The sequence below is a fragment of the Marinilabilia salmonicolor JCM 21150 genome (assembly GCF_000259075.1).
Lineage (GTDB): Bacteria > Bacteroidota > Bacteroidia > Bacteroidales > Marinilabiliaceae > Marinilabilia > Marinilabilia salmonicolor.
In genome coordinates this window covers 403,701-461,371 of the sequence record NZ_AJKI01000002.1, presented here as the reverse complement: position 1 = coordinate 461,371, position 57,671 = coordinate 403,701, and the positions used below count along the sequence as shown (strand labels likewise).

Genomic DNA, 57,671 nt, shown 5'->3' with positions numbered 1-57,671 from the left:
TATCGGCTGTGGTGCCTGTGTGGCCGCTTGTAAAAACGGCTCTGCCATGTTGTTCGTTTCGGCCAAGGTAAGCCAAATGGCATTGCTGCCCCAGGGACGCGTAGAAGCGACCCGCCGTGCTAAAAACATGGTGGCTAAAATGGACGAATTGGGATTTGGTAACTGTACCAATACAGGTGCCTGTGAAGTGGAATGCCCCAAAGGTATCTCGCTGGCAAACATCGCCCGTCTGAACCGTGAATTCCTGAAAGCCAAGCTTCAGGACTAATTCATATAAGCACATTTTTCAACCCGCTTTCGATGATTTCTACCAATCAGTCGAAAGCGGGTTTTTTCTTAAATATCTATAAGTCTTGTAAGTAGAAAATCTTTTTTTTAACTTCATGGCGCAGCAAAAAGAGAGACCATGCCATACAGACGACTCCCGAATACTGACCAGGCCCGCCTCAGGGCATTAAAAACAGCCCAAAGCAAAGGGGCTCAGCTCCCTCCCATGGAACTCGCCTTTTCTCAAAAGCTGCTTTTCGATATCAAAGCTTTTGTGCCGCAATATGAACAGGCAATTCAGCAATATCAGTTCAGTCGCGACCGCCAGTCCAAATTCGGCAAATCACTCTCTGAGCACTTTAAATTATCCCGAATGTACCTGTCACATTTCTTGCAGGTGGTGAACATGGCCATTACCCGGGGGGAGTTAAAACCCAACGTCAGAGACTTTTACGCCTTAGATCGCGATACAAAGGCCATCCCTGATATCAATACCGAACAACAACTACTGGAATGGGGCAAAAAAGTCATTCAGGGAGAGGACAAACGCATGAGCCAGGGCGGGTCTCGGGTGTTTAACCCCACCATTGCCATGGTAAAAATGCGTTTCGAAAAGTTTCAGGAAAACTACGACTTCCATAAAGATCTGCTCAAAACCTCACAGAAATTGCATGAAAAGGTTACCCAGGAGAGAGAAACAGCTGACCAACTCATTGTGAAAATCTGGAATGAAGTGGAAGCAACCTTTAACGACCTGGATTCTGAGCAGAAAAGAAAAAAAGCATCTGACTACGGAGTGGTTTATATTTACCGCCCATCCGAAAAGGAACGTCCGGAATAATCAAAAATTCTCAGAAGCGTTTGTTCACGGCCCAAAACCAAAAAAACCTGGGTGCAATTACAAAATGAGAAAGAATGGTTGAAAGAAGTCCGTAATTCCTGACCATTATCCGGAACCGCTCCTTCAATCCGGGCACAATATTCTGCCTGGTCAGGCCTCCCTCTCTGAAACGGCATAACACTGTATGCGTATTTCGGATTTCTGATGCCTTTCGAAGAGCCTGAAGACACCAGTCAAAGTCTGCAGAGAATTTATACCTTAAATCATACTTTCCGGCCACTTTGCGTGATGCAATGAACGCCTGGTGACTCACCAACATGCCGCGCCTGAAATGGCGCCAATTGAGCTCTTCCGGAGGCGACAAACGACGCAACCCAATCTCACGTCCGTCAGGATGAATCATCAATGTTTCTCCGTAATACACATCCGCGGGAACTTCCTCTTCAAAAAGACCATCCAGTACATCGGCCGATGCAGGTTCGTCTCCGGCATTTACAAACCAGAAATAATCGCCTGTTGCCAGCTGCATCCCCTTGTTCATGGCATCGTACAGCCCTCTGTCAGGTTCACTGATCCAACGGTCTGCCAATGCTTCATTTTCTCTGATAACTGCTACCGTATCATCAGTACTTCCTCCATCCACAATTACATACTCCAGATTTGGATAAGTTAACCTCCTGATTCCTGAAATGGTGGATGAAAGATTATCTGCATCATTAAAAACAACGGTAATTATACTTATTTTAGGCTTGTGCATTCGTTAAAAATTTGTGGAAGCTTGTCCTGTTACCACCTTGTAAAGCTCATCGTATTGATGGGCGATTACTCCGGGAGCGAAGTTTTCTTCAGCAAAAATCCTTGCATTCCGCCCTTGTTCCTCATGATCCTCCAAAACCGAAAGAATTCCCACGGCCAACTCTTTAGACTTTCCAGGAGCAGCCAGAAATCCTGTTTTCTTATGCTGAATCATTTCCGGAACTCCCCCAATATGAAAAGCCACTACCGGAGTTCCGCAAGACATGGATTCTACCACCGTATTGGGCAGGTTATCCTGCATCGACGGCAACACAAACAAATCAGCCGCCTGATACAACCGGGCCATCTCCGCTTCGCTGCTTACAATGTCAAAAGAATGGAGCTTAAATGGCAGCTTATCACCCAGCAGTTCCACATTTTTTCCGAAAACCATCAGCTCAAGTTGCTCTTTCAGTTCCGGCTCTTTTTGTGCTATATAATTCAATGCTCTCAATAAAAACCCGATGCCCTTCCTGGGGTCAGCAACATTTGCAGCACCAAAAAGCAACAATTTCTTTCCCCCGGGTAAACCCAGTTTTTGCCGTACATCATTTTTTTCACCCGGTGTAAAAAGCCGGGTGTCAACGGGATTAAAAATCTGCATCACTTCATGCTTCAGATCTTTGCGAACAAGGGAACTACCGGCTGCCATCTGCTGCATCCAGCGGCTACAACCGACAAAAGTAATGGCAGCATTTTTATACATTTTCTCCTTGACCTCGTGCTGACGGGCAGACAAATCATCCGGAGCAGGGGATTTAAGCATGGGACATTGCCCACAGGTTGACGAAAAACCTCCGCACGTCCCGGGATAATGACAACCTCCGGTAAATGGCCAGGTATCGTGCAGCGTCCAGACCACCGGTTTTCCAAGTGCTATTAGCTTCCGCAGACCTTTGAGTGATAAAAAACCCTGATTAACCCAGTGCAAATGAATAACATCAGCCTCACGAACCAGAGGATGACGACTAATATCAAACCCAAAACGACTCCGTGAAAAAGAGAATCGGTTTTGCCGGTTTTTTTCAAATGGAATAAAGGAAAGGACCTCCCCAAGAAACTTTATTTTCTCCAAAATCCGGGATATTCGTGATTGTGCCAATACCTCCACCTTTTCGTGTCGTCCGGATCCTTCCAATACCAACATACGCACATCGGAACCATAATGGTGCAAAACATCCAGGAGCCTCACTGCAGCAACTGCAGCGCCCCCCGTATGGTCGCTTTTATTGATGTGTAAAACTTTCACGGATTTTCGGGATTTATGGGTAAAGATATAATTTTTGAACGATACCGCCCGAAGATTTGTTGTGCTTAAAAAACAAGGATGACATAAATCTTCTTAATCCTTAAAAACAGCCGACATGAAAGAACAGGAAATTAAAATATTGCAGGCAAAAGATGCAGATCTGAAACACATTCTCTTTGTAGATAAGGCCGCTTTTGGCTCGGATGAAAAAGCCAATTTAACGGCCAGCCTGATTAAAGATCATTCGGCACAACCAGTCATTTCATTCCTGGCTTTTGACAATCACAACGCTGTAGGTTATGCCATTTTCGCCAGTGCTAAAGTGGAAGGCTGGCACCAGTCCGACCATGTAAGCATTCTTGCGCCATTAGCCGTAATTCCGGAATACAGGAACTCAGAAGTCGATAAATTACTGATGGAAGAGGGAATAAAAAAACTAAAACAAATGGGGACAGAGATGGTTTTTGTTTTCGGAGATCCGGAACACTATAAAAAACTTGGATTCGTTCCCGAAGCCGAAAGTTTCGGCTTTGCTCCCCCACCTGTGCTTGCCGACCAAAGACGTGAGAAATGGATGGTTCAGGCACTCACCCTCAAAGGCCTGAGTAAAAATGTGGGAACCTTGGTTACTTCGGAGTTTATGAATAAAAACGAATTCTGGCAATTATAACCACCTAAGGTACCGGGTCATGTCCACTGCCGCCCCATGGATTACAGGATAAAATTCGCTTAATGGACAGCCAGAGTCCTTTGAAAGGCCCGTGTTTCTTAAGTGCCTGAACTGAATAAACCGAACAAGTAGGAGTATAACGACACGAAGGTCCGATCATGGGTGATATCACCCACTGATAGATGCGGACAGGAATAATCAGCAAAAAAACCAGAACCTTCTTAAAGCCTTCATAAATTTTTTGAAGTATCTTCATCTTGTCTCAACCTCATTGATCAATTTCTGAATGGCCTTCTTCATTGCCTTTTCGATAGCATGATAATCCAACTCTTCTTTTGAAACAAACAAAAAAGCCACCCCTGTCTGAATGTTTTTCTCTTTCAAAACAGCAAGCAAGGGTTCTTTGTTCAGGCGATAAGCTTCACGCATCCGACGCTTCAGCAGGTTTCGTTTAACGGCCCTTTTGAACCGCCTCTTGGAAGCCGAAAACATCGCCTGAGCCTCGACTTCCTCCGGAAGTACATCAAACAAATACTGCACTCTTAGCGGAAAAGCCATAAAAGCTTCTCCACTGTCGAAAAGTTTGTCAATAAACTTCCGGCTACAAAGCTTCTCCGATTTTCCAAAAGTGAATTTCCCTTGCTTCATGTCCTACTGACAGTTCATAAATTCAACAGACAAAATTACCTTAGTTACTTTGTCTGATCCACATATTGCATATACAAAAAACACTCCTTCCCAGACCCGGGCAAGGAGTGCTTTATTTATTCAAATATCGTTGTTACTTCTTGTTATGCTTTTTGATGTACATCTCAAGCGCAGCAGTCATAGATGGAGCCTGGGGCATAGGAGCCTGAATGTCCAGCCGGAGGCCAGCCTCCTTCACCGCCTTGGCAGTAGCCGGCCCAAAAGAGGCAATGAGCGTATCTTTCTGTTCAAAGTCAGGAAAGTTTTGCATCAGAGACTTTATTCCTGAAGGACTGAAAAATACCAAAACATCATAATTAATGTCCTTAAGATCACTCAAATCGCTGCTAACCGTCCGGTAAAGGATGGCCTTGGTATATTTTATTTTAGCTTTAGTCAGCAGATTAGGAATCTCGGGTTTATGAATATCCGAAAGAGGTACCAGAAACTTCTCCTGCTTATGTTTTTTGATAACTTCCACCAAATCGGGAAATTTTCCTGTGGAATGAAAAATCTTCCGTTTTCTGTAAACAATGTATTTTTGGAGATAGAAAGCGGTAGCTTCTGAAATACAAAAATACTTCATGTCATCGGGCACCGTAACCCGGGTTTCTTCACAGATCCGGAAAAAATGGTCAATCGCAGTTCTGCTGGTAAAAACCACCGCGGTATGATCCAGAATATTAATTTTCTGTTGTCTGAATTCTTTAGAAGAGACCCCTTCAACCTGAATGAACGGCCTAAAATCAATCTTCACATTGTTCTTTTCCGACAGGTCAAAGTAAGGGGATTTTGGTGTTGACGGCTTAGGCTGCGAAACCAGGATTTTTTTGATCTTCAATTTGCTTAAGTTTTAGTTCAACAAAACCAGAAACCATTACACTCTTTAAGTCAATAAAACAGCACTTTAATCAGTATTGACAAGGGTAAAATTTCCAGGGCACAAAGGTACAAAAATATGTAATAACCTGAAAGCCCACCCCTTAAATTTGCCACAATTCCGCGGCCTACCTGAACTACATACAATAAAATAAAGATAGAAAATCCAATAGAAGGGATCCAATGACGCGCTTCAGGCTCCAGAAATGGAAAAACAACCACCAAAGGCATCAAAACCAATCCAAATGCTTTGCTCATTACGGAGGATTGAAAAAGATACGTTGAAGTAGCTTCCTGAACCCGGAAAACCCATCCCACAAATCGGTATACAATAAATTTAAGGGTAAATATGACTATCAGAAATCCAAACAAGGGCAAAAGCAATTTCCAGCCCGAAAGGTCAAAAAAGGTACGCCCCGAGAGCCGGAGGGATTCAAAAAACAACAACGAAAAATTGGCATAGAATAAAACTTCCAGCCCAAAAGAGGCGACAGCCTGGCTCCCTCCGCTGCCGTTCTGCAATTTCCCCGCAATATTCTTAAAAAAAACAGCGCTAAAAACATCAGATAAATATTTGTGCCATTTAAACCTGATAACTCCCGTGAGGGCTACCAGTACAACAATCAATACCATGAACCAGTTTTGCCCCAAAAGGGGCTCCTTCCGATGGTGTACATTGACAGGAATGGGATCCTGAATCTCCGAAGTTTCCAGCTTATTCAGGGCTTTTTGAACAATTACGGATGAATCAGCCACAGGGGAAGGCCCCGCACCTTCTCCATTATTGTGAGCTTTCGGGACATTCATGTCCAAATCTCCATCGCCCGGTTCATTTTGGAAATAATCAGACGGCACGAGACAAATGCTATTATAACTTTCTGAAAACCACAGATGTCCTGTAAAGCCTGAAGCCTGCCAATCAGTTAACAACACAGCGTCCAGAGTATCCGGTCCGGTATAGACCATTTGAGGCCCGGCGTCTTCCAATGATTCATTCTCCGCTGAAGTTATCGGTTGCTCAGCACGAACTTTGCGCTTTGGAGCAGGTGCTTCCTCCTCCTGCAGCAACTGAATTGACGGCCGTTCAACCTTCAGTTCGATGCGCTCGGGTACATCGATTGAAGGCTGCGACAAAATCACAGTACTGTCTTCATTTTGAAAGTCTTGCTGAAACACGGGAATCTTGTTTGGCATCATCTGTAAATGGGTTAATATGCAAAAATATAACATTTTAAAGGATATTCCTGTCATCACAGATGGAAATATTTCACACAATCATTTGTTTTCGCAACCTCAGGACAAGAAACCAGGACCTGCTGATTGCTAAAGAATTACTCACATCTAATAATTGCATTTCATCAGAGCAATATCCAGCTGATAAAAAATATCAAAGAAATGGCCGGGACAAGGTGACAGGGAAAAATTCATCCGCGAATTTGTCCGGGAGCACAACTTTCTCCATCAGGACAAAAACATTATTATGGTTTTTCCGGAGGAACTGGTGGGCAACGACCGTGGAGGGCAAAAACTGGATCAGTGGACTGTAAAACAACTGAAAAGTGAAAAATATGATGCCGTCAGAATAACCTGGAACAAAACCCGTGGATTATTACATCTGAGGCAACCAAATTATGTGGGTAGTGCCCAAAAATAAGAAAAACAGGGAAGCCGCCATAGAACTTCTGATGGCCATGAATCAGCCATAAGTAGTATCTGTCCATAAAGTACCATTTGCTTCGTTACGCTTGCCGCCAAAATACTCATTTACCCAAGTAAACTCCGTTTTTGGCGGCTTCGCAAGCCTTGCAACTGTCACTTTCTGACCAGACACATGAATTTTTACAAACTTTCCCGACTTTATAGACGGGCACTAAGTAGAGTCTGTTCATAAACTAAGCGCTTTTCACGTGTTTGAGATAGAAAGTTCAAATTCAAGGCGTGTGAAAAATCTAAACCGCAGAATACTAATGTATTTGAGGATTTAGATTTTGAGCAACAACGCAGAAGTTGGACTTTATAGACAAACACTAAGTAGCAGGCAAGTGGGTAAGAGCAGCCAAAATCCCAACCGGCATCAAAGCAGAATTGGCTTCCTCCTTTATGGAAAGTGATCAGTTCGAAACCTTTATCAATTCCATAAACCATAAGTATGGTGAAAACAAAATCACACCTGGAGGAAACAGTCAGTATTTTTTTGATTATGAACGTCGTTTTTCCAACAATTTAGGACATGAAGTTATGGACGGCCGACGAGGCTATAAGAACGATTAGAGAAAGTTTTAGAACACAGAATATCAGAATAGTAAAAAAGTGAGAAACCTCACGCTCTTACTATTTTTAAAATGCCATCTCCTGGAATACTGAAACTGTCCAAAAAGTCACAAATCACGAGTCTTTTATTTTTTAGAACATGGTGAAAAACCTCTCTGTTAGTGATTTTCATTTTTTCAACATATTCAGTATATAAAATACAGTAACTTTTTAGACAGCTTCACTTTTCATCTTTTTTTCTGAAGAATTTCTTAATTGCAATTTTCATTGTAATCCTGAATGGCCTGCAAGCGCACATCTTCTCTAAAAACTGAGTTGTTAAGTACTTTTTTCAAACCTGAAGCCTCTTCTCCGTCCTTTCCGACCACTTTGTATTCCCCTTTCTTTTGTTTCTCAACAATCTGAGGACAATCAGAAAGCTCTTTCTCAATGTTCAAATTATTGACAAGCTTAAGTTTTCCGTTTTTGCCAATTTTATACACAAGATTTGGTTTTGCATTCTCCTCGAGCAGTTCCACATATTCATTTCCCTCATACACCATTACATCAGGCATTTCATAAAAGTGCACATACAATGATATTTTATCGTCTGCGATTCTACGCATAAACATCTTTTTGGGAAGCATATTCATCCCTACAGCGGACATATCGGCATATTTCACGGACTCATAAACCAGCGAATCATAGGTATATCCGTCAATATCCTTTGCATCGTATTTCTCGAAGTGTTTATTCTTTACCTTTTCGGTATTTTCAAAGGTCTTGGTTGGGATAAACTTAATTTTTGATTGAAATTCCCATGGTGCAGGGTACCACTTATCATCATGATAAGTCTTTCCGAGAATCTTGATGAAACCATCAGTGGCTTTCCCATTTTTAATTATCGTGCCTTTTACAACACCCTCTTTTTTCATTTTCTCTTCAAGTTGTCCAAAAAGAACAGAAGAAATGCTGAAAAACAACATCAAAAAAATAACTAAATGTTTCATAATTTAAAATATAGATTTGTAAAATAAAACTTCTATCGCCAACGGCAAGCCGCTACTAGCCAAACCATTATACAATACCCCCTCAAACATAACAGTCAAGAGGATTCGACGTGAATAAAAAAATATGAACCAGTAATTTTTATAAGGAAATTAATAAAAGGAAATTATAAACCCCTTACTGAATCGGAGAACAGGATAGAAAGAATGGGGCGGGTCATATACTTTTCTGTTAAATTACATTAACAAAAATATATTTTTTTTGCATAAAAACTACTCTTTGTCGTTTTTTTCTCACAAAGGAAGAACATGCCGTTTTAGCTTCTACATAAGCACCGCCACTTACGTTACAAAAAACCCTGCTAGGAACTCATTGCTCCATCAGGTTTTAACCAATCAAAACCGGGATTATAGTTATTCACCCCAAGGGTAAAATTCCGTTCGTTGTGGAATCTTAAAAGTAATGGGAATATTTTAATTATAGTCTATTTTAAACTCCTGCAAACCGGATGGCATCCTCATCCCAGGGAGAAGCACTCCTTATGGCAGCAACCACCTCTTCGGGACGTTCTACAATAGTCCACATCTCATTATGGATGGGACGCATAAATTGTTCCTCCACCATTTTTTGTGTTTGTTGCAGCATTCCATCGTAATAGCCATTGGTGTTCAGGACAACTATGGGATGTGGGTATTGTCCCAGCTTCTTAAGCGACATCACCTCAAACAACTCTTCCAAAGTTCCGGTACCCCCGGGCAAGGCCAAAATTCCTGAACTTCCCTGTACCATCAACTCTTTCCGTTTATGCATGGTTTCCACATGAATCATATCCTCCACATCCTTATGCTCCCATTCCACATCTACCATGAAGCGAGGAATAATTCCGGTAACCACTCCATGATGTTTCAGTGCCTCATCAGCAACGACTCCCATCAGACCAATTGCTCCCCCACCATAGATAATTCCAAATCCGGACTGCACCAAAGCAGCAGATACACGCCTGGCAGCATCGAAATAAACTTCAGGAACTTTAGGGCTGGAAGCACAAAAAACAGCTATCTTCTTCATTTTTTATTTTCTACAGACTGTGACAAGATTAAAGAAAATTTGGACCATCGTTCTCCGTTTAAAGGGAGTTATTTTTTCCAGGGAATCATGTATTCCAAAACATAAGAGAACCCGACATTCACCGTATTATCCCCATTGCCAAATCCGGGCACAGAATAGGGCTGAAGTTCTCGTGCATTATCCTGAAGAATTTTCACCTTCAAATTAACGGTCCATCCCATATAGAAATTCTTAAAAAGCTCTGTTCGTGGACCGGCAGATACTTCAAGCCAATGTGTATTCATCAGGTAAGCCGATTCGGAACCATGAAAATCACCCCAATAATCATTTTCAATGGTATAACCACCTGAGCGGTGTTCCTGGAAAGCAAATCCATAATTAAGTCCCACAAAAATATTGTCGTTATTTCCAACCTCATCCACAGAAAAGAAATCATAAAGCAAGCCTGCTTTCACAAAGGAGCCGTTGCTTTCATATCTGAAGTTACGCTCTTCTGAATTCTCATCTGAAAAAACCAGATTCTCAAATCCTGCCTCTCCCCTGAAAAACCACCCGGGGGACAAATTGATATGTGTAACAGCAGAGAAGGCCGACCTGTCGGTATCAAAAAAACGTCCGATGGGGCCCTCAAGGTTTATCCCCAAAGTAATGCCCTGAACCTGTTGTTTTTCAATGAGATCATCAGCTTTTTTGGAACTCTGCCCCAGTACCAGGCCGGGAAACAAAAAAAAGCTAATAAATATAAAGTTTAATATTTGCTGTTGATTCACCATATTTTACAGTTGGATAAGCAATTGAAACCGAATCAATAAACGACCTTGAGTGCAGAATAGTATCTAATTCGAAAGTGAAAATATATCCGCAATCACGAGAGATAAAATCAAGCTCTTTGCTGTAAACCACCGATAATGTGTCTTTCAGCGTTTCGGATACACCCAAAACAAAAACAGATGTATCGTTGTCAAAATTCAACGGCATAAAAAGTTCTGATAGTTTCTGTTCACGGTATATACTGTCGTCCATGTCCATCCCGATTAAAGAAACATTCTCCAGAACACTGTCCTTATCTGATGATGACCAGGCAGAGTAAAGACGAGCCTGAACCGCATGCTGATTGGAAAGACATGCTTCTTCTCCCTCACATCCGGGCGAAAGCAGCAAAACTATTAAACAAAGAGCCGATAAGCCTGATAAAAACTTCATGTGTAAAATCATTAATTTTAGGCATAAAACTGCCGCAATTCATCAAAACCATCTTCAAAAACCGTGCGCTTTTTTTATACTTGTGCAAAGGTAGAAAATAAAGTCATTTTTTGAAGAGGCTTCAGCCTGTACGAAAACGAACACCGAAGTGTTCACCAGCGTGCGAATCAAGCGAATGGCAGAAATAAAAGCATTCTTACTACCTGCTAAAAATCACCCGCTTAAATTTTTTGGCCTGCAATTTGAAAGAAAAACCTTTTAAAAAATACGAATTTAAAACTATCTTTCAGCTGCTATTTGCACCTGAACATTCATTCATACAACATATGGTTAATTAATTGGCCGAATGAAACTCATGATGAATTGAAGATCGGCGATAGCCATTTTTGTTCATGCTCTTTTGATACTTTAACACTTCAAAATTCATGCTCGTTTCATCGCACCAAACCCTTAAAAATAAATAATTTAAAGTATGACAAAAATGAAGAAAACCTTGCTAACCCTGTTCGCCCTAATCCTGACGGGCAACCTGGCATTTGCCGGGCAGGGAGAAATTGAATTCACGGAGTATCAGCTCGACAATGGGCTGCATGTAATTCTGCATCAGGACAACTCTACGCCTATCGTGGCAGTTTCCGTTATGTATCATGTGGGCTCCAAAAACGAACAACCCGACCGCACAGGATTCGCACACTTCTTTGAACATTTGATGTTTGAAGGAACCGAAAACATTCCCAGAGGTGAATATTCCAAATATGTTGAAAAAGCGGGTGGCACGCTTAATGCAAACACCACCGCTGACCGCACGTATTATTATGAAATAATGCCCTCCAACCAACTGGAAATGGGGCTTTGGCTCGAATCGGAAAGAATGCTCCACGCCAAAGTGGACAGTATGGGTATTCAGACACAAAAAGGGGTCGTCATCGAAGAGAAAAAACAACGGTACGACAACACGCCTTATGGCTCATTGCTTACCGAAACCATGAAACGGGCCTTTAAAGAACATCCTTACAGATGGACAACCATTGGAGACCCTGACCACATCCGGGCTGCAAAAGACGAAGAGTTTCGGTCATTCTATGATGAATTCTATGTGCCCAACAATGCAGTGCTGGTCATTGCAGGTGACATAAATACCGAAGATGCAAAAGCTAAAGTGGAAAAATACTTTGGCTCTATCCCGGCAGGAGAAAAAGAGATTTACAGACCAGACATCGTTGAGCCTCCGCTTGGCGGCGAAGTTCGGGATACTATTTTTGACAATATTCAATTGCCTCTGCTTATTCATGCTTATCGGACCCCGGCTTTGAATACTCCCGATTACTATGCGCTGGAAATGCTGAACACCCTGCTCTCTGACGGCGAAAGCTCTCGTTTGAAAAAAGCACTGGTGGACAACCAGCAAATTGCTCTTCAGATCAACTCCTTTCCGCTACCTTTCCGAGATCCCAGTGTGAACATTGTTATGGCCTTTCCCAATATGGGCAAAGACCTTAAAGTCCTGGAAACCGCAATGGAGACAGAGATCGAGGAAGTAAAAAACAACCTCATCGGCGAAAAAGAGTTTCAAAAACTCAAAAACCAGATAGAAAGTGACTTTGTTACCGGTAACACACGCATCGCCACCAGAGCCAATAACCTGGCAAGATATCATACATTCTTTGGCAATGCTGACCTAATCAACACCGAAATTGATAATTATCTGGCTGTTACCCGGGAAGATATTCAACGGGCAGCTCAAAAATATTTCACCAAAGACAACAGGGTAGTGTTGTTCTATCTGCCCAAAAACCAACAATAACCTGCTCAACAGGATTCGAGTTTCAGAAAAGCCTTTTGAACCTCTTGAAAATGTTGACAAAACTCAAAAACACATAATAAAATGAAGCGAATATTCTCTATAATTACCCTACTGACTCTGGTAACTGGCATCGTTAGTGCCCAACTTGACCGTTCAACCCCTCCTTCGCCGGGCCCGGCCCCGGAAGTACAAATCGGAGACTATGACAAATTTACCCTCCCCAACGGACTCACGGTCATTGTGGTGGAAAACAACAAAGTTCCGGTGGTTTCCTACTCTCTCTCTCTGGATGTAACCCTGCCTGCAGAAGGAAATCTGGCAGGATACATCGAGCTTGCCGGGAGCATGCTCCGCAGTGGTACTTCCAACAGAACCAAGGCTGAAATTGACGAAGCTGTGGATTTCATTGGCGCAACCCTCTCAACCGGGAAAAAAGGCATTTATGCCAGTTCTCTGACGAAACACAGTGACGAATTACTGGATATTATGTCAGACATTCTGCTGAACCCTTCATTTCCGGAAGATGAGCTAAAAAAACAAATTACCCAGTACAAAACGGGCATTCAGGCCAACAAGGAAGAGCCTTCCGTTATTGCTCAAAACATAGCTGGGAAGCTTATTTACGGACAGAACGATCCTTACGGGGAAATCGTTTCGGAAGAAACCCTCGACAACATAAGTGCTGAAGACTGCCGCAACTATTACAAAAGCTATTTCAGACCCAACACCGCCTACCTTGTGATTGTTGGCGACATCAATGCTAAAGAAGCAAAAAAACAGACCAAAAAATACTTTGGTGATTGGGAAAAGGCCGCTGTTCCTCAGAACATCTTCCCCTATCCTGAGGCAAAGAAAGAACCGGTGGTTGCCATTTCCAATAAAGAAGGAGCCAATCAATCTACCATTGTGGTAGCCCATGAAGTAAATCTGACTCCCGGACATCCTGATATTCCGCGTGCGCAGGTCATGAACAGTATTCTGGGTGGTGGATCCTTCAATGCCCGTCTTTTCCAAAACCTCCGTGAAGACAAGGCTTACACCTATGGTGCCGGTTCCAGCCTGAACTCTGACGAAAGAGTGGGCTCTTTCAAGGCCAGTGCCCAGGTAAGAACTTCGGTTACCGACAGTGCACTGACAGAGATTCTCGATGAAATGAAACGCATCCGAACCGAACCTGTTTCTGATGAGGAGTTGCAACTCGTGAAAAATTCCATAACCGGAACCTTTGGACGTGCCTTGGAAGATCCCCAAACGGTGGCTCGTTTTGCGCTGAACATTGAACGATACGATTTACCTAAGGATTACTATGAGACCTACCTCCAAAGAATTGCTGAAGTAACCAAAGAAGACGTGCTCAATGCAGCTCAAAAATATTTAAAACCGGAAAATGCTGTTATCCTGGCTGTAGGCAATGCCTCCGACATTACAGACAAAATGAAAGCTTTCAGTCCCTCACAGAAAGTAACTCAATACAACTATTACGGGAATGTGGTGGAGAAAAAAGCTGCTGATGCAAATGTGTCGGCAACCGGAATCCTTGCTGATTACATTCAGGCCATCGGAGGCAGCGAAAAATTAGCGTCGGTAAACGACCTGAAGATGACAATGACCATGTCTGTTCAGGGAATGGGCATCAGCATCGAAATGTTGCAAAAAAAACCCGGTAAATTTTATCAGTCCACTTCCATGAATGGAAATGTTGTCTCCATGCAGGTTCTCAATGGCGATCAAGGGAAAATGAAAACGCCAATGGGAGAACAAAATCTGGAGGGCGAGATGTTGAAAAAGATGCAGGAAAGTGCCACTATTTTCCCTGAACTGATGTTTTCAAAAGATGGCACAGAACTCAAACTTGAAGGGGTGGAAGAGGTTAACGGCAAAGAGACTTACAAAGTGATTGTTTCAAAACCATCCGGTACCTCGACAACCGCGTTCTATGGTGTGGAAGACGGCCTGAAGTACAAAGAAGTTTCTGAGACACCTCAGGGAGCGGTTTCCACTACTTTCGACAACTACACTGATGTGAACGGAATACTTTTCCCCATGTCCATGAAACAGAAGGTTGGTCCCCAGTCGTTTGACGTTGAAGTAAAAGAAATTGCTGTGAACAAAGGAATAGATGACAGTAAATTTGAAATAAACTGAACACCGAATGATTGAATCCTTTTCTATTTCCTTTTTTTAACCGCAATGCCCGAAACGGAAAACCGTCGTTTCGGGCATTGTTTTTTCCTGCCCTCCAACCTGCAAAGTCGCGTTCATTGCGAAGGCCGCGCCCAAAGCAAGCTCGAAAAACACACGTAATTTTAAACTAAAGGCAATAATTTATTCCGATACTCAACTATCGGCGGAATAAATCCGTCCCCAATGAAATGGATTTGAAAATAATTGATTATTTCCCACATCCATGCTCTTTGCAATTGCAAACATTTATTAGCATTTGAACATCTCATTCCGAAAACTTATGAATCGAAAATCGACGAAGTTAATGGACCACAGGATCAGTTTTCTTGACAAACAGAAAATAGATTATTACATTTGACTGACCGGTCAGTCAAATCATTTATAAAAAATGGGAAAACGAAACAACAAAACTACCAGGCGCACAGAGATCCTGGAGAAATCACTGGCACTTTTTGCCACCAAAGGTTATCATACCACCACAACAGCAGAAATAGCCAAAGCAGCAGGCATTGCTAAAGGAACGCTTTTTAATTATTTCGAAAGCAAAGAGCATCTTTTGCGCTCACTGGTTTTTGAAACTTTAATGGAACTGGCAGATATGATAGACCCAAACCATGACGGCATCGTGACACAGGATGAGTTCTTTGGGGTCATTCACAAAAGCAGAAAATGGATTGTAGACAACCCCCAGTTTTTAAGTCTCTATTTCTCCATGGTGTCACAACCGGCGGTTTTTGACCTTTTCAAAGCCGAAATAATGCAACAAATGTCCCCATACATGGAAAAACTGGCAACATTTTTTCAAAAAGAAGGAATTCCCGATGGGTATGCTGAGGTACGTTTTTTCCTGGCCATGCTGGATGGAATTGGAATTCATTATGCAATAGATCCGAAAAATTTCCCCATTGACCAGATAGAAGGAAAAATCATCAATTACTATCAGGGAAGAATGAACCGGAATGTCAGCTCCTAACTCAGATTCAAAACAAATAACCCATAACATGAAAAGAATGAATACACAAAAAAAGACCCGGCAAAAAATACTTCTGCTTTTCACCATTGGTTTTCTGTCCGTTTTTTCGATTCACGCTCAGCAGCCAACTGCGAAAGAAATTGTTGAAAAAGCAGATAATCTTCTGCGGGGGGAAAGCAGTTATGCGGAAATGGAAATGCAAATTATACGCCCCTCCTGGTCACGGACACTTCGCTTCAATGCATGGGCCAAAGGAGATAATTATTCATTGATTTACATCACCTTCCCGCAACGGGAAAAAGGACAACGATTTCTCAAACGAAGTCGGGAAATGTGGAATTATGTGCCGGCCATCGACCGGATGATAAAAATTCCACCCAGCATGATGATGCAATCATGGATGGGCTCCGACCTGACCAACGACGACCTGGTGAATGCCGCTTCTATTGTAAAAGATTATGACCATAAAATACTGCGAACAGAAACGTTGCGCGACCGGGAGTGTTATGTCATTGAAATGATTCCCCACGAGGAAGCTCCCGTCGTTTGGGGAAAGGTAATTACCTGGATTTCAACAAAAGATTATCTGAATCTACGCAACGAATATTACGATGAAGCGCATGAATTGGTGAATGAAGAGATTCTGGATGAAATAGAAGATGTGGGAGACCGTACCATCCCTACCCGTTATACGGTAATTCCGGCAAACGAGGAAGGACACAAGACCATCATGAAATTTGAGAAAATAAATTTTGGTGCCAATATGGAAGAAAGTTTCTTTTCTATTCAGAACATGAAACAGATGCGATAAAGATGCTGGTAGCTGATAACTCTTAGCTTGCAGCTCTTAAGGTTTAAAAAACATTAGGCAACAAAAAAACACACCATGACCACCCATATATCATCAGGCGGATTTAAAAGCATTGTCAAAATTGCCTGGCGTAATCTTTGGCGCAACAGGAAACGAACGCTGATTACTGTCTCGTCCATTTTTTTCGGGGTTATCTTTTCGGCCCTTATGGGATCAATGCAGGAAGGCTCCTATCAAAAAATGATTGAAAATGTGGCACGCTTCTATGCCGGACATGCCCAGATTCAGCAAAAGGACTATCCCGACAATCAATCCATCAACAATTCATTTATTGCGTCCGACTCGCTGGTAAAAAGACTGAACAACACAGAAGGCATCAATATGGTGGTACCTCGATTGGAAAGTTTCGCTCTGGCATCGTCGGGCAATCAAACTGAAGGGATTCTGGTTCTGGGAGTCAATCCGGATCAGGAAGATCAGATGACCGGACTCTCAGACAAAATAGTTGAGGGAACTTATTTCGATGGTCCGTCCCGATTGCTGGCAGGTAAAGAACTGGCAGAAAATCTGGGCATTTCGCCCGGGGACACACTGGTCATGATCAGCCAGGGGCTACACGGAGTGAGCGCATTCGGGAAATATCCGGTCGCCGGTTTGTTCAGCCACCCAAACCCCGAACTCAACCGACAACTGATATATCTTCCCCTTGACGAAGCAAGATATTTCTTTCAGGCTTCCAACCGTGTGACATCCCTGGCATTGGTGGGAAAATCACAAAAATCTATCGATAAAGCCATTCCTGAGATCAAAAAAAATCTGGAGCAAGATCAGATTTTACGCACCTGGCAGGAGATGTTTCCGGCCATCCTTCAGCAAATCGAAAGTGACCGGGCAACCGCTTTAATTATGAAATTAATCCTTTACCTGATCATCGGATTTGGCATTCTGGGCACGGTAGTCATGCTGATGGCCGAACGTCAGCATGAACTCAGCGTAATGGTAGCCGTGGGAATGTACCGTTCCAAACTGGCACTAATGCTGCTGCTGGAGATTCTCTGGATGGGAGTTATGGGCGTAGTTGCCGGATTTATCGGCTCTCTCCCGGTCATTGGCTGGTTCGCAAACCACCCCGTCCCTATCAGCGGGCAGGCAGGCGAATGGATGAAAAACATCGGTTTTGAGCCCTATATGTTCTTTGCCTGGGATGTAGGGGTGTTTCTGGAACAAATGCTGGTGGTTTTCATTCTAACATTGCTCATCTCATTTTACCCGTTTGTGAGGGCTTTCAAAATATCCCCAATCGTCGGATTAAGAAATTAAACCTGATTTACAAACACCCCGGAATTCATCAATGTGAATTCCGGGAAAACAGCGAAAAGCTATGCTACTAAAAATTGCCTGGAGAAACATCTGGAGAAGTCCTGTCAGGAGCTGGATAATTATTTTAGCTCTAACGGCAGGCATGTTTGCAGGTATTTTTTCGTCCACATTCATGAACGGATGGATGAAACAACGGCTTCGCGATGGCGTAGAGACCGAAACTGGGCACCTTCAGGTTTTCCGAAATGAGTACCGAAATTCCCGGGAACTATCGTTGCTCCTGACGTCCGCTGAGTCAACCAGAATACGTTCTCTTCCGATGGTAGAGGCTGCATCTGAACGTATTATCGTACAGGGAATGGCTGCTTCTGCCGAAACAGCCCGTGGAATTAAAATTTTAGGGATAGATCCTTTAATGGAGAAAAACGTTCTTAACCTGTATGAAAAGGTGCGGGAGGGCAGCTGGTTCGATTCTCCCTACTCAAAGGAAGCGGTGGTGGGAGAAAAACTGGCCCGGCAACTAAAAATCGACCTGCATTCAAGAATCATTCTCAGATTTCAGGATCTGGAAGGAACCTTAACAGGAGGAGCATTCCGCGTGGCAGGAATTTTCCGTACCAGCAACACGGCATTCGACGGGACACATGTTTTGGTACGCAAGTCTGATTTGGCTCAATTAACCAACATACCATCCGCCAAATGCCATGCAATAGTTGTAAAACTCCGGGATGCGGAGGAGGCAATGCAGACAGCCCCTGAAATTGAAAACAATCTGAAGGATACAGATGCCGTGCCCTGGAAAGAACTCAGTCCGGAACTGGGTTACATTACTGAATTGAGCAATACCTATATGTACATTTTTGTGGTCATTATTCTGATGGCTCTGGCTTTTGGAATTGTGAACACCATGCTCATGGCCGTACTGGAACGAACCCGGGAAATCGGCATGCTCATGTCGGTGGGCATGGCCCGCGCACGCATATTCGCAATGATTGTGCTGGAAACTGTGATGCTTTGTACCACCGGAGGCCTGCTGGGCATTGGGACAGGCCTGTTGACAGTATGGCATCTCTCCACCATTGGAATTGACTTATCCATTTGGGCAACAGGGCTAACAGAAATGGGATTTGATCCAATTGTTTATCCTGAATGGAATGCTGTCCTGGTTCTCAACATTGCAATAATGGTGATTCTTTCCGGGATATTGGCATCCATATACCCGGCCTGGAAAGCACTGAAATTAAATCCGTCAGAAGCAGTTCGGGGAATTTAGCCCGCAGCCATTAGAACCTTATTAATAACTAACATACCAAATACATCAGAACAACAAAACCAAAAACCATGTCTATAATAACCATCAGGGATTTACACAAAACTTACAACAGCAGTCAGGTACCTGTATATGCCCTAAACGGGGTGGATTTAACCATTGATGAAGGAGAATTTACCGCCATAGTAGGCCCGTCCGGCTCAGGAAAAACAACGCTACTCAACATTATTGGCGGACTCGATGATCCTAATAAGGGACAGGTCATCATTAATGATACAGAAATCAATCAACTCTCCAGCAGTGAGAAAATCAATTTCAGATTACACAATATTGGCTTCATCTTTCAGGCTTACAACCTGATACCAGTTCTTACAGCCCGCGAGAATATCGAGTTTATCCTGGAATTACAGGGAATTTCGAAATCAAAACGCCGACAACGAAGCCATGAACTTCTCGAAGCAGTGGGAATTCCCGAAAAGGCGGACATCCGGCCCCGGCAACTTTCAGGCGGACAACAACAACGCATTGCAGTGGCACGGGCTCTGGCATCACGCCCACGGTTCATTCTGGCCGATGAACCCACCGCAAACCTCGATTCTGCTTCAGCAGACAATCTTTTGGCCATCATGGAAGAACTCAACAAAAAAGAAAAGACTACTTTTATATTTTCAACCCACGATGCCAGAGTGGTTAAAAAAGCCCGACGGGTAGTAACACTTGAAGATGGTAAAATTAAATCGGACGAAATGACCAAGTTGTAAAAAACTAAAAAAATGAGAACCTGTTTTCTGATAGTTGCATTTTTTATTTCCTGCCAAATAAGCGGTCAGATGAAAGCTGACGGTTACCTGGGCATTATGCCGGGTTGGTACCATCTGGAAGAACTTAATCAAAACCTTCGTGAAACAACCATACACAATCGCATAAACCTGAGTTACGATTTTTCTTCCACTGTCATTGGCGTCATCCAGTTTAGAAACCGGCTCATTCACGGGCAAACGGTTAATGATATTCCAGGTTATGCCGCTTTTATCGACAGTGACCAGGGCTTTCTGGATATGTCTCACAACATCGCCACAGGCAATTCAGCAATTCTCAACATGACCATAGACCGACTCTGGTTTGATTTTTACCTGGGAAAACTGCAGGTAAGGGCCGGGCGGCAACGCATCAACTGGGGGCAGGCAATGGTATGGAATCCCAACGATATCTTCAATGCTTATTCGTTTTTTGATTTGGACTATCCCGAAAGGCCCGGGATTGACGGAGTACGCCTGCAACTATTTACAGGACCGGCCTCCCAGCTTGACGGAGTATTCAAAATAGATTCCGACCATCGAAAGACAATGGCCATGCGGTTTCGGTTTAATGCCGGGAGGTACGACTGGCAGGTTTTAGGAGGAAGGCTCAATGACCATGACTGGACAGCCGGCCTGGGATGGTCCGGCCATATTGGCAATGCGGGTTTTTACGGAGAAGGAACGTTTTTAATTCCCGACCTCGGAAAAGAAACATTAATAGCCTCCACCGGAATTAATTACACTTTTAAAAACAACTTATTGTGGCAAAGTGAATTTTTGTACAGCAGTAATTTAAGTAACTCAATAGATGGATTTAGCAATTTTATTACAGGACAGGCATCTATAAAAAATCTAAGTGTAACCAGATACACCCTTTTCAGCTCTCTGCAATATCCATTTACACCGTTGCTTTCCGGAACAATAAATCTGATGCATTTTGTGGGCACAAATGGCTGGCATGCTGGTCCTGCAATGGAATATTCTCTTCAACGAAACCTTTATCTGACAGCTAATCTGAATTTATTCTTCAACAAGACAATCCAAGAAGGAAGTACAACAGATTATCTGGGGGCGGTTCGGTTAAAGTGGTTTTTTTAAGTTCTTTATTCAGTTTTCCCAACCATAGAACGTGCCGCCTGACGGATACCCTCCATATCATATCCGCAATCACGGGCCAACTCAGTCTGGGTTCCCTGATCGATAAACTTATCCGGTATCCCCAATCGTTTAATGGTCGCGGAATATCCATTTTCAGCCATAAACTCAATAACCGCAGTTCCCAAGCCCCCGGTGATAGCACCATCCTCAATGGTAATTATTTTCTGATATCTGTCAAAAACCTTTAGAAGTAAATTTTCATCCAACGGTTTCACAAATCGCATATCACAGTGCCCGGCAGAAATGCCCTCATCCGCTAGTTGCGTTACAATGCGTTCAACCTTAGCACCTATTGGCCCAATGGTCAGAAACACCAGGTCGGAACCCTCAGAGAGCTCACGTCCGGTACCTACCTCGATTTTTTGAAAAGGTGTTTGCCAATCTATATTAGTGCCGTTGCCGCGCGGATAACGAATGGAAAAAGGCCCCATATCAGGCAGTTGGGCAGTGTACATCAGGTTCCGCAGCTCTTCCTCATCCATTGGTGAAGAAACAGTCATATTCGGGATGCAACGGAAATAAGCCAAATCAAAAGCACCGTGATGCGTGGGACCGTCAGCCCCCACCAGTCCGCCCCGATCGAGACAAAACACCACATTAAGTTTCTGCAGCGCCACATCATGAATGACCTGATCGTAAGCCCGCTGCATGAAAGTGGAGTATATATTACAAAAAGGAACCATTCCGGAAATGGCAAGACCGGCAGCAAAAGTCACCGCGTGTTGTTCAGCGATGCCCACATCGAAAGCACGATCAGGCATTTTCTCCATCATCAGATTCAGGCTGCACCCGGTAGGCATGGCCGGAGTAATTCCCACGATTTTCTCATTTTTCTCTGCAAGCTCAATGATGCTGTGTCCAAAAACATCCTGAAATTTCGGGGGTCTGGGGGTATTTGATGCGCTTTCCAAAAACCGGCCCGTGGTTTTATCAAATTTGCCTCCGGTGGCATGCCAGGCAGTTTGATTCTCCTCAGCAAGCTTAAACCCCTTTCCCTTTTTAGTAATGATATGAAGGACTTTGGGCCCCTTTATCTCCTTTAAATCTTTAAGCACATTGGCCAATCTTTCCACATCGTGCCCGTCCACCGGACCAAAGTATCGGACATTTAATCCCTCAAAAATATTGGTCTGCCGCGTGAGCAGGGTTTTAATACTGTTGTTGATCTTAATAATCATATCGCGCGAACGCGGACCGCCAATATTAAACTTTTGAAGTGCTTTAAAAACCTCTTTCCGCAGTTTATTGTAAGTATGGCTCGTAGCAATATCAACCAGATATTCACTAAATCCACCCACATTGGGGTCGATGGCCATATTGTTATCGTTGAGCACCACCAGCACATTGGCTTTACTGGCTGCCAGGTTATTAAGCCCTTCGAAGGACTGGCCGGCAGTCATCGCCCCGTCACCGATCACAGCCACAGTCTGTCGGTTCTTCTCCCCCTGCCGGTTGGCAGCCACAGCCATTCCCAACGCAGCGGAAATGGAAGTCGATGAATGTCCTACACCAAAGGCATCATATTCACTTTCAAAAATATTGGGAAAACCGCTAAGACCTTTGTATTTTCTATTGGTATCAAAACGATCTCTTCGTCCGGTCAGGATTTTATGACCGTAAGCCTGATGCCCAACATCCCAGATAATTTTATCATAAGGCGTATTAAACACATAATGAAGAGCAACGGTAAGTTCCACCACTCCGAGACTTGCACCAAAATGACCGGGATTACATGAGACAGCATCAATGATGTAATCGCGCAATTCCGAGCAAACATGCATCAGATCTTTCTGAGGAAGCTTCCGCAAATCCTCAGGAGAATCAATATGTTTCAAAAATTCTTTGGCGGCCTCTTCCATTCCCTTGTTTCTGTTTTATGACATTACGGTTTAATGATGCAAAGATAAAAGAATGTTAATATTTTACAGATGATTAAAAGCCCAATCTCTTCTTTCACTTCAGTAAACAGTAAAAAATTTTATTAGTTTTACGCGGAAACCCGATATTTGAAAATAATCATTTCCTGTTTTTACCGTTATTCAGGCGATGGATTTTTGTATCCGCCCCGAAATAAGCAACAATTAAAATTAAAAATTATGAGACCCTTAAAGCACCTTGGAGTTATCGTTATTTTCAGTTCTCTCTTGTTTTCATGTGTCCCTCTAAATCAATTCAGGGAGTTGGAGGAGAGCAATCAGCAACTGACTGACAAAGTGGAAAGCCTCAGCAGCGATAAAGAACTACTGAAAGGGCGTACAGAAGAGCTGAAGGAGTTGGCAGACCGTCTGAAAAATCAGGTCGCTGCACTAACTGCAGACACATTACAAAAAGGCCGGGATGTGAGGGCTTGTCGGGGAGACCTGAACCACCTGCGAACAGAGTACGATGATCTGCTGTCACAATTACGCAACCAAACCGGAACTGCCGACTCTGAAGAGTTGCTTGCCTATCTGCAGAAGCTGCAGGAAGACCTTCAGGCAAGAGAGGACGCGCTGATTGCCGCAGAAAGAGACCTTGAATCCCGCAAAACAGAGCTGCAAAATGCCATGAGCGAGTTAACCTCAGCACAGTCACAACTTGAAGCACAGAATCGCCGCCTCATGGAACTGGAACAGGCACTTGCCCGAAAAGACAGTGCAAGCAATGCTCTTCGGAAAGCCATTGCCGATGCACTGACAGGCTTTGACCAAAGTCAGCTGAAAGTACACATCAAAAATGGAAAAGTCTATGTTTCCATGGAAGAAAAACTACTTTTCGGTTCAGGAAGTTACCAGGTCAGCACCGAAGGAGCATCGGCCATTCGCCAGGTGGCAAATGTGCTGGGCGAGAAAAAAGACATCAATATCATGATTGAGGGTCACACCGATCCCGTGCCTTACCGCAGCGGAGTTTTGCTCGACAACTGGGATCTGAGTGTGAAACGCGCGACGTCTGTTACACGTATCTTGCTGGAAAACAGCGAGGTTGATCCCTCCAGAGTAATTGCAGCCGGTCGCGGGCCTCACGTACCCCTCGTCTCCAATGAAACGACAGAAGGAAAGCGCAAAAACAGACGTACAGAAATCATCCTGACCCCCAGGCTCGATCAGATTCTGGACATACTGGAGACCAACTAAACACAACGGTCTTTCTGATTTCTTTTTGTGATTCCATAAGAACCAATCCATGTGGTTTAGACAATCTGCGTTCCTTAATAACGAATTATCATACTTAAAGTGCCTAAGCCTCCGAAGGGTATTAAATCTTTTCAAACTCTTCGGAGGATATTTCTTTTCCCGAATTGTCCAAAAACCGAAATGGTTAGGCCAGCCCTATGCGTTCTCTGTAGAGCCATCAGGACATTGTCAGTTAAGGTGTCCGGAGTGCCCGACCGGAGCGGCAGTACTGACCCGTAAAAAAGGCAATATTGACCCCGTACTTTTCACCAAAATCATCAATGAAATAAAAGAATACACACTTTACCTGAATCTTTACTTTCAGGGTGAGCCATTGATACATCCACAAATAGATTTTTTGATAAGGAAAGCTGACGAGGCACGCACCTATACAACGCTAAGCACCAATGCTCAACTCCTTGACAAAGAAATGTGCCAAAAACTTATCTCCTCTGGATTGTCGCGAATTGTAATCTCACTTGACGGATTTTCGCAGGAAATATACGAACAATACCGGAGGGGAGGCAACGTGGAGAAGGTCAAAAATGGCATTTTGAGCCTGATTGAGGCCCGGGAAGAAGAAAATGCAACAAATCCCCTTGTTGTGGTTCAAACCCTCGCATTTAGACACAACAAAAACGAAATTAAAAGGATTCGGGACTGGTGCAGGAGTGTCGGAGTGGACAAACTTGAAATTAAGTCAGCACAAATGAATGAATTTGGAGACGGCAGTGTTAAACCGGCAAAAGAACACTCCCGATATGAAAACGTCCCTGCCGAATCATCATTCCGATTAAGAAAAAAAGCTTACAATCACTGCTGGAGACAATGGAGCAACCCGGTCATTACCTGGGATGGATCCTTGCTTCCCTGCTGCTACGACAAAGACGCAAAGCACATTTTAGGAAACATCTCCAGAAACACGCTGATAAAAATATGGCAAAACAACAACAGCAAGACCTTTAAACAAAAAATATTATCGAACCGAAGGAATATTGAAATGTGCCGCAACTGTCCCGAAGGAAGAACCAGGATATAGCACAATCCCTAATATACAGACTTTTAAAACACAGGATTACTCCGGGACCACCACCTTTTCCTCTTAGAACATCCACTCTTTAACAAAGTACCAGGTAAAAACCCCGGAAACTATCAGCTTCAACACCACACCGGTCATCAGACCAAAAAAAGCTCCCAGGGCAGAACGAAATGCATTTCCCGAATCAGCATTTCCCGCCAGTTCGCCAACAAAGGCACCGGCAAAAGGGCCCAGCACAACCCCGACAGGGCCGAAAAAAAGCCCCACCACCAAGCCAATGGAAGCCCCCCAAATGCCGGCCCGGGTTCCTCCAAAACGCGTTGTTCCCCAAACTGGCACCACATAATCTAAAATTGTCACCACTATTGCCGCTAATGCCGAGAACCACAAAAAACTGCTGCTAAAATCACCCCATCGGGTTATCTGAAGCATTAGTAAAGCTAAAAAACTCAGCGGAGGGCCTGGCAAAACCGGCAATACACAACCGACAAACCCTGCCAACAATAAGGAAATTCCAATTATGATCAATATGATATCCATAATAAATCAGCTGTTAGCTCATGGCTCATAACTGTTCGTTCATTAGATTAAACAGGTTAATTCATCTTAAACAAATCATTTTCTCAAGTGCCTGATGTGTTTCACCATCATCATCAGCTTCCCAGCTTTATCATATCCGGGTAATCGCTGTTGTAATGAAGCCCCCTGCTCTCTTTTCGCTGGCGGGCCATTTTTATAATCAGGTACCCCACCTGAATGGAATTTCGGAGCTCGCAAAGACGTTGCGAAACAGTGGAGCGCTGATACAAATCTTCCGTTTCATGGTAAATGATTTCCAACCGGTCAAGTGCTCTTTTCAAACGAAGATTGGAGCGCACAATGCCCACATAATAGCTCATAATCTGTTCTATCTCTTTCTGACTTTGGGTAATCAACACCATCTCCTCAGGGTGAGATGTTCCTTCATCGTTCCACTCCGGAATATCCTTACAGAAAGAATACGACTGCACAGTGGCAACTGCATCCCGGGCCGCAGCATCAGCATAAACAATACCCTCCAACAGAGAATTGGATGCCAGCCGGTTGGCCCCGTGAAGTCCGGTGCAACTGCACTCACCGGCAGCATAAAGACGTCCAATGGATGTACGCGCCATTTCATCTACCTTGATTCCACCACAGGAAAAATGAGCGGCCGGAACCACGGGAATGTAATCTTTGGAAATGTCAATCCCCAGCGACAGGCATTTCTCATAAATAGCTGGATAATGGGCCTTTATCTCCTCTTTGGGTTTATGCGTTACATCCAGATAGACAAAATCATCTCCGGTGGTCTTCAACTCATTGTCAATGGCACGCGCCACGATGTCGCGCGGTGCAAGACACTCCCGCTCGTCGTACTTATGCATAAACTTTTTCCCGTCACGGCGCTTCAATATGCCACCAAACCCACGCATAGCCTCTGTTATCAGAAAAGAAGGCCGTTCTTTGGGATTGTACAACGAAGTGGGATGAAACTGAATAAACTCCATATTATCCACAATCCCTTTGGCCCGATAAACCATAGCAACACCATCTCCTGTAGCAATAGAAGGATTGGTGGTGGTCTGATAAACACTGCCAACTCCCCCGGTAGCCATCAAGGTCACTTTCGACAAAATGGTTTCAACACTATTGGTGCGTCTGTTGAGCACATAAGCACCATAACACTCAATGTCGCGCCGCCAGCGATGCACCAACTCACCCAGGTGGTGCTGTGTTATAATTTCCACCGCAAAATGATCCTCCAACACCTCTATATCCGGGTGCTCCCTAACGGCCTGAACAAGTCCCCGCTGAATTTCGTAACCGGTCTGGTCTTTATGATGAAGAATCCGGTTCTCCGAGTGTCCGCCTTCCCGGTGCAAATCAAAATGTCCTTCTTTATCTTTATCGAAACGAACTCCCCAGTGTATCAACTCTTCAATCTGCCCGGGTGCTTTCTCCACCACATGACGCACCACCTCAGGATCACAAAGTCCCGCCCCGGCAGTCATCGTATCCTGAATATGCTTTTCGAAATTATCGGGAGCATAGGTCACAGAGGAGATCCCCCCCTGGGCATAAGAGGTGTTGGTTTCATCCAGCTTTGTTTTACTGATGATACAAACTTTACCTTTACCTGCCACTTTAAGGGCAAAACTAAGTCCGGCCATTCCGGAGCCAATAACCAGAAAATCAAATTTCTTGCGTTTGGATATATCTGCTTTTCTCATAAAACCTCAGGCTTTGAAACAGACAAATTTACAACTTTAGACGAGAAATAAGGAATGATACATCGAAGAGAATCTTTAATCGAGAAAAAACACAGAAAGAAGAAAACAATATCTCTGTGGTTTATCTTTTTTTAACCACTGGAAAGCACCGGGCAACACAAAGGGAAACACCGCTAACCGCGGAAAAGTCGGGATTGCTTCACGGTGTTACCAATGACATCCACAAATCCTTCCATTCTGGATTGAAATTTTCCGCGGCCATTGCGACTTTTGGTGACCTTTGTGGTATCAACGAAAAACCCGGCAATAGCCGGGTTTAATTCTAATCTTTATGAGACTCTATTTTCTAAAAATCGAACCTGATTAATTCACAAATTATCTATTAAGATACTCAACTACCAGCGAAATTCAAGAGTCCTCAGCAAATTTAATTTGAAAATAGTTCACTATTTTCTTCTTCAAATTTGCCTGCGGTTTCTTAAATTTCTTGGGATTAGAGCATCTCATAACGAAAATCCATGAATTATTCAGGCTAAACCAGTGATTTCAGCAACTCTTTCATACTTATATGCCCTGTCATAATGCTGTATAACTCCGAAATCTTAACCCGCTCCTGCTCCATACTGTCGCGGTAACGGATGGTCACAGTATCATCTTCCATGGTCTGATGATCAACAGTGATACAGAACGGTGTGCCAATAGCATCCTGACGGCGATAACGCTTCCCGATGGAATCCTTCTCCTCGTAGCGGCAGTTAAAGTCAAACTTAAACTGATCCATTATTTCCAGCGCTTTTTCAGGCAGTCCGTCTTTACGTACCAGTGGCAACACCGCCAGTTTTACAGGCGCCAGAACAGGGGGTAATTTCAACACGACGCGCGATTCGGACTTTCCGTCTTTTCCGGGAACTTCCTCTTCGGTATAAGCACCGGCAAGAATACTCAGGAACATGCGATCCACCCCGATGGAGGTTTCAATCACATAAGGCACATAACTCTTGTTCAGTTCAGGATCGAAATATTGCATTTTCTTACCGGAAAATTCCTGATGCTGAGAAAGGTCAAAATCGGTGCGGGAGTGTATTCCCTCCACCTCTTTGAAACCAAAGGGCATCTCAAACTCCACATCGGTGGCCGCATTGGCATAGTGTGCCAGCTTATCGTGGTCGTGGAAGCGATATTTCTTATCCCCCATGCCCATCGATTTATGCCACTTCATACGCATCTCTTTCCAATATTCGAACCATTTCATCTCCTCACCGGGACGGACAAAAAATTGCATCTCCATCTGCTCAAATTCGCGCATGCGGAAAATAAACTGACGGGCCACAATTTCATTACGAAATGCCTTACCAATCTGGGCGATACCAAAAGGCAATTTCATGCGGCCGGTTTTCTGCACATTCAGAAAGTTTACAAAAATACCCTGAGCCGTTTCGGGACGCAGATAAATTTTTGAGGCACCCTCTGCTGTGGAGCCCATCTCGGTAGAGAACATCAAATTGAACTGGCGCACATCGGTCCACTCCTTGGAGCCGGATAACGGACAAGCCACCTCATAATCCACAATGATCTGGCGCAACTCCTGAAGGTCATTGTCGTTCAGAGCCTTCACAAAACGGCCGTGAATTTCATCCCACTTGGCCTGATTGGCCTTCACCCGAGGATTGGTTTCGCGAAACTGTGCCTCATCAAAATCATCTCCAAACTTTTTGCGGGCTTTTTCAATCTCCTTATCGATTTTTCCCTCGTATTTGGCCATGAGATCTTCAATCAACACATCGGCCCGATAACGCTTCTTACTGTCTTTGTTGTCAATCAAGGGGTCGTTGAAAGCATCAACGTGACCGGAGGCCTTCCAGGTGGTGGGATGCATAAAAATTGCTGAATCGAGTCCGACAACATTTTCGTGCAGCAGGACCATGGAATCCCACCAATATTTTTTAATGTTATTTTTGAGCTCAACACCGTTCTGACCGTAGTCGTAAACGGCACCAAGGCCGTCGTAAATCTCACTCGACTGAAATACAAACCCGTACTCCTTACAATGGGCTACCAACTTTTTGAAAACATCTTCCTGGGCCATACAATGAACTTTTATGTGATTTTTCTAATTTCTGTTTTGTAAAACGCACAAAAATAAGGGAAAAAATGCTTATTGCGAATTATTTGCAAAAATCTGTTGGTGAATTTGGAGAAAATTGAGGAGGACCACCAATTCCACACCCTACAAACTCATAAAAAAAGGACTTCACACACAGTAAAGCTCCAATGCCATCCCGTGCTCTTCTTCTCATTCAACACGAAAAAGCCGGCCGGAAATTTTTTTTTACTCCAATGCGACGCCCTCCATGTCGTTTCTGATTTTTTCAATAAGGAAAGTGTTGAAATCCTTCAGCATCAGGTTGGCATTCCAAAAAGCACACCAGCAGTAGGCATCCACCTTAAATTCATCCACGTATTCCTTGTAAAAACTGCCAAAATCCTTGACCAGCGTACCGTCTTTTTTAAACAGTTTCAAATCTGAAACATCAATAACAATTTTTCCGGGAGTCTTAATGCCCGAGGTAGCCAATGCTCCAATGAGTCCGAAAGAGGCTCCCACAGCAGCACCGGAAGAGAATTCCTGTTGAGCATAAAAACTATTCAAAGTTCCGGTCAGGTAATAATTACTGTATTCGCTCCGATTGTATAAAGACATCTCAAACAAACGAGCTTTATTGAAATGCTCTGCCAATATCCGTGAAAACTGATTCACTACTGTATCTTTTTTATAATGCTTTTCAGAATTAATGCACACCTGTTTCCCATCCAATCTCATCTGGTGCGGGTTGGAAAACAACACTGAATTGGCCTCAAAACTATCTCTGTTATCTGTAAAAGCCCTTACATCCACAACGGCCGGGATGGGCTTTACCGACTTATCGGCCACCAAATCATCGGTTTTGTAAGTGATCTTCTGGCTAATGGTACAACCCCAAAAAACCAGCGGGATAAAAAAGAGTATTTTTCTCATAGCTTTTATTATTCAACCTGGAAAATTATGATCTCCCCAGATTAAGGTTAAAATTTAATTCCGAGTTGAAAGGTTACTCCAACATCATTATTGTAAACATTAGAACTTAGCACCTTTTCATAAATTCCGATACCCAGGGTGACTCCAAATTTTGATTCAGGAATAAAAACAATTCCCTGCGAAGGATTCAGTCCGAAAAAAATGTTGGAAGAAACATCTCCTGAAAAGTCTGTGAGCTCTTCCTCTCCGTAGATCAATCTGACCCCCAGATTAAGGTAAAATTTATCTCCCAGGTGGTAAAGAGGACTAATCCCGAACGTCATATAGCTCATCTCGGCCATGTAATAGCCCGATTTATTAAAATAATCGGGCCGGATATCAAAACCCTCAATTCCAACAACCAGAGGAAGCACCCATCTTGACCTGCTCGTCAGGTTGTATCCGTAATAGTCCACCCCCCATCCCGTGGCATTTGCACCGATTCGCTGAGAATACACCGCCAGGTTGATCCATTCATCAACCTCTTCAACATAATCGGTAGTATCCACCAGTACCTCATTGACTTTGCCTTCAACATCTATGTTGGAATCAAGGCTGTCCGCAACGTTACCTTCACTCCCTCGCTGATAACTTCTGACTTCTGTCAGAGGAATGAAGCTCGAAAACTTTCGGTCATCCCTGTGGAAATCATAATAAATAACCTGCTCATCTACCTTGGTTATGTTACAGTTAATTTGCTCTCCGTCTCTTTTGGTTATTTGATCCTGAGCCCCCATAGCGAAAGAAATCAACAGAGATCAGATCTGAGCTCATCTCAAAATCCAGAAAAAGCCGGTCGGAAAGCTTCACCAGACAACCTCCTCCAGCAAAAACAGTTATGGGAAATCCGTGATTTTTCGCTAAAAATGTATTCACTCCAATATTTAATTTGGGTTTGAACACCTTGGCCGGATAAACATACTCAAACTGAAGAGGTATCTGGAAAACATCGACCGATGATGATTGCCCATAAAGAAGGCCTGTTTTTAAATACAACCGTTCACTTGAGTTTGGAAGCCAGAAATAAAGATGGGCCCCATACATATTTTGCAAATTTTCTATTGAAAACGGTTCTTTAGGGTACAAAAAGAAACTATAAACCGGCTCAACCTCCATTCGAAAAGGGTATTTTCTCCTTTCAAAAACCACACATGAACCTTCACCACAGGTGATGTCATGATATTTTCTGGTCAATGAAACCAGAGGTTTTCGTTCAGGAACCATTAATTTCTCAATCTGAGGGAAAATTTCCGGACAATCCATAAAATAATACTTCAGATATCCGATGTGAGCTGTTGGGTCTGGTTTGTAGTTGACACCATCTATATTGATAAACTCATCATTATAAGGAATTTCAGTGATTAACCCATTGAGATAATCGATCAAATAATGGGGGCCGGAAGCAGATCTGTGGTAATAGAGGTTTTTCTGTCCCTTAACAAGATATTCAGCAAAAACATTAACGGTATCCCGGGAAACAATGGCCTTCTTCGATACATAATATTTCCCGTCTGTAAAGGCATATCCTCTAATATCGAAAGGTTTAAACACAAAGATGCTGTCCTGGTTTTGAAACTCAATTTCCTGAGCATGTTTGAGATCCCCCTGAAAATTTAATTCCCCTTGAATGGTATCGCCATCAGTCAAAAACACACTGCCATTTCGGAAGTCATTTTGTCCGGTCAGTACATTTTAAAATAAAAACAATGAAAATAAAACGATTCCACTGATATTTAAATACATTCGGAGAACTATTTAAATTAAAAATTCAATAAGACCTTAACGTAATATATCCCTCACTTTTGGTCTCCCCGGACTGCAATAACATAGTCCTTTATCTGATTTATGAACTCTTCAGACAACTGATAAGCAACAAACGGATGCTCCGGAAGGACTATTTCATAAAATATAAACTCGTCAATCATATCTTTATCCAGGGATGCTTTTAAAGCCCGGAATTCAGGATGCTTTTTTACCGTCTTTCTGTCAAAACCAGTCATTAAACTAACAAATGCCTCTTTTTCCTCTATAGTTGAAAAAGAGCCAGCCTCCACTCCCATAGATTCCTGATACCCGGGTTCGTATCGCCACAGTGCTTTAACCAACGCATATCCTAACCAATCGGCATCAAAGGAAACTCCTACCTTGTTCTTGCCAATGCTATCCAATTGCATCTGTGGAGTAAAAGTCCAGTCGCTTAGCTCCAGTTTCTTTCTTCTGTAAATATCGTTGAAGGATTCCTTTATTCTGGGATTATTGCGGTTTAAAATCATCGCAATAGTAATTTCATCCACAGCTTCATCCATTTTCCCCTGCTCTTTATATGCATCTGCCAAGAACCAATGTGCCATATAATCGATAAAATTGAGGCTGATGGCCTTTTTATACCAATCAATGGCCTGATCAAAATCCCCCTCTATGCCACACATTTGGCCGATATATGTCATTACCCAGTAAGAAGTTGAATCGGATCTTAACGCTTCAATATACATTTCCTTTGCCGCTGAAAACATTCTGTCTTCAAAAAACTTCTCCGCGCTCTTCAAATATTCCTGAGCAATACTGTCAACTTGATATCTGTAGGTAAATATTTGTCCATCCTCAATGACTCTGTAATAAGAATTAAAATTCAGATTATCAGTCCTGTCAGGGGGTAAAATCTCATCTTCCAACTCATTCAACTCGTAAGTAATTGGAGATTTTTCCATTATTTCAAAAATCTCTGCAGGAGAATGAATTTCCTGGGCCGAAAGGGATAGAAAGCCTGCTAGCAACAGGATGAATGTCAGGAGTAGGTTCTTCATGGATCTCTGTTTTATTATTAATTGAAATTCTCCAAAACAGCCCTTAAATGGTGCCTGTCAATAAACTAAGTAAAGTTTCTCAAGTTCTCTGTGTCTGTTCAGAAGGTTCCGTTTACAAGGCTTGCCATTAGGGAAAATGCGGAGTTTACTTGAGTAAATAAGCAATTTCCGCTAATGGCGTAACGCAGTAAACGGGACTTTATGGACAGACACTAAACAGTTATTAAACACAGCGCCATTAACAGGTAAGTTTCTCATATCTTTCTTAAAAAAACACTCACAAAGCATCAACCGTGATAACCCTGCAAGTATTAAAATTTATAGTGATTTTTATCTTCCGATCGTTATTGGTTACATAAATATTCTTTCCTGATCTTCGAAAATGCGTCTCTTCGGAGTCTTTAAGGGTTTCTAATATCATCTCTTCAACTTCATGCCTTGAGTACCGGCGGTTCAGTTTTTTATTAATCCTCTCGTAAACAAGATCAGTATAACAAATATCATTTAAAACCAACTCTTTATATCTTATCATATAATCAAGGTGTTTAACAAAGAATTAATCTTTAAGATGTTTACCAACATGACACAAGATTTCCACAGGGTGATAACTTGCTCCCCAAATCTTTGCCTTGCAAAATTGTTGATTGGTAGTTGTAAAAGAAATTTCTGAGAATTCTGGTAAGAAGAAGAGGGTTGTCGGGTTCATTGGGGAATCAGCATTTTGGTTTATGTAAAACTAACTTTTTTGTTTTATTTTTCCAAAACAAGAGACAAAAAAGGGGCCATTAAATCCTGCCCCTACCCCCGGATACCCGGCCAAAATGTTTATTAAACTAAAAATTCTTATTCAAAGCAACAGTCTTGTTTCACATAATTCCGCCAGTTATGTTGCTCTTTGAACCCCAGAACCTCACGGATTTTTCGATTAGAAAACAACGCTTCATGCTCTTCCAAATCGCGGGAAAGTGGCACCTCCGGAAAGAATCTTTCCAGCAATTCTTTGTTGGGCAATATTGCACCATTGTGATCATTACCTGCATTAAAAATCTGATAGCCCAGACCATCTTTTTTCAAACACAGATCCACTATCTGTCCCAGATCACGCGCATCAATATAACAAAAAGCATTTCTACGTCGCACCTCAGGATTCTTTAAATAATAGGGAAACAGGTCGTCATATTCGTGAGGCTCAATAACATTTCCGATACGCAGCGCATAAATGTCAAATCCCGATCTTCGCTGAAAGCCTCGCGCTGTTTTCTCATTTACAACCTTAGATATTCCATAGCTATCCATGGGATCCACATCATAGTCCTCTTCCAAAGGCAGCACATGTGGATCCGTTTCGCCATCCGAGAAACAAATCCCGTAGGTTGTTTCTGACGAAGCTATAATAATTTTCTTAATACCAAGCTTTACAGCTGCTTCAATTACATTATAGGTTCCAATTGTATTTACCCGGTAAGTTTCATTGTCAGGTTTAATTAAAATCCTCGGAACGGCAGCAAAATGGACAACAGCATCGAATGGTGGAACCCCATTTCCCGATTCCAGCTCATCTAATCCGGCATACGAGCTCATTGCATTAAACATTTGTCCCGAATCGGTAATATCGGCAATCAGGTTATCCACCCCGGGATGTTCCAATGGCTGCAAATCAACATTCAACACTCTGTGCCCCTGATCCAACAGATAAGGGATAACGTGTTTTCCTGCTTTTCCTGATCCTCCTGTAAATAAAATCCGCATTTTTATTTATTTTTATTAGTTATTTCACATTCATCTCACCCAACTCTCAGCTTTGCCGCATCTTTATACAAAAACTGGGATAACGCTTCATTCAGCTCCCATTCTATATTCATGGGTTTAGATCTATAGTAATCAATTAATTTTCCCTCACCTACAAAAACATATCCCATAGTAATGCCATATTCGTCCTTGTTCCTTTCCTTCACGAAAAGCAGAATCTGCCTATATTTAATTTTTTACAAATGCAAATATTCTTTAAGAACGGGCAAGTCTGCTTCAGCCCAGGCCAAATCCTTCAGTTGTTTTTTCTCTAGCAGCAAATATTGTTTGTGCTCCCTTAGTTGTATTTCTCCATGTTTATATCGGGCCAGGAAGGGTATTAATTCAATAGATATTTCTGCATAATCGTGAAAGACTGGTGTCAGACGACTTTGAAGTTCTATTTCAATAGCTAATTCTTCTTTTATTTCTCTTTTAATGCAAGCCTCTTCAGATTCTCCTCTTTCCACCTTACCTCCCGGGAACTCCCATTTCAAAGGCATGTTCATTTCGGAGCCACGTTGTACTACCAGGCATTTGGTGCCGAAAGAAATAATCGCACAAGTAACCTTAATTCTCTTCAACAGACTAAATTTTAAATTAAATACGTTCTCCAAACCAAAGATAACATTTTTTCAGTGCTTCCCCGGAAACAAAGAGAGGAGACCGCACCTCAGTACAATCTCCTCTCCATTTAATCTCCAAATTGGCAAAAGCTCTAATTCACACTCAGCATCGGTTCATCACGATACCCGTGGCGACCAAAAATCAGGTTCAGTCCAAATCGAAAGGTCAGGTCTTTCTGCCGATGCAACATCGGAAAAGAATCTCCGTCATCAAAAGTAACCTCGGAATAACGCATGGGAATATAATCGGCGGCCATATACATTTGCAAAGGTCCGGCCAGAAAAGTCACCGCAGTTCCCAGACCATTTCCTCCGCTGATACGCTTACTGTAATTTAGGTTGAAAGCGACAAAACTGTAGGGTTGAATATTCGCTGAAAGGTTCAACTCCTGACGAAAATTATGCTTCTGAAACACACTGCGGGACAACAGGCCAAACGAAACAGCCGGACTCATCCTGTAAGAGGCACCCAAATACATGGAGGGGGTGAGCGGAATGCTGAACTTATCGTGTCCCACACCATAATCAATCACGGTCTTCAGTGAATCGCCAATATCTTCAAAAGCCTGTTCAAGGTCTTCCTCTTCAGACCCATTCACACTAACACCTTCAAAATTATAAGTTCCGTTAAAAGAAAGACTGTTCAGATCGTTCTTAAACTTCACCCAACCCAGATTGGTAAGTGCTGCCGAAAAGGTCCAGTCTTCCGTATGTTCATAAACGGCACCAAAATCAAAAGCCAGTCCTCCGTTATTCAGGGAAGTCAGGTAATCAGCCACCTCATCATCCTCCAGATCTTTCCCGTCAATGGATTCCGGAAAATCACCCGGAACATTGCTCTCCTCAACCTCAATGGGTGCTGAAGAATAAACGGTTCCGTCCACATGTACATCCCACTGCTGGCGGCTGGTATTCAGCTCAAATTTATTGATATCAGTAACCCCGCCCACAATACCAAAAAGTGGCTTCAGTTTTGCACCAAAGGTAAATTTATCATTCCACCTCCTGCTGTAACCAAAAGCCAGCTCATGATAGGCAGCTTCTTTGATACGCATGGTGGAAAAATCAAAGTCTTCACCATCCGGGAAGCCCAGCTCCGTAATCTTGAAAAGATCGGAGGGAATCCCGGTTTGCATGACATTTTTCACCGACATGGTAAAAGTGAAATAGTCACGCCCCGAGCGAAAGCCGATGCCCAAAAGATCTACGGTCTCTTCGTTATTGATGCCCACAGCTTTACCGGTTGCCTTATATAGATCATCGTAATTAAACTGACTACTCAGAGGAGTTACCCATTGGTTGCCTACTTCCTGAAAGGCGTCATTAAAAGCCACATCACTCTGAAACATCAGGCCGGTGGAAGGCAAAGCAAAAAAACCGTTGGCCCGGGGTTGCATAGCCGGATTGATCTGTGATGACTGAGGAATGGTCTCCATGAAATAAAGTCCCATGGGGTTTTGTGCGGTTGCCTGAAACAACGTCAAAAATGCGATGCTAATGGCTGTAATATAATATTTGATTCTCATCAGTATAAATTTTATTCAGGTTATTGGCCCGATGAAACCGGCAGGATTTATTTTCCTTTCTTTATCAGAAACCGGATTCTGCAAATTTCATCACCTAATTACAAGTGTCACGATATTTCTTGCAAACTACAATTCAGGTAAATTACCGGCAGCTTCAAAAGATACCACCGCATTGAAGCTCATATCTTCATATATCTTTACATACTCTTCACCATCAGTGAAAATTTTTGTTTCCAGAATAATATTCATCGCATTGCGATCAAGAAAATCATTTATCTGATCTCCCGTGACGGTTACGTTAAACTCCGTATGGGTGGCTTCCGTTACGCGCCCGGTATCAGAATCAGGAACGCCTGCCTGTACCACCTTAATACTTTCATTATCGCCAAACAGATTGTCTATTTGGTTACCATCTTCATCCACCACCCAGGCAGCAGCAGAGATGTCCACCGGGATTTTACTATAAAAATCAAACCAAATGGTTGCTGATTCCACTTCTCGTGCATCATCGGAGTCTTCCCCAAGAATATCGTTAAAATCAAAATCAATGGTATCGGTCCGCACATAATCAGCAGAAGTTCGGAACCAAAGCGGGGCAATAATATCCATCTCTCCCTGAAGCACATTTGAAAGTCCCATAAAGTTAGGCTCTTGCGGCTCACCGTCAGGATTGGAAAAAGAGGTAACATCGAACAATACACGACGCGGATAACTATTCGCGATGTCCACAATATTGTCTGAATTAGTTCCGCTGATATGAAAATTGGTTTCACTCATCCCAATTGGGTTCCCGTAAACAGCAGCTGGCAATGCAAGATGAATCTGATTGCTGTTCTCCACCTCCAGAACATCAATCAAAGCATCGCTTTCATCATAAAACCGCAGGTTTTCGGCTACCACATCAAATGGAACCCCGATTTCACTGTTTACTTTCAGATCGATGTAAAAGTCAAACAGTTCAATTTCATCACTGACATCCAATTCATCAAACACATCCAGGGTCAACTCCTCATTTGGGCGGGCCGATTCCTGCTGTCCGAAATAACCAAACGCCATCCCGGGCTGCATATCCATTAATGAAAACTCCAACGCCACATCTCCGGCCACCATATTTGATAAATCCAGAGAGGTTACAACGGATATGTAACTGGAATCAACCCCTTGGGAGGGAATCACCTTTTTCCCGCTTAAATCTTCCGTAATCTGAAAATATCGCTGATTGCCGGAAGCATAAAAAGAATAACTCAGAGGCGTTTCATCCTGAAGCACCTCAGGAATGGTTATGGTAATATTCCCCTCAGTCCCGTAAGGCACCATCAGATATGCCGACAGAGCCCCCATCTCCATGGTCAGACTGTCGTAACGAACATCGGCACGATGGTTCAGCTGTACCTTTTCCGAATAATCCACATTGACGGGAGAATTGACAGGATAGAGAAGCCCGGGAGAAAAATTCCAGGTATCGTGGAAGTCTCTCAGGTTAACCAGAGATTCCCAGTCAATATCTACCTCGCGGGTATATTTCATATTCACCAGCCCCTCTTCATCCACAAAAACATATTCGTTATCGATGTCCCGAATCAGATCTGCCACCTGATAAGTAATATCTCCGGCAGGCGCGGCAATTTCAATGGCCCGGTTACTCTCCGTATTTACCAAAATATCATTGTCCTGACACCCCATAAGAATAACGGGAATCATCAGTACTCCTGTTTTTAGAAAATTTATGCTCTTCATAATTCAAAAATTATCTTCATCACTCGCTTTATTCAATCACTTTAATCTCCACTCTTCGGTTGAGTGCCCTACCTTCCGCGGTCGTATTGGGTGCAATGGGCTGATCAAAACCATAACCCTCATAATCGATGCGTTCAGGAGCAATCCCCTGGCCTTCAAGGTACCTTTTCACTGAAAGGGCTCTGGATTTTGAGAGTCGTTTGTTCAATGATGCAGAACCCGTATTATCGGTGTGACCAGAGACTTCAATTTTCACCGACGAGTTTTCAAGCAGCAACCGGGCAAGGCGGTTCACCTCAGGATAAGACTCGGCCCTGAGCGTTGCTTTACCGCTCGTAAAAAGAATGTTTTTTGCCACAATCCGGGCACCTCTGGCCATGGGTTTCAATTCGACATTATTGATTTTAAGGGTCGTATCGGGATGAAACTGCAACGGGAAATTGTTAAAGAAATAACCATCGGCATTAACCTCTACCAAATAAGGCCCTTCCTCAAATACCGTAATGCTGAATTTACCGGTAGTGGAATCTGCAAAGGCGACAAGAAAGGCATCTTCTTCTCCCGGCTCAAACACGGCCAGCTCGGCAGGAACTGCATCATTGGTCTTTTCTTCCATTACCTTACCCGACAAAGTATAAGCCACCACACTTTTCTCCAACTCAACATTTTTCTCTTCAGAATCGCCCAGCGTGTTTTTAAGTAACAATTCAGATGAGTAGAGGTGATAGTCATTAGCTGAGACAGTCATACGTAAATCAAATTTATCTTCAAAAGTAATCTGATACGCTCCTGTTTCCTTATCAGAGAAGATCCGGTGGGTCACAGAGTCCTTATCAACAGGGCGAAAAGTAATTTCTGCCTGCACGGGTTGCTGAGTGTCCAGATCGGTTATGACACCGCTGAGTGCATAAGGATGTTTTAGTTTTTCCAATTGGAAATTAAGGGTAAAAGCAGCATTTCTGGTAGTGCCTTTGGGAACATCTGCCAGTTCCATTTTAAACCCTTCCACACCTGCCTGCAACACATAATTTCCGGTATCCTCCAGAGCAATCAGATAATCCCCGGTAAGGGAATCTGCCCATGCTGTCAGTACCTGTTCTCTTTTAAGCGTGTCTATGAGGGACAACTGTCCGTGAAGGGCTTGTCCTGATTCAGCATCGGAAATATTTCCTGCAATGGAGAAGGGAATTCTTATGTCCTTTTGAATTTTATACAAATCAAGACCACCATAACCGCCGGGTCTTGAGGAAGCAATCAGCGAAACCAGCGAATCTGATGACGGGAAAAAGAAAAGATCGTCAAACGGACTGTTGAAAGGCTGTCCCATATTCACCGGGTGCATCCAGTCACCATCCCGGTTTCTTTCTACTTTGTAGATATCAAAACCTCCAAACCCGGGATGACCTTCAGAAGAAAAATAAAGGGTATTGCCATCAGGAGTTACAAAAACCCCCTCCTCATCAAACAAAGTATTGATGACCGGCCCCATATTACGTGGTCTGGAAAATCTGCGGGATCCTTTACGACGACAGGTCCAGATATCCTTTCCTCCCATTCCGTCTCTCCTGTCGGAAACAAAGAAAACAACGCCATCTTCTGTTTCGGTGAAAGCAGTTTCTTTAAAAACTTTATGATCTATCCTTTCACTGATGGGTTTAGGTTTGCGGACTCTTTTCTTCGAAATATCAGTCAATCCTATTTGTCCGCTTCTTTTCTTCCCACGATAAACATACAACGTCTCTCCATCAGGCGAAATTCCTGCGATACCTGAATTAAATCTTGAATTCAGACGATTATTCTCAACACCCTCAGTCACAACCCCATCGACATAAGATGCTTCCAGGATCCTTTCTTCAAAAACATCCCGTCCAACCGGCACATCCGGCAAATAATCAGGACGACGAGTAACAAAGAAGATTCTTTTGTTTTTACTGTCTTCAACCGCAGCATACTCATCATAATAGCTGTTTACAGCTGGTCCCGGATTGATCACAAAGGCAGGAACTGAATCTCTGACATTGGCTCCTCCGAACTCACAATCGCTTAGCAACTGATTCAAGAGTGGCCTGAACTGTTTTTGCTTCCAGGAGGAAAGCGTATTGTTGTATTGTTCAAAAGACTCCCTTGCACGGGAGTACTCCAATCGGGCACGATGCGCATATCCCAGCAGTAAGTAATAATCATCTGCAACAGAAGGTAAACTTTCCAGAAAGAAACCGGCAGCTTCCTCCGGTTTGTCTCCCAAAAGGGCACTCACACCCAGCTTATAATTCAGGGAGGCTACTTCCGGATTATGTTTGTAAAGCTCGAAAAAAGCCCTAAAACTCCCCTCATAATAACCTGTACGATAAAACCGCTCCCCTTGGTTAAGCCGATCCAGATTATACTCCAGGTCTGCCCCGGAGGCACCCTGTAAAATCTGGTTAACATCGGTTTTGGGACTCTCCTGCCCCAACAGGGAGCCCCAGCAAGCATTTAAAAACAATAACAGTAAAAAAAGAATTCTCATAATTAAAAAGTTTGGTTAATTCTTTCAGAATAAATAAAACAGCTTTGACTTTACCTCCCATTTTCCATTTCAGACTTTCCAGAAAAATATTTCCCGGCAAAGGAATGGCCTAAAAAGCAAAAGCTGTAAATTATCCCCACTATTTTTACGACAATTCCCTCTATTTGTTTTGTTTCACTATAACTTTTTATCAATTGTGTGACAATTACTAGACTCCTTCACTAATTTAATGACTGACACATTAGCAAATGGCCGTTGGCGGATTTATTTCTCTTATTGGTGCGATGCTCCCAAAAAGCAGGAGTCGGATCAGCAGCTAAGAAAAAGGGCGCTACCGCTAACGGCACGCCCTCTCCAAATAATATTAATAACAGGCCATATCGAAAATATGCCAGATTTTATGATAACAACTTTTTGTGAGCTTAATCACTGAAAAAAAGGTCCACTGCCGGTGACTGTTTTAAAGCAATCAGAAAGATCAGATGCTTAATAATTATCCATAACACAAAGCCTGAGTACATTTCCAGGCTTTCTTCACGGGATTACTATTAGTACAGGAGCATTCATCGTTGCCTTCTGTCACCTGCATGGCTAAGCACAGTTCCGTTCAGAATCCCCTGATATTCAGAATTGCTTCCAATCACCTCCATGGCTTTTTCCAGTACGTTATCATCCTGCAATGCATACTGAATAGCCCCCTGTCGATAATAATACCTCTTCAGGACTTCGTCAGCAAGAAGATCGTCAACCTCATCACGGAAATTATCGAGATCTTCTGACACACTCACATCAAGCTTTTTTTCAAGGTTTTCAAAAGCATCGGCATTTGCATCATAATATCCTTCTTTCTCAGCCGCTTCTTTTAGTTTCTTAAAGCGCTCCCTGCTTTCGGATGTATATCTGAAACTATCCAGAGCCGTGACATAATCGGTGAAATTCCCATAAATTTCATCGGTTACAGAAAACTCTTCCGGTACCGGCACAGTATTGTTTTCAGCAGCAAAACGGTTCACATAATCAAAAATAGTCTGCTGCGCCACCAATGCAAAAGTCATATTACTGTACTTCTCATAAGGCACCACCACATCAGGAGAAATGCCTCCACCGTCATAAACTGTTCGTCCGTTTTTGGTATTAAACTCAGTAATCAAAGAATCAGGAACATACCCTACGCTTCCATCTTCATTTCGCTGACTGTAATCCAACGCCTGAATACATCTTCCACTGGGAATGTAGTATTTAGCTGTAGTCACTTTAAGCTTTGCATTATATGGGAGACTGCGAGTCGTTTGCACCAGGCCTTTTCCAAAAGAACGATTTCCTACAATGACTCCCCTGTCGTGATCCTGGATGGCCCCGGCCACAATTTCAGAGGCCGATGCAGACCCACGATTAATCATTACAACCAGGGGAATTACTGTGTCCACAGGAGCTTTAGAGGTTCTGTAAACCTTGTCCCACTGTTCAATTTTCCCTCTTGTACTCACCACTTCAGAGCCTCTGGGCAAAAAGAGGTTCGCCAGTTTAACGGCCTCATCCAGCAGTCCGCCGGGATTTCCGCGCAAATCAAGAATAATTTTCTCTACCCCCTGTTCCTCTTTCAGGTTTTTAAGCGCTTTTTCCACTTTACGGGAGCAATCCTGAGTAAAATTGTCAAGAATAATGATTCCCGTTTCCTCATCGACCATTCCGAAATAAGACACCGGATCAATCTGAATCGCTTTCCGAACAATGCTTATATCTAAAGGGTCTTCCTGACCGTATCGCTTCACGGTAACGGTAACATCAGTATTGGCCGGTCCCTTCAGCTTATTGCTGACATCCTCGGTCTTCTTCCCCTTCATATCCACTCCGTCAATGGCTAAAATCTTGTCCCCGGCTTTCAATCCGCCTTTATCAGCAGGGAAGCCCTTGTAGGGTTCGGAAATGTAAACATAATCTTCCCGACCGGTAATGAGTGCGCCAATTCCGGCGTATTCCCCGGTAGTCATGAAGTTGAAATCGTCCATCTCTGATTCCGGAATATATGTGGTATATGGATCCAGCGATTCCAGCATGGCTCCGATTCCGGTTTCCACCAATTCCTCCGGATTGGTTTCCTCAACGTAATAAGTATTCAGCTCCCTGAAAAGGGAATAAAAAATATCAAGGTTTTTGACGATGGAAAAGTTCCGCTCCTCATTTCCTGCTGTCACAAAGCCCAGTGAAATTATCAGGCCAATTGCCACCGCACCGGTCCATCCAATCCATTTTCTTCCGCTAATTTTCTTCATTATCTGATCTCTTTAATCTGTATATTTGAATGTAATATTTCTCAGAAACCATGCCACTTTATCAAGTGCCACGGTTCACTGTTTAATCTTTACTAAGAATTGCGGCCCGGTACCTCCATAAAAGCCCCAGGGCAAAAAGAATTACCAAAATACCACCGATAACAGCCAGCGTTTTGGCACTATTCACCGATGCCGGCTCAAAACGAAATTCGATGGTATGAACACCGTCGGGAACCATTAAAGCCCTCAGCAGGTAATTCACCCGGTTAATTTCCACTTCTTTCCCGTCAATAAAAGCTCGCCATCCGGCCGGATAATAGATGTCGCTAAAAACAGCGATCTTTTCACCATTTGCACGGGCTCTGAAAACCAAATGGTCGGGAGCATACGAGGTAAGCTCTATTTCACTTCCGGATCTGACATTCTGATACGATCCCCAATCGCCCACTCTGTCCTGACGAATAATGGCCGTATTGGTAAGATCAACATTCCTGAGGGATGCCAATTCCTCTTCGGCCGATGATACAGTTTCAATGTTGCTGACAAACCACGCATTCCCATAAGCAAAGGGATTCTCAAGCGGTGGCTGTCCGGGATGATAAATGATGTATTTGGTATTCAACATATTCAGAGCAGGCATCTTTTCCAGTAATTGTTGTGCCTCAAGAGGAGACCCGCCGTTTCTAAAATGCATCATCAGCGTTTGCCAATTGTTTTGCAGGTAAAAATCAATAACATCCTGATAGATGCGAAGCTTCGCACCGTGGTACCCACCAATAGAATTATGAAAATAAGAAGTATTCACCTCGTTAAAAGGATTCCGGTAAATACTGAAAACCCGGTAACTGGGATCCTCATCTTCCAAAATCAGTTTATCAGCTTTAGATTTCTCAAATTGACCGGAAATCTGGCGGGGAGATACAAAATCATCATTGCTGAGGTAACGTTTATCCACGGCCCACATATCTATAACAACCAAGAGCGCCAGCCCCGGTAAAAGGTATTTTTTGGACAGTCGGTTGGTGGCAAAAAGCCAAAGAGAGCCGCTTCCCAAAAGGATAAAAAAGAAAGAACGAATGGCATCTGCCTGTATTAACCCGGCCCGAGCCTGTTGCATATTCAGAATGACCTGATCAATTACCCCTGCCTGGTCTGGCATCTGCTGTTTCTGACGCATCAGGGCATTCAGTTCTTCCCGACTCATAAAATCAAAAAACAGATTTGGGAACAAATATATCAGAAGGGCAATTCCTCCGGTCAGCCCGAATGCCGCCAGAAACTTCCCACTCTGGTCACGGATCAGGGCAGGATTGTCCACCACTTTTTTCAGCCCGAGCATTGCCAGTATTGGGATGGTGATGGTGGCAATAATCAGGGCCATTTCCACTGTCCGAAACTTATTGTACAGCGGAAACACATCAAACATAAAGTAATTGAACCACTCCAGGTTTTTCCCCCAGGCGAGCAATACGGAGAGTACTGTTGCGCCCACCAGCCACCATTTCTCAGGTCCTTTGTAAAAAAACAAAGACAAAACGAACAAAAAGATTATGAGCGCACCCACGTAAACGGGTCCAGAGGTAAAGGGCTTACTTCCCCAATACTGCGATTGTCCGCCGACAATCTCTCTCAGGCGCGGATCCACATCTTTCATGGCACGCGGACTCTCAGAGAGAGGAGCAGATGCACCCCCCATCAGGTTTGGAATCATCAGGGTCAGTGTTTCAGCTTTTCCGTAACTCCACGCAAAAGCATAGTCCCGGTCCAATCCGGAGTCAGTCTCCCCCTCTTTGGCGGTGGATTCCAGTTCCGAAGGGCCACGGATACTAAATGTCCCGTACTCATATGTAGGCCAAAGATGGGTAAGGTTTGGCAACACCGCCAGAACAGCTGCCACCACTAATAACGCTGTGCGTTTCCCAAAGTCCCGTATTGTCCCTTCCATCAAAGCTTTTACTAATCTGGCAATCATCAAAACCAATACAACCAGAAACAAATAGTAAGTAATCTGCACGTGATTATAGGCAATCTGTACTCCCAATGCAACGGTGGTGAAAAAAGCCCCCACCCAGGGACGGCGGTTGAGGGTATAAAGAATGCCGGCAATAACAGGAGCGGAAAGCGCTATTGCATAGGCCTTGGTAATGTGCCCTGCAATGATAATTATGATGTTGTAAGTTCCGAATGCAAAAGCCAGGGCTCCGACCAACGAGAGCCAACGCCCCATTTTCATACTTCGCAACAAAATATAAAACCCAAAAAGATAAAGAAACAGGATGGCAACGGTATGAAAAGGAAGCCCAAACCGAAGTACCTTATTTAACTGATAGAAAAGATTGGACGATGAATCACCTTTAATCTGATAGGCGGGCATTCCACCAAACATTGAATTGGCCCAATACGAGTGATCCCCAGTTTCGGCTTCAAATTCATTCAGCTCCTGGGCAGCTCCAATGGCATGAGCATTGTCCATCTGAGGGAGCTCCAACCCCTTTAATACCGGGTTGAAATATAAAAAACTGAGCCCTGCAAACAGGGCCATTACACCAATAAAATAAAGTATTGACTTTAGGTTTTGACGATCCATTGTGAAAACTCTTTTGAGATTTTAAGACCAGAAAGATACATAAAGTTTGTGAGGCGACCTTTTTGTACCGCCTGAAACTTTAATTCCAGATTACCGTAAAGAGAATCAGTTTAACTAACCCTTATTCCCATGTATATTGTTATCATTCAATTCAGACGTTCAGACGAACAGGTCAATTACCATAAAGAAGCCCATAAAAGCTTCCTGAAAAAACAGGTTGACGAAGGCAATTTTATTGTTTCGGGCAACCGAACCCCAAATACCGGAGAAGTTATTCTTTCCTGCCTGCCGGACATGGAAACGCTTTACGAAATACTACAGGAAGATCCCTTCTATAAAAACAGAATTGGTCAATACGAAATCATCGAATTTGAACCCGATATCAGATGTCAGGAATTAACGGATTTTATTGATGAACGTGAAGAAAACTCATGAGAAGTTCACACTAAAAATCTTCACAGTGCCGTATGCGAAACCTGGTATATCCGTATACAGGAACGTCAAATATCTTAAAAGAACTGACTACCGCCTGAGGCGGCCCCATTCGACATTTTTCTAAAAAATTATCCAACATCTCCGGTTCCCCCTCGGCATCAACTTCCACATTGCCGCCAGGCATGTTTTTCACATATCCATTGATTTGATACCGGCGGGCATTATCCTGAACAAAATAGCGAAACCCTACACCCTGAACTCTTCCCTCAATTATCAACCGTACTCTCTTCATGCATAATAACGTTTAAGTTCTTTGCGTAAAGAACAAAGAAATCGAATCAACAGGAAATTATCACAATCTTTGTTCCTGAAAATTACTCCTCAGAAACAATCCCAGTTTATAAAAATCAAACATCCAAAGAACCACAAACCCTCTAGTTATCAAAAACTCAATTATCGGTTTGAACAGAAAAAACAACCCGGAAAACACAAACGACCACGGCCTGATTCTTTTATAGAACTGTAACAGTCCAATGTCACTTGAAAAGCCGGGATGATAATCAACATATCCTAAAATAACACTCAGGTTCTTGATACTCAATCCACTCTTACGAAGATACTCGCTATTAATCTCCAGGTCACCATTTAACACAGGATTATCAATGTGTTTAATGCTGATTCGGTTCTTTTTCAAAACAAAACCCAATAACGTGTCCTCATGTCCATATACGGTGATTCGATGATCAAAAGGGAATCTGGCCAGCACATCACGTCTGATCAAAAAGTTATTGGACATAAAAGAACGGTTGGGTTCATTTTGACGTTCTTCACACGTTTTGCTCTCCCGATAAACGCCATATTTCCATCTCAGAAGATAATCCCTCGCCGGCTTCTTGGTTTCGTAAACCCTGCCTCCACAAACGACCTTTTCGTTGTCAGAAGTCACAGATGCAGCGTAGCTCAAAAGGAAATCATCTTTAATAATCAAAGAATCACAATCCAGAAACAACAAATACCGATATCCGGTATATTCCAAGAAGAGATTCCTGACACTTGCTCTCCCCACATTTTCGGGCAACTCGACATAAACATGCTGATTGCAAACCGACCGGTTGATTTTTCGGAATTCCTCATCTGAACCATCGTCAATCAGCACAATTTCGCATGGAAAGCTTACCGCAGTTACCTGTCGGGCAAGCGAATTCACCAACTGGCGCACATCAAAATTGAATACCGGTATGCAAACAGAGATCAAGAAAAAAGATTTTACATATTTACGAACCTAATTTATACATAAATCAGGCCATAGCCACCGGCAAATTCGCGGGTTATCTCTTGTGCAATCCGCACTCCTTGCTTTCGGGATTTTCCCACCACCAGCGGCCGGCACGAACATCCTCCCATGATTCAATGGCCCGCGTACAGGGAAGGCAACCAATACTTGGAAATCCTTTGTCGTGAAGTGGATTGTAAGGAACTTTATGTTCTTTGATATAATCCCAAACATCACTTTCCGACCATGCAGCCAGAGGATTAAATTTTAAAAGTCCGTTATTTTCATCCCACTCCACCACTTGAATATTCTGGCGGGTAATGGCCTGACCGGCGCGTAATCCGCATATCCAGGCATCCAGGGTACTGAACATCCGCTTCAGGGGTTCAATCTTACGGATTCCACAACAAAGTTTCCTGTTTTCAACGCTTTCATAAAACAGATTTATCCCTTTACTGTTGACCATCTCCTCCACCTGTTTGTAATCAGGAAACATGACCTCTATTCTGGTATTGTATTTTTTATTGGTGCGATCTATTAGATCGTATGTTTCAGGAAACAGGCGTCCGGTATCCAAGGTGAAAACCCGTGCATCAGACTTAATTTTAAGCACCATATCTGTAAGCACCTGGTCTTCAGCTCCCATGCTTGAAGATAGTGCGACCTTGTTCCCATACTCGTTCAGGACCCACGTAAGAAGTTCAGTGGGGTCTTTTTGGGTGAATTTTTCGTTTAGTTCTGCAATCTGCTTTTGATCCATTGAATTGTTTTTTTGCAAATTTAAGGATTCCCCCCGGAAAAATTACTTTCCTCCGAAACAAACCCCCATGTATCTGGTTTTTTGAACCAGTCCGTTATCCGGATCCACCAATCTCAAACGACCTCCAACTTCATCCAGGGGCACACTTACTATGTCATTCCCTTTCGCGGCAACCATTACGCCAAAGTTCTCCTGATGTATCATTTGAGCAGCATAGGTGCCATAACGGGTAGCCAAAATCCTGTCGGCCGGCGTAGGGCTGCCTCCACGCTGGGTATAACCCAAAACGGTTTCACGAGTCTCCAGACCGGTCATTTTGCGTATTTTCTTAGCAATGTAGGCTCCTGCATTTTTCTTTTTGCCCGACTTAATGCCCTCTGCAACCACCACAATGGAATAAGGCTTTTTCTTCTGATTCCTTTCTATCAGACAGTTCGCCACCACATCCATATCGTAATCCAGTTCGGGAAGAAGAATCACATCACCCCCACCTGCAATACCGGAATGCAAAGCAATCCAACCGGCATGATGCCCCATGACCTCAATGACCATTACTCTTTTGTGAGAGTTAGCGGTAGTATGCAGACGGTCAATGGCTTCGGTTGCAATGGTCAATGCAGTATCAAACCCAAACGTAACGTCAGTACCCCATACATCATTATCAATAGTTTTGGGAATTCCTACAATATTCAGCCCTTCCTTGTACAAAAGGTTGGCGGTTTCCTGGGTTCCGTTTCCTCCGATACAAACCAGAGCATCCAGCTCAAGTTCCTTGTAGTTTTGCTTTATTAACTGAGGCTTATCAGACACAATATCACCCTCTTGTTGTTTGAACGGCTTCATTCTTGAGGTGCCAAGAATGGTTCCTCCCAATGTCAGGATACCGGAAAGCAGTTGCTCATTAAGAGGAATAACATCTTTCTCCAGCAGACCCGTAAAGCCGTTGGCAATACCCACGACTTCCATTCCATATTCTACAATAGCAGTTTTACCAATCCCTCTTATGGTAGCATTAATACCCGGACAATCTCCTCCTGCAGAAAGGATTCCGATTTTCATTTTTTTATTCCCCATGACCATTTTGTTTTTAAACGGTTATCGCCGATTCAAAGTAAGACTAATCTATCAGGTTGTTTTATTACGGGTCAGGCATGAAACACCAATAATGGCACGTCGGTATAAAACAGAATACGCCGGGTAATCTCCGGAGTAAACAAACGGGCAATCATATTGCGTTTCCGACGTGTCATGGCAATAAGATCAATATTATTTTCGGCAACATACTTTTCCAAAGAATCCATAAATTGCTCACTCTGTTCAAAATTACTTTTAATCTTGTGATTCCTGTAGGTAGCATCGCAATAATCCCTGAATTTCTCCATTCTTCGAATCTCTGTATTATCGGGCTTGTGGGCCTGAAACCGAACAGCATTTATATGTGTCTGAAATGGAGTAATAAGTCGAATCAGTTTATGAACGGAAATATAATCGGCATCCCCAAAGTCGGTAACAAACAACACGCGGCTCAATTTTTCCAGATCAACTGTTGATTTGGCCGGAACAGCCAGAACAGGCACCGTTGCTCTCCTCATCACATCGCTTGTAACACTCCCCAGGAGCTCTTTGATGGTTTCCCCTTTGCTTTTAGTCCCCATTATGATTACATCCGGATCAAGATCTTTGCTCACTTTCAGAATTACTTCTTCAGCATACCCAAACTCAAACCGATTTTCCAACTCAATATTTTTATCCTGAATAGAGGTCATCTTATTAATGGCACTCTGACAAAGATCGGCAAGCCGGTCGCGTGCATCCTGCTCTCTTTTTTGAATGTCCTCTTCACTGTTGGGAGGCATAACATTCATCCCCTCCTCAATATCTTCATAATCCGAAAAACTATGCAACAGCGTAACCGTGGATGGAAACTTCCCGGCAAGAGTAAGTGCATAGGTGAATGCATTTATGGAGTGGTCGGTAAAAGTTACCGGAACAAGGATCTTTATCATATCGGTATAGTTATAGCAAAAACTTGGTTCAGGTTCAAAAGTTACAAAAAAAATATAAAAAAACCCGTATCCAACACATCCTGGATACGGGTTAAAAGTTTTTTCCAATGCAGATTTATATAATCAACATTGCATCACCGTAAGTACCAAAGCGGTATTTTTCTTTAACGGCTGTTTTGTATGCTTTCATAATCAGGTCATATCCTCCGAAAGCAGCCACCATCATCAGCAAAGTGGAATATGGAAGATGAAAGTTGGAAACCATAGAATCAGCCACACTGAATTCGTATGGCGGAAAAATAAACTTATTTGTCCACCCTTCAAAAGGATTAACATGCCCGTTGGTCGAAACTGAGCTTTCAATGGTTCTCATTACCGTGGTGCCTACCGCACATATCCGACGACGTTCATCCTGGGCATTATTGATCATCTCTGCCGAATCCTCAGGAATAATGATTTGCTCTGAATCCATTTTATGTTTGGTCAGATCTTCCACATCAACAGACCTGAAACTACCCAGACCCACGTGTAGTGTAACATACGAGAAATCCACCCCTTTGATCTCAAAACGTTTAAGCAACTCACGGCTAAAGTGCATTCCGGCAGTGGGAGCTGCCACTGCCCCTTCGTGTTTGGCAAAAATAGTCTGATAACGTTCCTGATCTTCAGGCTCCACCTTTCTGTTGATAAATTTAGGCAGGGGCGTTTCTCCCAGACTATATAAAGTTTCTTTAAACTCCTCGTGCGATCCGTCAAAAAGAAAACGAAGGGTACGCCCCCGGGAAGTCGTATTGTCAATCACTTCAGCAACCAGAGAATCATTGTCACCAAAATAGAGTTTGTTTCCGATACGGATTTTACGTGCAGGATCCACCAAAACATCCCATAAACGCTGCTCCTTGTTTAGTTCCCGAAGCAAGAACACTTCAATCTCAGCACCGGTTTTCTCTTTATTACCATACAATCGCGCCGGAAAAACTTTGGTATTATTGAACACCATGATGTCTTTCTCATCAAAGTAATCAATGATGTCTTTAAAAACTTTGTGTTCAATCTTCCCGGTATCTTTATGCACCACCATCAGACGCGACTCATCGCGGTTGGTTGAAGGGTGCAGTGCAATAAGTTCTTCGGGTAATTTGTATTTGAATTTTGACAACTTCATAATTCCCTTTGTGATTTTGTATGATTAATTACTCTGTTTTCTAACACAAAAATGAGCCTATCTTATACGCAAGAATTGATGATTTGTTTCAACCGGCTCATCGAAAATTTTTCAACAATCCTGCCTGACATTAACACCAATCAGCCCCTGGTTGTTCCATTTTTCTTTCAATTTGTCAAAAGCCTCATCAAAAGACCCAATGGTAAGTGCATTCTCTACCTGAGCCTCCCCAATAACGGTTCTTCTGAGCCCGCTCAGGTGAGCCCCTGATTTCAATGCCAATCCCAGGTCTCTGGCAAACGAACGAATATAAGTACCCTTACTGCAACGAATATGCACAATGGCCTCATCATTGTCAAAGCCCACCAATTTCAACTCATGAAACACCACTTTACGTGATTTTATCTCAAACTCCTCTCCTTTTCTGGCCATGTGGTAAGCCCTTTTCCCGTCCACTTTGACAGCCGAAAATTGCGGTGGCACCTGATCCTGCTCCCCTAAAAAATGAAGTAATGCAGCTGCTACGCTGTCACTGGTAATATGCCCGGCAGGAAACTCCTGATCAACGGGCGTTTCCAGGTCAAACGACGGAGTGGTTGCACCAAATTTAATTCCGGCCACATACGTTTTATCATGCCCCATCAGCCGGTCTATTTGTTTGGTCGCTTTGCCAGTGCAGACAATTACCAACCCCGAAGCAAGAGGATCCAACGTTCCGGCATGTCCGACTTTCAGCTTTTTAAGTTTTAATCCATGCTGCAGGCGGGATCTTATTTTTTTTACCACATCAAACGATGTCCATTCCAGGGGTTTATCCACCAGCAAAATCAGTCCTTCTGAAAAACAGGCAGGATGATCGAGAACGGACAGGTCAGTACAAAATTCCTTCAACTCCATTATTCCTTAAAATAAGCACCGCTAAAGCGCAAGTTACCACACAAAACCACCGATGGCAAGAGCGCCGACGACCGCGCAATAGAGCGCAAAATAAATCAGCTTCCCGCGCTTCACAATCTCAATCATCCACTGACAAGCGAGCAAGCCACTAACAAAGGCGGCAACAAATCCGGCAAGCATTACCAGCGCCCCAATCTCATTTCCGGTAACTGCTTGCGGCACATCAGATTTCAGCAAATCCAGCGTGTTCTCTCCAATTATCGGTACCAAAACCATCAGAAAAGAAAACCGCGCAACTTCTGTTCGCTTATTCCCTATTATCAATCCGGTAGCAATAGTGGCTCCCGAACGTGATATTCCCGGAAGAACAGCAAATGTCTGCGCAATCCCGATGATTAAGGCATCCCGAAAAGTAATATCCCTGTCGCCAGATTTTTTGTAATACGAAAATGCCAGAAAAGAAGCGGTAATCAACAACATAAGCCCTACCAACAGCAACATACTTCCGGTATTGAAAATCTCTTCCACAGTATCTTTAAAAAACAGTCCCACAATTCCTATTGGGATCATGGAAAAAGCAATTTTAGCGATGTATTTTGTCTCTTCATTCCATTGAAACTTAAAAAGTCCTGAAAACAATTCAACGATGTCCTTGCGAAAGACCACCAGAGTACTCAACACTGTAGCCCCGTGTACAACCACCGTAAAGCGAAGGCTGTCCGGGGTTTCTATCCCCAAAAGCTGTTTGCCAATCTCGAGATGCCCGCTGCTGCTAACAGGCAGAAATTCTGTAAGGCCCTGAACAATGCCCAGTATTAACGCTTCTATCCAATCCATTTTAAATCTGAATTACAAATAATCTCATTGTCGTTACACCAAAAATGCCTGCCAAAAACCCGACAGACATTCACCCTTTAAAAAAACAGCCAAAAAGCGAAACATTTATTTCTTCTTCTCCATCTCTTTGGTCTCTGCTGGCTTTTTCATAATGGCATATATCGCAAACAAAAATCCAAACAAAACAACCAGAGGTGCAAGGGTAATCCTGCGAAAACTATAAACCCCCTCGTTGAAAACTTCCGGATTTTCACTTCCTCCTCCCATCATCAGCAAAAAGCCGACAATAACAATAACAAATGCAATAGCCAGTAACAGATAATTCTGCTTTTCAAGGGCCATTTCAAATTTCTTTTCTGTCTCTTTTTTCGACATAACTCTTTTATTTTATGCTCTGTTGCTTTTTCCTTTCACTTCCCTGCATCACTTTTATTTCCAATTCTTAGAAATACAAATCATCTGCCTTTAGGCGCAAATACTTATTAACCGCAAAAAAGGTGGAGATAAGCGTAATTAAAATTCCCAAAAGAATGACCAAACCAAACAAAACCCCGAGTAAAAAAAGATTGTCAAAACCTATCATACCCTGCAATTCCTTATTCATCCCGTAAATGAGCGATGAAAGTAAAAGAATAGCAATAGTAGCACCGGCCAAACCATTGAGAATACCTGTTGCCAAAAAGGGTTTGCGAATAAAACCACGTGTAGCTCCTACCAATTGCATGGTTTTTATCAAAAACCGGCGTGAATAAACCGATAAACGAATGGTATTGTTGATTAATGCAATGGCAATAACCAATAAAAGTATGGAAAAACCAGCCAGCACAATGGTTATCTTTTCTATATTATCATTAACCGCATGGAGCAGATTTTTCTGATAGTAAACCTCCTGAACCTGTGGAAAATTAAGCACCTGATTTTCAATGACCGCCATACTGTCCGGATTGGCGTACTCAGCAAATACTTTAACTTCAATACTCGAAAGCAATGGATTGTAACCAAGAAAATCCACGAAATCCTCACCCAGTTCCTCCTGCATGATGTCAGCAGCTTCATCCTTGCTGACATAGGCCGCTTCCCGAACATAAGGCGAAGCATTCAGAATTTTCTGAAGTCGCTGAACCTCTGCCTCACGTGAGTTGTCATCCACCAATACAGTAAACCCCAGATTCTCTTTTACATAATTGGATAAACGATGTGCATTGAGAAACAAAAGTCCGATAATTCCAAGCAAAAACAACACCAGTGAAATACTAATCACGGTGGTTACGTAGGAACTTCTGAGTTTTCTTTTTGCTGCGGTATTACTCATGTAAATGGCACATTTTTCCTAATAAGTTGCAAATATAAAAGAATTTAGTGCTATCTCATTAAAATAGTTGCCCTGATTTGGAAATCTCATTGAAAAAGATTAAAAACAATGACATTTCAGCATTAAACCTTTAACTTTGGGTTCAACAAAAAAAAAATCATGTTTAAGTTTATTTTCGGACCTGTTCCGTCCAGAAGACTGGGAATGTCTTTGGGCGTGGATTTGGTTCCCCGCAAAGTTTGTTCACTGGACTGCGTCTATTGCGAGGTGGGTACCACCACCAAACTCACCACTCAAAGAATGGAGTATGTCCCTTACGATAAAGTTGTAAATGAGCTGACAGAATATCTGAACAACAACCCTGCTCCTGACTTCGTTACATTTTCAGGATATGGAGAACCTTTGTTGAATTCCAGAATCGGAGATGTATTAACATTCATCAAAGAACATTATCCACAAATTAAAGTGGCCATCCTCACCAACGGAACGTTGCTGTCTGACCAGAATGTTCGCACAGAAATACTTCAGGCCGATGTTGTTCTGCCATCCATCGATGCTGCATCGGATAAGATATTCAAAAAACTAAACCGTCCCGAAAAGCACCTTAAGGTTGATCAACACATTCGCGGCCTCATCGAATTTCGTAAAGAATTCAAAGGTGAAATATGGCTGGAAGTATTTATTCTTCCGGGATACAATGACAGCAATGATGAAATTTGCCAGTTAAAAAAAGCCATTCAACAAATCGGACCATCCCTGGTACAACTGAATACACTCGACAGACCCGGAGCTGTTCCAGGGCTTCATCCGGCAAGCAAGGAAGAACTGGAAGAAATAAAAAACAAACTGGATTTCGAAAACACCATTATTGTCGCTGCAGCAAAATCCCGAAAGGAAACCAAAGCATACCGTAACGACAAAGAGTCTGCCATTCTGGAAACCATTGCACGCAGACCCTGCACCGTTCACGATTTGAGAGACATCATGGGCCTTCACATCAATGAAATCAATAAGTATCTTGATGTACTGGAAGCTGAGGGTAAAGTAACCACCGATTTCGGAGAAAGAGGAATTTTTTACCGGATTAAATAATTGAAAGGAGGTTATCTCCGAAGCTTCCTTTCAACCTCTAAGTACCCGGCTTTAAAGTTGTAAGCAACGAAATTACCATCTTCATCATACAACTTATCAAAATTAACCAGATCGCCGGAAACCCGGTCCACAAACTGAATCCCTTTCATTAAAAAGTTGCCTTCCGATGGTGAATCAGACTGCGACGACTGTTTTGCAAACATCGGCTCACTGTTTCTATTGATGTCAAGATACATCGGCATCATATGTCGCAACCCTGCTTCGTAGGCATTGGGAACCTGAACCGCAAGACCTTCTTTTAAAACATTTGAAATCATCCTCTCCATCGGTACTTCCTTGCCCTTCATTTCTGGGGAGAATTCCTGGTTATTGTCAATTTCAGACGAAATAACTTCTGATTGCTGATGGATATATTTGTCCTGACCCATTCTGCCTTCAACCATCTGCACAGGCTCAGGAACGGAAAAATCCTGCTCCTCAAATATTGCCGGGCGCGATGATAACTTTTGCAATGCAACCTCCTGTTTTTGAAAGGAGAAAAATGAATCACTGTTCCAAACCGTAAGGAACACTGCAACAACAATAACCGCAGCAGCAACTCTGGCTGTCATGTACCTGAAAACAACTGATCTCTGAAGCAGAGCCCCCTTTTTAAAGTAAGGAATCGCTTCAGCCAGCAGCTTCGTCTGTTGAAACTCCAACCCCCTTTTTATCAGTGATCCATCACACCTTATTTCTTCCGAAAGTTCAGACTCTTCTTCACCTGAAAGACCCTGTTCCATCTGTTTAATCAACAGATAATCGGGTCTGGAAACAGCCATCAAATCAGATTCATTTTTATAGAGGGAAGCCGTTGAACTGTATTGGGGAACAGCAGAACTGAGTTTCACCTCCTCAAACCCCTTTAATTCCTTTTCCAAATCAGGATTGGCCTGAAGAAAATCATCCAACGCGGTCCTGGCCTTGCTGTCAAGTTTTCCATCCAGATAATCGATGAACCAAATCTCGTAGTTTTCTCTGCTGATCTTCATCATACTACCACCTCCATCTTTCCAATATATTTCCTGAGAAATACCCGCGCCCGGTAAATGTAAACTTTTACCTGGCTCTCACTCAAGCCGGTCATTTCACCAATCTCCTCATAAGAATACCCCTCATAATCGCGCAGCATAACCACCATTTTCTGATCTTCGGGAAGCTTTTCCAGTGCCTGATGCAAAACCTCCTGTAAATCGGAATACTGACGCTCATGAGAATGCTCCTGTAAATCGGCCTCTTCCATACGTACCGAATGTTTCTCCCGGCG

General features: G+C 43.1%; 56 protein-coding genes (2 of these 56 cut by a window edge). 17 read left to right on the top strand and 39 right to left on the bottom strand.

The window, feature by feature from the left end; all coding sequences use genetic code 11:
- A protein-coding gene (locus tag W7W_RS0102680; protein ID WP_010662316.1) for a succinate dehydrogenase/fumarate reductase iron-sulfur subunit crosses the window boundary here: on the top strand, positions 1-268 show its 3' portion. The gene continues 488 nt to the left of window position 1, outside the view; the window shows 268 of its 756 coding nt (coding positions 489-756); its start codon lies beyond the left edge, outside the window; it ends in the stop codon at positions 266-268.
- 138 nt (positions 269-406) lie between these two features.
- Positions 407-1,108, top strand: coding sequence for a hypothetical protein (locus W7W_RS0102675; RefSeq protein ID WP_010662315.1), 702 nt, complete (start codon positions 407-409; stop codon positions 1,106-1,108).
- Positions 1,109-1,118: 10 nt separating this feature from the next.
- Here W7W_RS0102675 and W7W_RS0102670 read toward each other — a convergent pair whose 3' ends face one another.
- Entirely contained in the window at positions 1,119-1,865 is a 747-nt protein-coding gene (locus tag W7W_RS0102670; protein ID WP_010662314.1) for a glycosyltransferase family 2 protein, read from the bottom strand.
- A gap of 3 nt (positions 1,866-1,868) precedes the next feature.
- Positions 1,869-3,152 (bottom strand): glycosyltransferase family 4 protein, encoded by a 1,284-nt coding sequence (locus W7W_RS0102665; protein WP_010662313.1) that lies wholly within the window; start codon positions 3,150-3,152, stop codon positions 1,869-1,871.
- 115 nt (positions 3,153-3,267) lie between these two features.
- Between W7W_RS0102665 and W7W_RS0102660 the strand changes: the two genes are divergently transcribed.
- On the top strand, positions 3,268-3,822 hold the full coding sequence (locus tag W7W_RS0102660) for a GNAT family N-acetyltransferase (RefSeq protein WP_010662312.1): 555 nt from the start codon (positions 3,268-3,270) through the stop codon (positions 3,820-3,822).
- 4 nt (positions 3,823-3,826) lie between these two features.
- On the opposite strand, the gene yidD is transcribed toward W7W_RS0102660, so the two are convergent.
- From yidD to W7W_RS21545, 4 genes are all read right to left on the bottom strand, one after another.
- Positions 3,827-4,078, bottom strand: a complete 252-nt coding sequence (yidD, locus tag W7W_RS0102655; RefSeq protein WP_010662311.1) for a membrane protein insertion efficiency factor YidD — start codon at positions 4,076-4,078, stop codon at positions 3,827-3,829.
- Positions 4,075-4,470, bottom strand: a complete 396-nt coding sequence (locus tag W7W_RS0102650; RefSeq protein ID WP_010662310.1) for a ribonuclease P protein component — start codon at positions 4,468-4,470, stop codon at positions 4,075-4,077. Before W7W_RS0102650 ends, yidD begins: the two co-directional genes overlap by 4 nt.
- A gap of 133 nt (positions 4,471-4,603) precedes the next feature.
- Complete coding sequence (locus W7W_RS0102645) at positions 4,604-5,350, bottom strand: uroporphyrinogen-III synthase (RefSeq protein WP_010662309.1); 747 nt, start codon at positions 5,348-5,350, stop codon at positions 4,604-4,606.
- Between the two features lie 50 nt (positions 5,351-5,400).
- The gene (locus W7W_RS21545) at positions 5,401-6,585 is read right to left on the bottom strand and encodes a DUF4271 domain-containing protein (protein ID WP_157202430.1); all 1,185 of its coding nucleotides are present in this window, start codon (positions 6,583-6,585) and stop codon (positions 5,401-5,403) included.
- Between the two features lie 283 nt (positions 6,586-6,868).
- Between W7W_RS21545 and W7W_RS23415 the strand changes: the two genes are divergently transcribed.
- Positions 6,869-7,042 carry a hypothetical protein gene (locus W7W_RS23415; protein ID WP_157202429.1) on the top strand — a complete coding sequence of 58 codons (174 nt, stop codon included), beginning with the start codon at positions 6,869-6,871 and terminating at the stop codon, positions 7,040-7,042.
- A 446-nt stretch (positions 7,043-7,488) separates the two neighbouring features.
- Positions 7,489-7,659: a hypothetical protein gene (locus W7W_RS23410; RefSeq protein ID WP_157202428.1), complete on the top strand. Its 171-nt coding sequence runs from the start codon at positions 7,489-7,491 to the stop codon at positions 7,657-7,659.
- 251 nt (positions 7,660-7,910) lie between these two features.
- Here the strand turns inward: W7W_RS23410 and W7W_RS0102615 are convergent, their stop codons facing one another.
- The 4 genes from W7W_RS0102615 to W7W_RS0102600 form a co-directional block, all read right to left on the bottom strand.
- The gene (locus tag W7W_RS0102615; protein ID WP_010662307.1) at positions 7,911-8,648 is read right to left on the bottom strand and encodes a hypothetical protein; all 738 of its coding nucleotides are present in this window, start codon (positions 8,646-8,648) and stop codon (positions 7,911-7,913) included.
- Between the two features lie 487 nt (positions 8,649-9,135).
- Positions 9,136-9,714 (bottom strand): LOG family protein, encoded by a 579-nt coding sequence (locus W7W_RS0102610; protein ID WP_010662306.1) that lies wholly within the window; start codon positions 9,712-9,714, stop codon positions 9,136-9,138.
- Positions 9,715-9,782: 68 nt separating this feature from the next.
- A complete protein-coding gene (locus tag W7W_RS0102605; protein WP_010662305.1) occupies positions 9,783-10,487 on the bottom strand; it encodes a DUF6048 family protein in 705 nt (234 codons plus the stop codon).
- On the bottom strand, positions 10,447-10,917 hold the full coding sequence (locus tag W7W_RS0102600) for a DUF6452 family protein (protein WP_025006664.1): 471 nt from the start codon (positions 10,915-10,917) through the stop codon (positions 10,447-10,449). Before W7W_RS0102600 ends, W7W_RS0102605 begins: the two co-directional genes overlap by 41 nt.
- Before the next feature lie 481 nt (positions 10,918-11,398).
- Between W7W_RS0102600 and W7W_RS0102595 the strand changes: the two genes are divergently transcribed.
- From W7W_RS0102595 to W7W_RS0102560, 8 genes are all read left to right on the top strand, one after another.
- Positions 11,399-12,721: a M16 family metallopeptidase gene (locus W7W_RS0102595; protein ID WP_234408323.1), complete on the top strand. Its 1,323-nt coding sequence runs from the start codon at positions 11,399-11,401 to the stop codon at positions 12,719-12,721.
- A gap of 81 nt (positions 12,722-12,802) precedes the next feature.
- Positions 12,803-14,866: a M16 family metallopeptidase gene (locus W7W_RS0102590; RefSeq protein WP_010662302.1), complete on the top strand. Its 2,064-nt coding sequence runs from the start codon at positions 12,803-12,805 to the stop codon at positions 14,864-14,866.
- 427 nt (positions 14,867-15,293) lie between these two features.
- Complete coding sequence (locus W7W_RS0102585) at positions 15,294-15,878, top strand: TetR/AcrR family transcriptional regulator (RefSeq protein ID WP_010662301.1); 585 nt, start codon at positions 15,294-15,296, stop codon at positions 15,876-15,878.
- Between the two features lie 37 nt (positions 15,879-15,915).
- The gene (locus W7W_RS0102580; protein WP_029510254.1) at positions 15,916-16,689 is read left to right on the top strand and encodes an outer membrane lipoprotein-sorting protein; all 774 of its coding nucleotides are present in this window, start codon (positions 15,916-15,918) and stop codon (positions 16,687-16,689) included.
- Between the two features lie 75 nt (positions 16,690-16,764).
- The gene (locus W7W_RS0102575) at positions 16,765-18,009 is read left to right on the top strand and encodes an ABC transporter permease (protein WP_010662299.1); all 1,245 of its coding nucleotides are present in this window, start codon (positions 16,765-16,767) and stop codon (positions 18,007-18,009) included.
- Positions 18,010-18,070: 61 nt separating this feature from the next.
- Positions 18,071-19,282, top strand: a complete 1,212-nt coding sequence (locus W7W_RS0102570) for an ABC transporter permease (RefSeq protein ID WP_010662298.1) — start codon at positions 18,071-18,073, stop codon at positions 19,280-19,282.
- Positions 19,283-19,350: 68 nt separating this feature from the next.
- Complete coding sequence (locus tag W7W_RS0102565; protein WP_010662297.1) at positions 19,351-20,040, top strand: ABC transporter ATP-binding protein; 690 nt, start codon at positions 19,351-19,353, stop codon at positions 20,038-20,040.
- Positions 20,041-20,052: 12 nt separating this feature from the next.
- Entirely contained in the window at positions 20,053-21,177 is a 1,125-nt protein-coding gene (locus tag W7W_RS0102560; RefSeq protein WP_010662296.1) for a hypothetical protein, read from the top strand.
- A gap of 5 nt (positions 21,178-21,182) precedes the next feature.
- On the opposite strand, the gene dxs is transcribed toward W7W_RS0102560, so the two are convergent.
- Positions 21,183-23,096 (bottom strand): 1-deoxy-D-xylulose-5-phosphate synthase, encoded by a 1,914-nt coding sequence (gene dxs, locus W7W_RS0102555; RefSeq protein WP_010662295.1) that lies wholly within the window; start codon positions 23,094-23,096, stop codon positions 21,183-21,185.
- A gap of 237 nt (positions 23,097-23,333) precedes the next feature.
- Between dxs and W7W_RS0102550 the strand changes: the two genes are divergently transcribed.
- Both W7W_RS0102550 and W7W_RS23045 read left to right on the top strand, forming a co-directional pair.
- The gene (locus W7W_RS0102550) at positions 23,334-24,353 is read left to right on the top strand and encodes an OmpA/MotB family protein (protein WP_010662294.1); all 1,020 of its coding nucleotides are present in this window, start codon (positions 23,334-23,336) and stop codon (positions 24,351-24,353) included.
- A 49-nt stretch (positions 24,354-24,402) separates the two neighbouring features.
- The gene (locus W7W_RS23045) at positions 24,403-25,431 is read left to right on the top strand and encodes a radical SAM/SPASM domain-containing protein (RefSeq protein WP_025006665.1); all 1,029 of its coding nucleotides are present in this window, start codon (positions 24,403-24,405) and stop codon (positions 25,429-25,431) included.
- Positions 25,432-25,494: 63 nt separating this feature from the next.
- On the opposite strand, the gene W7W_RS0102540 is transcribed toward W7W_RS23045, so the two are convergent.
- The 16 genes from W7W_RS0102540 to W7W_RS0102460 all read right to left on the bottom strand — a co-directional run bounded on the left by W7W_RS0102540 (position 25,495) and on the right by W7W_RS0102460 (position 46,588).
- The gene (locus tag W7W_RS0102540) at positions 25,495-25,971 is read right to left on the bottom strand and encodes a DUF456 domain-containing protein (RefSeq protein WP_010662292.1); all 477 of its coding nucleotides are present in this window, start codon (positions 25,969-25,971) and stop codon (positions 25,495-25,497) included.
- Positions 25,972-26,084: 113 nt separating this feature from the next.
- Positions 26,085-27,683, bottom strand: coding sequence for an L-aspartate oxidase (nadB, locus tag W7W_RS0102535; RefSeq protein WP_010662291.1), 1,599 nt, complete (start codon positions 27,681-27,683; stop codon positions 26,085-26,087).
- A gap of 532 nt (positions 27,684-28,215) precedes the next feature.
- Complete coding sequence (locus tag W7W_RS0102525) at positions 28,216-29,769, bottom strand: glycine--tRNA ligase (RefSeq protein ID WP_010662289.1); 1,554 nt, start codon at positions 29,767-29,769, stop codon at positions 28,216-28,218.
- 243 nt (positions 29,770-30,012) lie between these two features.
- Positions 30,013-30,699, bottom strand: coding sequence for a hypothetical protein (locus tag W7W_RS0102520; RefSeq protein WP_010662288.1), 687 nt, complete (start codon positions 30,697-30,699; stop codon positions 30,013-30,015).
- A 47-nt stretch (positions 30,700-30,746) separates the two neighbouring features.
- Positions 30,747-31,475 carry a hypothetical protein gene (locus W7W_RS0102515; protein ID WP_010662287.1) on the bottom strand — a complete coding sequence of 243 codons (729 nt, stop codon included), beginning with the start codon at positions 31,473-31,475 and terminating at the stop codon, positions 30,747-30,749.
- Positions 31,429-32,385, bottom strand: coding sequence for a hypothetical protein (locus W7W_RS0102510; protein WP_157202427.1), 957 nt, complete (start codon positions 32,383-32,385; stop codon positions 31,429-31,431). Before W7W_RS0102510 ends, W7W_RS0102515 begins: the two co-directional genes overlap by 47 nt.
- 149 nt (positions 32,386-32,534) lie before the next feature.
- Positions 32,535-33,542, bottom strand: coding sequence for a tetratricopeptide repeat protein (locus W7W_RS0102505; RefSeq protein ID WP_010662285.1), 1,008 nt, complete (start codon positions 33,540-33,542; stop codon positions 32,535-32,537).
- Between the two features lie 277 nt (positions 33,543-33,819).
- On the bottom strand, positions 33,820-34,074 hold the full coding sequence (locus W7W_RS0102500) for a DUF3781 domain-containing protein (RefSeq protein ID WP_010662284.1): 255 nt from the start codon (positions 34,072-34,074) through the stop codon (positions 33,820-33,822).
- A gap of 311 nt (positions 34,075-34,385) precedes the next feature.
- Entirely contained in the window at positions 34,386-35,291 is a 906-nt protein-coding gene (locus W7W_RS0102495) for an NAD-dependent epimerase/dehydratase family protein (protein WP_010662283.1), read from the bottom strand.
- A gap of 35 nt (positions 35,292-35,326) precedes the next feature.
- Positions 35,327-35,497 carry a type III restriction protein res subunit gene (locus W7W_RS23405; RefSeq protein ID WP_010662282.1) on the bottom strand — a complete coding sequence of 57 codons (171 nt, stop codon included), beginning with the start codon at positions 35,495-35,497 and terminating at the stop codon, positions 35,327-35,329.
- Between the two features lie 30 nt (positions 35,498-35,527).
- Positions 35,528-35,914 (bottom strand): (deoxy)nucleoside triphosphate pyrophosphohydrolase, encoded by a 387-nt coding sequence (locus W7W_RS0102485; protein ID WP_234408328.1) that lies wholly within the window; start codon positions 35,912-35,914, stop codon positions 35,528-35,530.
- A gap of 134 nt (positions 35,915-36,048) precedes the next feature.
- A complete protein-coding gene (locus W7W_RS0102480; protein ID WP_010662280.1) occupies positions 36,049-37,482 on the bottom strand; it encodes a DUF5723 family protein in 1,434 nt (477 codons plus the stop codon).
- A gap of 126 nt (positions 37,483-37,608) precedes the next feature.
- Positions 37,609-39,219 carry a hypothetical protein gene (locus W7W_RS0102475; RefSeq protein ID WP_157202426.1) on the bottom strand — a complete coding sequence of 537 codons (1,611 nt, stop codon included), beginning with the start codon at positions 39,217-39,219 and terminating at the stop codon, positions 37,609-37,611.
- A 28-nt stretch (positions 39,220-39,247) separates the two neighbouring features.
- Positions 39,248-41,728 (bottom strand): OmpA family protein, encoded by a 2,481-nt coding sequence (locus W7W_RS0102470; RefSeq protein WP_010662278.1) that lies wholly within the window; start codon positions 41,726-41,728, stop codon positions 39,248-39,250.
- A gap of 563 nt (positions 41,729-42,291) precedes the next feature.
- Positions 42,292-44,001, bottom strand: a complete 1,710-nt coding sequence (locus W7W_RS0102465; protein WP_010662277.1) for a S41 family peptidase — start codon at positions 43,999-44,001, stop codon at positions 42,292-42,294.
- 82 nt (positions 44,002-44,083) lie between these two features.
- A complete protein-coding gene (locus W7W_RS0102460; RefSeq protein WP_010662276.1) occupies positions 44,084-46,588 on the bottom strand; it encodes a glycosyltransferase family protein in 2,505 nt (834 codons plus the stop codon).
- A gap of 129 nt (positions 46,589-46,717) precedes the next feature.
- On the opposite strand from W7W_RS0102460, the gene W7W_RS0102455 reads away from it, so the two are divergent.
- Positions 46,718-47,023, top strand: a complete 306-nt coding sequence (locus tag W7W_RS0102455) for a YciI family protein (RefSeq protein WP_010662275.1) — start codon at positions 46,718-46,720, stop codon at positions 47,021-47,023.
- A gap of 10 nt (positions 47,024-47,033) precedes the next feature.
- Here the strand turns inward: W7W_RS0102455 and W7W_RS0102450 are convergent, their stop codons facing one another.
- The 10 genes from W7W_RS0102450 to W7W_RS0102405 form a co-directional block, all read right to left on the bottom strand.
- Complete coding sequence (locus W7W_RS0102450) at positions 47,034-47,315, bottom strand: acylphosphatase (protein ID WP_010662274.1); 282 nt, start codon at positions 47,313-47,315, stop codon at positions 47,034-47,036.
- A gap of 60 nt (positions 47,316-47,375) precedes the next feature.
- On the bottom strand, positions 47,376-48,278 hold the full coding sequence (locus W7W_RS0102445) for a glycosyltransferase family 2 protein (RefSeq protein ID WP_010662273.1): 903 nt from the start codon (positions 48,276-48,278) through the stop codon (positions 47,376-47,378).
- Positions 48,279-48,351: 73 nt separating this feature from the next.
- Positions 48,352-49,056, bottom strand: coding sequence for a phosphoadenylyl-sulfate reductase (locus W7W_RS0102440; RefSeq protein WP_010662272.1), 705 nt, complete (start codon positions 49,054-49,056; stop codon positions 48,352-48,354).
- 42 nt (positions 49,057-49,098) lie between these two features.
- Positions 49,099-50,130: an ATP-dependent 6-phosphofructokinase gene (locus W7W_RS0102435; RefSeq protein WP_234408332.1), complete on the bottom strand. Its 1,032-nt coding sequence runs from the start codon at positions 50,128-50,130 to the stop codon at positions 49,099-49,101.
- Positions 50,131-50,201: 71 nt separating this feature from the next.
- A complete protein-coding gene (locus W7W_RS0102430; protein WP_025006667.1) occupies positions 50,202-51,062 on the bottom strand; it encodes a universal stress protein in 861 nt (286 codons plus the stop codon).
- Between the two features lie 115 nt (positions 51,063-51,177).
- Complete coding sequence (gene queA / locus W7W_RS0102425; protein WP_010662269.1) at positions 51,178-52,227, bottom strand: tRNA preQ1(34) S-adenosylmethionine ribosyltransferase-isomerase QueA; 1,050 nt, start codon at positions 52,225-52,227, stop codon at positions 51,178-51,180.
- Positions 52,228-52,338: 111 nt separating this feature from the next.
- Entirely contained in the window at positions 52,339-53,124 is a 786-nt protein-coding gene (gene truB, locus W7W_RS0102420) for a tRNA pseudouridine(55) synthase TruB (RefSeq protein ID WP_010662268.1), read from the bottom strand.
- A gap of 33 nt (positions 53,125-53,157) precedes the next feature.
- A complete protein-coding gene (locus tag W7W_RS0102415; protein WP_010662267.1) occupies positions 53,158-53,961 on the bottom strand; it encodes an undecaprenyl-diphosphate phosphatase in 804 nt (267 codons plus the stop codon).
- Positions 53,962-54,066: 105 nt separating this feature from the next.
- Positions 54,067-54,336 (bottom strand): DUF3098 domain-containing protein, encoded by a 270-nt coding sequence (locus W7W_RS0102410; protein ID WP_010662266.1) that lies wholly within the window; start codon positions 54,334-54,336, stop codon positions 54,067-54,069.
- A gap of 67 nt (positions 54,337-54,403) precedes the next feature.
- Positions 54,404-55,273: a cell division protein FtsX gene (locus W7W_RS0102405; protein ID WP_010662265.1), complete on the bottom strand. Its 870-nt coding sequence runs from the start codon at positions 55,271-55,273 to the stop codon at positions 54,404-54,406.
- A gap of 159 nt (positions 55,274-55,432) precedes the next feature.
- On the opposite strand from W7W_RS0102405, the gene W7W_RS0102400 reads away from it, so the two are divergent.
- The gene (locus W7W_RS0102400; RefSeq protein WP_010662264.1) at positions 55,433-56,365 is read left to right on the top strand and encodes a radical SAM protein; all 933 of its coding nucleotides are present in this window, start codon (positions 55,433-55,435) and stop codon (positions 56,363-56,365) included.
- A gap of 11 nt (positions 56,366-56,376) precedes the next feature.
- On the opposite strand, the gene W7W_RS0102395 is transcribed toward W7W_RS0102400, so the two are convergent.
- Together W7W_RS0102395 and W7W_RS0102390 are read right to left on the bottom strand one after the other, a co-directional pair.
- Positions 56,377-57,399, bottom strand: a complete 1,023-nt coding sequence (locus tag W7W_RS0102395) for a hypothetical protein (RefSeq protein ID WP_010662263.1) — start codon at positions 57,397-57,399, stop codon at positions 56,377-56,379.
- Positions 57,396-57,671, bottom strand: partial view of an RNA polymerase sigma factor gene (locus W7W_RS0102390; RefSeq protein ID WP_010662262.1) — the 3' portion only. The gene runs 210 nt beyond the window's last position; 276 of the gene's 486 nt are visible here — the last part of the coding sequence; its start codon lies off the right edge, out of view — the gene reads right to left on this strand; it ends in the stop codon at positions 57,396-57,398. The genes W7W_RS0102395 and W7W_RS0102390 overlap by 4 nt, the downstream gene beginning before the upstream one ends.

Excerpts from the sequence above, each read along its gene's own strand:
- W7W_RS0102675 (WP_010662315.1), top strand. The coding sequence starts at position 407 with ATGCCATACAGACGACTCCCGAATACTGACCAGGCCCGCCTCAGGGCA.
- W7W_RS0102670 (WP_010662314.1), bottom strand. The coding sequence starts at position 1,865 with ATGCACAAGCCTAAAATAAGTATAATTACCGTTGTTTTTAATGATGCA.
- W7W_RS0102660 (WP_010662312.1), top strand. The coding sequence starts at position 3,268 with ATGAAAGAACAGGAAATTAAAATATTGCAGGCAAAAGATGCAGATCTG.
- yidD (WP_010662311.1), bottom strand. The coding sequence starts at position 4,078 with ATGAAGATACTTCAAAAAATTTATGAAGGCTTTAAGAAGGTTCTGGTT.
- W7W_RS0102650 (WP_010662310.1), bottom strand. The coding sequence starts at position 4,470 with ATGAAGCAAGGGAAATTCACTTTTGGAAAATCGGAGAAGCTTTGTAGC.
- W7W_RS21545 (WP_157202430.1), bottom strand. The coding sequence starts at position 6,585 with ATGATGCCAAACAAGATTCCCGTGTTTCAGCAAGACTTTCAAAATGAA.
- W7W_RS23415 (WP_157202429.1), top strand. The coding sequence starts at position 6,869 with ATGGTTTTTCCGGAGGAACTGGTGGGCAACGACCGTGGAGGGCAAAAA.
- W7W_RS23410 (WP_157202428.1), top strand. The coding sequence starts at position 7,489 with ATGGAAAGTGATCAGTTCGAAACCTTTATCAATTCCATAAACCATAAG.
- W7W_RS0102615 (WP_010662307.1), bottom strand. The coding sequence starts at position 8,648 with ATGAAACATTTAGTTATTTTTTTGATGTTGTTTTTCAGCATTTCTTCT.
- W7W_RS0102610 (WP_010662306.1), bottom strand. The coding sequence starts at position 9,714 with ATGAAGAAGATAGCTGTTTTTTGTGCTTCCAGCCCTAAAGTTCCTGAA.
- W7W_RS0102605 (WP_010662305.1), bottom strand. The coding sequence starts at position 10,487 with ATGGTGAATCAACAGCAAATATTAAACTTTATATTTATTAGCTTTTTT.
- W7W_RS0102600 (WP_025006664.1), bottom strand. The coding sequence starts at position 10,917 with ATGAAGTTTTTATCAGGCTTATCGGCTCTTTGTTTAATAGTTTTGCTG.
- W7W_RS0102595 (WP_234408323.1), top strand. The coding sequence starts at position 11,399 with ATGAAGAAAACCTTGCTAACCCTGTTCGCCCTAATCCTGACGGGCAAC.
- W7W_RS0102590 (WP_010662302.1), top strand. The coding sequence starts at position 12,803 with ATGAAGCGAATATTCTCTATAATTACCCTACTGACTCTGGTAACTGGC.
- W7W_RS0102585 (WP_010662301.1), top strand. The coding sequence starts at position 15,294 with ATGGGAAAACGAAACAACAAAACTACCAGGCGCACAGAGATCCTGGAG.
- W7W_RS0102580 (WP_029510254.1), top strand. The coding sequence starts at position 15,916 with ATGAATACACAAAAAAAGACCCGGCAAAAAATACTTCTGCTTTTCACC.
- W7W_RS0102575 (WP_010662299.1), top strand. The coding sequence starts at position 16,765 with ATGACCACCCATATATCATCAGGCGGATTTAAAAGCATTGTCAAAATT.
- W7W_RS0102570 (WP_010662298.1), top strand. The coding sequence starts at position 18,071 with ATGCTACTAAAAATTGCCTGGAGAAACATCTGGAGAAGTCCTGTCAGG.
- W7W_RS0102565 (WP_010662297.1), top strand. The coding sequence starts at position 19,351 with ATGTCTATAATAACCATCAGGGATTTACACAAAACTTACAACAGCAGT.
- W7W_RS0102560 (WP_010662296.1), top strand. The coding sequence starts at position 20,053 with ATGAGAACCTGTTTTCTGATAGTTGCATTTTTTATTTCCTGCCAAATA.
- dxs (WP_010662295.1), bottom strand. The coding sequence starts at position 23,096 with ATGGAAGAGGCCGCCAAAGAATTTTTGAAACATATTGATTCTCCTGAG.
- W7W_RS0102550 (WP_010662294.1), top strand. The coding sequence starts at position 23,334 with ATGAGACCCTTAAAGCACCTTGGAGTTATCGTTATTTTCAGTTCTCTC.
- W7W_RS23045 (WP_025006665.1), top strand. The coding sequence starts at position 24,403 with ATGTGGTTTAGACAATCTGCGTTCCTTAATAACGAATTATCATACTTA.
- W7W_RS0102540 (WP_010662292.1), bottom strand. The coding sequence starts at position 25,971 with ATGGATATCATATTGATCATAATTGGAATTTCCTTATTGTTGGCAGGG.
- nadB (WP_010662291.1), bottom strand. The coding sequence starts at position 27,683 with ATGAGAAAAGCAGATATATCCAAACGCAAGAAATTTGATTTTCTGGTT.
- W7W_RS0102525 (WP_010662289.1), bottom strand. The coding sequence starts at position 29,769 with ATGGCCCAGGAAGATGTTTTCAAAAAGTTGGTAGCCCATTGTAAGGAG.
- W7W_RS0102520 (WP_010662288.1), bottom strand. The coding sequence starts at position 30,699 with ATGAGAAAAATACTCTTTTTTATCCCGCTGGTTTTTTGGGGTTGTACC.
- W7W_RS0102515 (WP_010662287.1), bottom strand. The coding sequence starts at position 31,475 with ATGGGGGCTCAGGATCAAATAACCAAAAGAGACGGAGAGCAAATTAAC.
- W7W_RS0102505 (WP_010662285.1), bottom strand. The coding sequence starts at position 33,542 with ATGAAGAACCTACTCCTGACATTCATCCTGTTGCTAGCAGGCTTTCTA.
- W7W_RS0102500 (WP_010662284.1), bottom strand. The coding sequence starts at position 34,074 with ATGATAAGATATAAAGAGTTGGTTTTAAATGATATTTGTTATACTGAT.
- W7W_RS0102495 (WP_010662283.1), bottom strand. The coding sequence starts at position 35,291 with ATGCGGATTTTATTTACAGGAGGATCAGGAAAAGCAGGAAAACACGTT.
- W7W_RS0102480 (WP_010662280.1), bottom strand. The coding sequence starts at position 37,482 with ATGAGAATCAAATATTATATTACAGCCATTAGCATCGCATTTTTGACG.
- W7W_RS0102475 (WP_157202426.1), bottom strand. The coding sequence starts at position 39,219 with ATGAAGAGCATAAATTTTCTAAAAACAGGAGTACTGATGATTCCCGTT.
- W7W_RS0102470 (WP_010662278.1), bottom strand. The coding sequence starts at position 41,728 with ATGAGAATTCTTTTTTTACTGTTATTGTTTTTAAATGCTTGCTGGGGC.
- W7W_RS0102465 (WP_010662277.1), bottom strand. The coding sequence starts at position 44,001 with ATGAAGAAAATTAGCGGAAGAAAATGGATTGGATGGACCGGTGCGGTG.
- W7W_RS0102460 (WP_010662276.1), bottom strand. The coding sequence starts at position 46,588 with ATGGATCGTCAAAACCTAAAGTCAATACTTTATTTTATTGGTGTAATG.
- W7W_RS0102455 (WP_010662275.1), top strand. The coding sequence starts at position 46,718 with ATGTATATTGTTATCATTCAATTCAGACGTTCAGACGAACAGGTCAAT.
- W7W_RS0102450 (WP_010662274.1), bottom strand. The coding sequence starts at position 47,315 with ATGAAGAGAGTACGGTTGATAATTGAGGGAAGAGTTCAGGGTGTAGGG.
- W7W_RS0102440 (WP_010662272.1), bottom strand. The coding sequence starts at position 49,056 with ATGGATCAAAAGCAGATTGCAGAACTAAACGAAAAATTCACCCAAAAA.
- W7W_RS0102435 (WP_234408332.1), bottom strand. The coding sequence starts at position 50,130 with ATGGGGAATAAAAAAATGAAAATCGGAATCCTTTCTGCAGGAGGAGAT.
- W7W_RS0102430 (WP_025006667.1), bottom strand. The coding sequence starts at position 51,062 with ATGATAAAGATCCTTGTTCCGGTAACTTTTACCGACCACTCCATAAAT.
- queA (WP_010662269.1), bottom strand. The coding sequence starts at position 52,227 with ATGAAGTTGTCAAAATTCAAATACAAATTACCCGAAGAACTTATTGCA.
- truB (WP_010662268.1), bottom strand. The coding sequence starts at position 53,124 with ATGGAGTTGAAGGAATTTTGTACTGACCTGTCCGTTCTCGATCATCCT.
- W7W_RS0102415 (WP_010662267.1), bottom strand. The coding sequence starts at position 53,961 with ATGGATTGGATAGAAGCGTTAATACTGGGCATTGTTCAGGGCCTTACA.
- W7W_RS0102410 (WP_010662266.1), bottom strand. The coding sequence starts at position 54,336 with ATGTCGAAAAAAGAGACAGAAAAGAAATTTGAAATGGCCCTTGAAAAG.
- W7W_RS0102405 (WP_010662265.1), bottom strand. The coding sequence starts at position 55,273 with ATGAGTAATACCGCAGCAAAAAGAAAACTCAGAAGTTCCTACGTAACC.
- W7W_RS0102400 (WP_010662264.1), top strand. The coding sequence starts at position 55,433 with ATGTTTAAGTTTATTTTCGGACCTGTTCCGTCCAGAAGACTGGGAATG.
- W7W_RS0102395 (WP_010662263.1), bottom strand. The coding sequence starts at position 57,399 with ATGATGAAGATCAGCAGAGAAAACTACGAGATTTGGTTCATCGATTAT.